Here is a 57,671-nt window from a genome sequence, read left to right as displayed (position 1 = left end):
GGCGGATAGCCGAGGAGGAGACCTCCCGGCTGACCGACCAGGCCCGGACGGCGCTCGGCCAGGAGGACGAGCCGTGGTCGGCGCTCTCGCGCTTCCTGCGGACGTCGGTGGCCTCGGGTGCCGGGCGGCTGCTGCCGCCGCAGGTGCTCAGGGTCGGCGTCGCGGACGAGCAGAGCGACGGCGTGCACGACGAGACGCGCGTGCCGCAGCAGCGGTCCCAGCCGGGCGCCGGGGAGTTGCGGCTGGTGCCCGAGGGGGTACCGGCGGTCTCGGCGGACGACGACACGGGCGCGGCCGCGCTGCTGGAGGTCGTGGGCCAGCTCGTGGACCGGGCGCGTGCGGCGGGTGAACTGCGGCCCGACGTCTCGGTGTCGGACGTCCTGCTGGTGATCGCGACGGCCGCGCCCTCGCTGCCGGACGCGGCTCAGCAGGCCGCCGCGTCGGCGCGGTTGCTGGACATCCTGCTGGAGGGGCTGCGGTCCCGACCGCTGTGACGGATCGCGATCGCGGCCTGTGCGACTGGCCGCGGTCGCGACCGGTGCGGCTGCTGCTGTAGCCGCCGGCGTGACATTGCGGCTCCGGCCGTTGTCGTGGCAGTGCGGCGCCGGCCGTTGGCATGGGCTCCGCTCCGACTCCGGACGCAGTCATGCCGGTGCCTCTTCAGCCGCTGTCATGGCCCGAGTTACTCGAAAAGGTGACGGAGGAGCGTGGGCTGTGCGCGGCCCGCGCCCCCCGGGCGAGCCCACAACACGCTCGACATTCCGGACAGATGGCGCAACTCCCGCCCCGGAAGCGCCATTTGAGCCTTCCCCGGACGGGTGACCGCTAGCACTGCGGCGCGACAAGTCCCCACGGACGAGTGGAAGGTCCCCTCCAAGGGGGTCCTGAACAAAAGCCAATATGGCACTCTGACCCGGTGTTCGCGACTGTAGGTCAGGCGGCGGGGGCTTTCCGCGATGAGCGTTGACGGGCGGGACGAGTCACTGGGTGACGGTGACCCGGAGGCCGGCGGTTCCCCGCAGGTACCGAGTCAGGGTGGCCGGGCCGCCGGGGCGGGGCGCGGCGGCGAGCCCGTCGAGGCCGCCATCCCGGCGCAGGGCGGTGAGCCCGTCGAGGGCAGCGTGCCCGCGCAGCGCGACCGGCGCGAGGACGGCAGCGTCCTGCCACCGCCGAGGGATCTGCCACCGGCCGACGCCGACCTGATCGAGCGCATGCGCGCGGGCGACGACACGGCCTACGAGGAGCTGTACCGGCGCCACGCGGACGCCGTCCGCCGGTACGCCCGTACCTGCTGCCGTGACGCCCACACCGCGGACGACCTCACCGCCGAGGTCTTCGCCCGCATGCTGCAGGCGGTGCGCGGCGGCTCGGGGCCCGAGCACGCCGTACGCGCCTATCTGCTCACCACCGTCCGCCGTGTGGCCGCGAACTGGACCAAGTCGGCCCGGCGCGAGCAACTGGTCGACGACTTCGCGGTGTTCGCCGCCCAGGCCGCCCGCGGCTCCGAGGTGTCCGACGACGACACTCTGGACCTGGGCGCCGATGTGCGCGCGATGCACGAGGCCGAGCAGTCCATGGCCATGCAGGCCTTCCGGTCGCTGCCCGAGCGCTGGCAGGCCGTGCTGTGGCACACCGAGGTCGAGGACGAGTCGCCCAGCGAGGTCGCCACGCTCTTCGGGCTCGACGCCAACGGCACGCGCGTGCTCGCCAGTCGCGCCCGCGAGGGCCTCAAGCAGGCCTACCTCCAGGCCCACGTCAGCGCCGCGCTCGTCGGCGACGAGGAGTGCGCCCGCTACGCCGACCGGCTCGGCGCCTACGCCCGCGGCGGACTGCGCACCCGTGCCGAACGGGGCCTGCGCAAGCACCTGGAGGAGTGCGCCAAGTGCCGCCTCGCCGCGGGCCAGATCAAGGAAGTCGCCAGCGGTATCCCGGGTGTTGTGCCGGTCGCGGTCATCGGCTGGTTCGGTGCCGCCGGGTACGCCAAGGTGGTCGCGCTCATCGCCGGTGGCGCGGGGGCCGGCGCGGCGGGTGCCACGGGTGCGGCCGTGGCGGCGGGCGGCAGTTCGTCCGGCGGGGCGGGTGCCGGTGGCGCCGCTGCCTCCGAGGGACTCGGCGCGCCCGTGAAGGCCGGCATCGCGGCCGGCGTGGTCGCGGTGGCCGCAGCGGCGGTGGCGCTCGCGCTGGCCGGCAGCGAGGTCCCGCCCAAGAAGCCCGACGCCAAGCCGCCCGTGTCCGCGCCGGTGGTCAAGCCGGAGGCGCCGACGCCCGCGCCCTCGACGAAGGAACCCGAGCCGAAACCCCCGGTGTTCGCGGCGGCACCCGCCCCCAAGCCGACCCCGAAGCCGACGCCGACACCCCGGCCGAAGGCCAGCCCTACGCCGACCCCGAAGCCCACTCCCACGCCGACGCCGACCCCGAGGCCGACGCCGACCCCCACACCCACCCCGACACCGCCGCCTCCCCCGCCCGCGCCGACCGTCTACCAGTGGAGCGAGCTGTCCTACAACGTCTCCGGAGACGGCACCGGGCCCGAGATGCGGCTCGGCGAGAGCAGTTGGGTCTGGCAGCGGTACGGGGTGTGGATCGCCGACCAGCGGTACGCGCACGGGGTGACCGTGCACGGCCGGTCCTCCGTCACCATCGACCTCAACCGCAGCTGCAACTCCTACGACGCACTGGTCGGCGTCGACGACATGACCCTGGGGATCGGCCGGGTGCACTTCTCGGTCTACGCCGACGGCGTCCGGCTGTGGCGGTCCGGGACGGTCCAGGGCGGGGACCGTCCGGTGCCCGTCCATGTGAACCTCTCCGGCCACAAGACCGTACGGCTGGTCGTCGAACCGCTCAGCGACTTCGACTCCCTGGCGCTCGCGGACTGGGCCGAGTCGAAGTTCACCTGCGGCTAGGGCGACTGAGGGCAACAGGGACGGCCGAGGGCGACAAGGGCGGCCGAGGGCAACAAGGGGCACTAGGGCCCGGCTTCCTAGTGCCCCAACAGATGCTGGTGGGACTCCAGCTCCTCGAATTCGGCCAGTTCGCCCAGGACCTCTTCCTGGGTGAGGGTGGCGCCACGCGCGCGTTCCGCCGCGTACCGCTCCGGGCCCAGTCCCGCGCGGGCGGCCTCCTCGGCCCACTCGGCGCGCTCGCCCTCCGGACGGGAGCGTGGGAAGCCGCCGCGCCAGCGCTCGGCGGCGGCGAGCAGCCGGGCCGCGCGCGGGAGGTCGTCGAGGTCGGTCAGCAGGGCGGCCGTCATGTCCACGAGGGTCGCCACGACCGCGTCGGCGCACTGCTTCGCGACCGCCTGCCGGATGGTGTCCACGAACCGGGGCAGGCCGTGCTCCGGACCGGACTCGGCGACCGCCACCATCGCCTCGACCGACAGCACCATCACCATGAACTGCGGCGGCGCCACGTCCTGGCCCACCTCCGCCCGGACCGCGTCCACCAGTTCGCGGGCGCGGGCGGTGTCCCCGTCGTCCAGGGCGATGCGGGCCTCCATCAGCCTGACGAACGCCCGGGCCTCCGCGACGCCGTAGCGGTCGGCGGCGGCGGTCGCCTCGTCCAGGGACGTCAGCGCGGCCGCGCGGTCGCCCGTGCGGTAGGCGACCTCGGCGAGCCGGGCGAGGAGGAACGGGGTCTCGGCGTACGCCTCCACCTCGTAGGCCAGCCGCAGGGCCTCCGCGTACTCCTCCTTGGCCTCCTCCGGCCGGCTGCGGACCATCGCCGCCTCGCCGGCCGCGCTGCACACCTGGGCGCGCATCCAGCGGTCGCCGACCCGGCGGCTGAGCACCCGTAGTTCCGCGAGGTCGTCGTCGATGCCCGCCATGCCGCCGGAGGAGTCGACGATCATGTGGGTGCGGAACATCAGGCTGACGCCGATCGACCAGTCGTCGCCGTGAGCACGGCAGTTGGCGACCGTGCTGTCCAGGGCGGCCCGTATGCCCACCGAGCCGTCCCTGGAGAAGGTGGTCATCGGCCACACGAGCCCCGGCACCCGGGCCGCGTCCGGACCGCCCCGTGCGAAGTGGCCGCGCACCCGGTCGACGTACTCCCGCATGCGGTCGTCGAGGAGTTCGTCCAGCGGCTCGGCGTCGATCCTGAGGAACAGATGCAGCATCCGGAGGTTCATCCGCAGGGAGTGCAGGGGGTGGTGCGTCTCCCCGTCGGGCGTGGCGAGGAAGGCGGCGACGGGATCGGTGGGGTCGCTGGGATCGGTGGTGGGATTGATGGGGTCGACGGGACCGGTGGAGCCGGCCGCGGGGTGGGAGTGGCTCGGCTCGGCGGCGTCCAGTGCCACGCCCAGGCGCAGGATGCGGTCGGTCCAGGTCATGGCCTCCGTGCGGTAGTTGCGCAGCCACCAGAACCAGCCCGTGGCCATGGCGAGGGCGCCCGCCTCGGCCTCGGCCTCCTCGGCCAGGGCGCCGTGCAGGGCCGCGCGGATGTTGTCCAGCTCCGTCTCCAGGCGGGCGATCCACGGGAGTTGACCGGCGGAGCGCAACTGCGGCTCGGCCTCCTCCACGAGCGCGCGCACCCATGCGCGGTGCCGGCGCTCGGCCGCGGCGCGCAGTCCGGGGACCTCGGCGGCGCGCTCGACGGCGTACTCGTGGATGGTCTCCAGCATGCGGTACCGCATGCCGTCGCCGCCGTCCCGCTCGTACGGGGACGCCACGATCAGGGACTTGTCGACCAGCGAGCCGATCAGGTCGGCCGCGGGGCCCGTGCACACGGCCTCGGCCGCCGCGAGGTCCCAGCCGCCGGCGAAGACGGACACCTCGCGCAGCACCGTCCGCTCCCGCTCGTCGAGCAGGTCCCAGGACCAGTCGACGACCGCGCGCAGGGTCTGCTGGCGGGGCAGGACCGTGCGGCTCCCGGAGGTGAGGAGGCGGAAGCGGTCGTCCAGGCGGTCGGCGATCTGGCGGGGGGTGAGCAGGCGCAGCCGGGCGGCGGCCAGCTCGATGGCGAGCGGCAGGCCGTCGAGCCGGCGGCAGATCTCGTCCACCGCCGCGCTGTTGACCTCGTCGCGGAGCAGGCCGGCCGCGTCGGGGCGGACGGCGGTGGCGCGCTCCGTGAAGAGGCGGTGCGCCTGGTCGGGGACGAGGGGTTCGACCGGGCGCACGGACTCGCCGGGGACGCCCAGGGGTTCACGGCTGGTGGCGAGGACCGTGAGGCCGGGGCAGTGGGTGAGGAGGGTCTCGGCGAGGGTGGCGGCCGCCTCTATGACATGTTCGCAGTTGTCAAGGATCAGGAGCTGGCTGCGGTGGGCGCAGTGCTCTATCAGCAGGGCGATCGGGTCGTCCTGCGGGGCCGTCAGCTCGGTGGTCTTCAGTACGGTCTCGCGCAGACCGAGGGCGTTGACCACCGCGCCCGGCACCGCCTCCGGCTGGTCGAGGGGTGCCAGTTCGACCAGCCAGGCCTGGGGGGTGCCTGCGGCGGCTTCCTCGGCCAAGCGGGTCTTTCCAGAGCCGCCCGGTCCGGTGAGCGTGACCAGTCGGGCCCTGTGCAATTCGGAACGGATGGCGTCCAGCTCAGGTTCCCGGCCCACGAAAGAGGTAAGTCGGGGACGGAGGTTGCCGGTTCTGGTGGGGGCGGGCTCGGGGTGGGCAGGGGCCTCGGGGTGGGTGGGGTTCCCGGATTCGGTGGGGTGAGTGGGGTCGGTGGGGTGAGTGGGGCTGGACGGGTGGGTGAGCTGTGTGGGGGTGGTGGGGCGTGGCGGAGGTGGTGTGGTCAGCAACTCGGTGTGGAGGGCGCGGAGTTGGGGGCCCGGGTCTGCGCCCAGGCCCTCCGCGAGGGTGTGGCGGGCCGTCTCGTACGCGGCCAGGGCGTCTGCCGTGCGGCCCGTGTCGCGCAGGGCGCGGATGAGCAGCGCGTGCAGTGGTTCGTCGTACGGGTGGGTCGTGGTCAGTTCTCTGAGGCGGGGTACGAGTTCCTGGGCTCGGCCCAGGCGCAGGGACGCCTCGGTGTGGGCTCGGGTCGCCTCCAGGTGCAGGGCGTTCGCGCGGGTCGCGGCCGTGCGGTCGGGGAGGTCGGCGAGGGCGGGGCCGCGCCACAGGGCGAGGGCCGTGTCGAGGGTGTGGGCGGCGGTGGTCGCGTCGTCGTTCGACAGGGCGGTGGTGGCTTCGTGTACGAGGCGTTCGAAGACGAACAGGTCTACGTCGTCCGGGGTGGCCGTGAGGCGGTAGCCGCCGGGGGGTGAGGTGATGGCGTCCTTGCCGAGGGTTCGACGGAGGCGGGCGATCAGGGCCTGTAGGGCGGCGGGGGCGTCGTGGGGTGGGGTTTCCGACCAGATCTCTTCGATGAGGGTGTCGGGGGTGGTGAGGCGGCCGGGGTGGAGGGCTAGGGCGGTGAGGAGGGTGCGGAGGCGGGGGCCGGGGATGGGTAGGGGGGTGCCCTGGGTGTCCTCGGCCTGGGTTATGCCCAGGATTCTGTACCGCACCGGGTCATTGTCGCTGGGGGTGGGGGGTGGAGCACGGTGTTTGTGAGCGGTGGTGTTTTCGCCCCCGCCGCCCCTACCCGTCCCATCCCAGGGGCTTCGCCCCTTCGACCCCACCGGGGCTCCGCCCCGGACCCGGATCGGCCCTGAAGGGGCCTCGTCCTCAAACGCCGGACGGGCTGAAAGATACGGACCGGAGTTCAAGAGGCGCAGACCGCAAAAGGCGCAGCTCAGTGGGGGTGGGTGGGGGATCGGGATGGCAGAGCCTTGGCCTCAGACGCCGGACGGGCTCAAAGCCAAACGTGCGGACCGGCAGCCAAGAGGTGCAGCCCCCGGTGGGGGATCGGGACGGCTGGGCCTTGCCCTCTGACGGCGGGCGAGCTCGAAGACGGAGACAGCGACCGGTGCCAAGAAGTGCGCGCGCAATTGCCCCGCCTCCGAAACACCCTTACGCCACCCCCGCCCCACCCCCCGAAGCCAGCGCCCCCCGCCTCGGTGTGATGCCCGCCGGTACCGCCCTCTGGCGCGCCGGGGTTCCTGTCCAGCATGTGCCTCGGCGGGAGAGTAGGCGGCGGAGCCAGAGTTCTAGGGAGACCAGGTCGGCCAGGCCGTCGAGGGGGAGGGGTTCGCCCTCCGCCGCTGCGCGTAGGGCCTTGCGGACCACCCGTGCTTCGACCAGGCCCGCCTCCGCCAGGAGGGGCGTGCCGAAGAGGGACATCAACGAGTCTGCGGCTACTCGTAGGCCCTTGCGGGCCGCGGCCGCTGTGGGGGCGTGGGTGGGGGCGCCCCAGCCTGGGGGGAGGTCGGTTACGCCCGCGCCCTCCAGGACCGTGCGGAGGATGGCCGCTCGGGCGCCTGGTTGGACTCGGAGGGCCTCCGGGAGGGCGCGGCAGGCGCGGACCACCTGGTTGTCGAGGAAGGGGGCGTGGAGGCGTTGGGAGCGGATCTCGGCTGCTTGTTCCAGGACTCGTAGGTCTGCCGCGTGGCGGAACAGGGCCGCACGCGCGCGATGGTCGCCGGGGCGTTGGCCCGGGCCGATGCCCGAGCGGTTCGTGGAGGTCTGGAGGCGAACCGATACTTCAGCTAGCGCCTCACCGGTCAGCCAGCGGGCCGCGGGGCCCGGTCTGGCCCAGGTGAGCGCGGACAGGGACGCCCCGACGGCACCGCCCGGCTCCTCGAAGCGGCGCTGCATCAGGCGCTCGCCGAGCAGCTCCAGGCCTTCGAGGTAGGGCGTGCGGGCCAGTCGGCGAGCCGCGCCGTACACGCGCGCGGGGACCATCACCGAGCCGTCCGCCTTGGCGAGCGCGGCCACGGGGCGCACCAGGTGGCGGCGTTTGCGGTCCATCAGGAGGTCGGCCAGGCGGGCCGGGTGCGCGTCCAGGACCTGCCGGGCGCCGTAGCCCGTGAAGTGGTCCGCGCTGCCGGCGGCGAGGCGGGCGCGGTGGCGGGCGGCCGAGATGAGGGATGGGCCTGGCTCGTCGGTCAAGGGGCCGTCGAGGTCCGCATAGGGGAGCGTCTCCTCGCCGCCCGTCACGACCACGTGGTGCAGGCGCGGGTTGGCTGCCAGCGTGCCCGCCCGTTCCAGTTCCGACTCGCGGCCGCCCACCGCCAGGTCGTTGAAGGTGACCGCCAGCAGCCGCTCCCCCGCGCCCGTGCCGTGGCCCAGGACCGTGCCCGGCATGCCCGGCAGGCCGGCCGCGAGCAGCGCCAGGGTGCCCGAGGCGGGGCCGCCGGAGAGGTCGGCGCCGATGCCCGCGACCGGCATCCCGCGCGCGGCACGCCGTTCCGCGGGTCCCATGCCGGGGACAGGACCTGGGTCTATGTCGGCCCCGGGGACATGCCGAGGCGCCGACAGTCGCGCGCGTACCGCCTCGACCAGTGCGTCGCGCACCGCGTCGACCGCGCTGTCCGGGTCCGCCGAGGGCGCCGCCACCGCGAGGGAGGCGACCTGCTCGTAGCCGGCGATCTCGCGTGCGCCGGCGCGCAGGATCAGCGTGTGCCCCGGTGGAATGCGCCGTACGCCGTCGTACGGGGTGGAGTCGTGCACGGCCGCCGGGACGTCAGGAGCCGCCAACAGGGCCGCCAGATGACCGAAGTCGAGGTTCGCCTCGATGAGGTCGGCCAGCGGCAGCGCGGCCGTGGCGTACGCCGTGCCGCCCGCCCAGGGGGTGTAGAACACCGGCCGCATGCCCGCCAGATCGCCGCAGACGGTGACCCGGCGGCCCACCTGGACGATGGCCGTGTAGCTGCCCGGCCAGGCCGTCAGATGGCGAAGTGCGCCTCCGCGCGCGGCGAACAGCCCGACCCGCAGCTCCTCGTCGGTGGCCCCGCAGGTGCCGAGGACCGCGATCCGGTTCTGGGCGTCGGCCCGCACGACCCGCACCTCGTCGGGGCGCCAGTCGCCGACCGCCCACAGCGGATCGGGGTCACCCCAAAGGAGTTGGGAGCCCACCGGGTGGACGGTCTCGCCGTCGAGCCCCGTGGCCCCCGCGGAACCGATCGTGGCGGTCCCAGCGGCGGTACTGCTCCATCCCACCAACCACCGCATCGACGCCTCCACAGCCTGTGGACAACCAGTGCACCGTACGAACTGGTTCCCCATGCTGCCATGAAGGACGCACCTCGGAGGGGTGGTGGCGCCGCTTGCGCTCCCCGAAACGCGCCCCCGCGCCCACCCTCGGGGGTAGGTCAACTCCCCTATTGGGCACGGTGTCTACGACTCGAATGCGCCCCCGGAGCGCGCCCCGAAAACACCCTTCGCGCCCTCAACTGCCATGGTAGGAGCGCTGATTAGCCCGTGATAAGGGGGTCGGTTTTCGGCCAAATCGGCGATACGGAGACAGGCGTGCACACGCTCCGTACATGCCCTGCGCACCGCTGCACAGGCGCGCAGCCCGGGAGGCGGAGATCGCCTCCCGGACTTCTCCGCCGCCCGCGGGGATGGAGGCGGCGGTGTCCCCCAGCCCACTGGATCCAGTACAGCGGGCCGACCCACGCACGGTCCATGGAACCGCTCCCCCGATGGCCGGAGAAGAGCGCACGGACGGGCGCACGGCCACACAATGGGAGCACGGCACAACAGCCCGTATCGGACCCGCACTTCAGTACGGACCACAATCCCGCCATCCGGAACAATGCCCCTTAACGCTTGGGATGCGGCGAACTACGCTGGGTTTACGAATGCCGCGTGGTTATGCCAGCGCGGCAGCCGTCTGTGTCGAGGGGTGGCGCATGTCCAGGGAGCAACGCGGGCCGAACGAAAAACTCGGCGCCGTTCTCGCCCTCGCGGGAATCAGCAACGCAGGACTCGCGCGTCGCGTCAACGATCTTGGCGCTCAACGCGGGTTGACTCTTCGCTACGACAAGACGTCGGTCGCGCGCTGGGTGTCGAAGGGGATGGTGCCGCAGGGTGCCGCGCCGCACCTCATCGCTGCCGCGATCGGCCAGAAGCTCGGCCGCCCGGTGCCGCTCCACGAGATCGGCCTGGCGGACGCGGATCCCGCACCGGAGGTGGGCCTCGCCTTCCCCCGGGACGTCGGACAGGCGGTGCGGTCGGCGACGGAGCTCTACCGTCTCGACCTCGCGGGCCGGCGCGCAGGCACCGGTGGCATCTGGCAGTCGCTCGCCGGATCGTTCGCAGTCAGCGCATACGCAACGCCCGCCTCACGGTGGCTGATAACCCCGGCCGACAGTTCGGTCGCCCGAGAGGTGAACCCCGGCGAGGGCTCCGGCGCACCGCTCAAAGTCGGCCACAGCGACGTGCTGAAACTGCGGGAGGCCGCCGAGGACGCCAGGCGCTGGGACTCCAAGTACGGGGGCGGCGACTGGCGTTCATCGATGGTGCCCGAGTGTTTACGGGTGGAGGCGGCACCGCTGCTGCTCGGCTCGTACTCCGACGAGGTCGGCCGGGCGCTGTTCGGCGCCTCCGCCGAACTGACCAGGCTCGCGGGCTGGATGGCCTTCGACACGGGTCAACAGGAGGCGGCGCAGCGGTACTACATCCAGGCGCTGCGGCTCGCCCGCGCGGCGGCGGACGTGCCGCTCGGCGGGTATGTGCTGGCGTCGATGTCGTTGCAGGCGACCTACCGGGGCTTCGGCGACGAGGGCGTCGATCTCGCGCAGGCCGCGCTGGAGCGCAACAGAGGTCTTGCCACGGCCCGCACGATGAGCTTCTTCCGGCTGGTCGAGGCCCGTGCCCACGCGCGCGCGGGTGACGCGGTCGCGGCCGGGGCGGCGCTGAAGGCTGCGGAGGGGTGGCTGGAGCGGTCCCGGGAGGGCGACAACGATCCGTCCTGGCTGGGGTTCTACTCCTACGACCGGTTCGCGGCGGACGCGGCGGAGTGCTATCGCGATCTGAAGGCTCCTCGTCAGGTGCGGCGGTTCACTGAACAGGCCCTGTCGAAACCGACGGAGGAGTTCGTGCGGTCGCACGGGCTGCGGTTGGTCGTCTCGGCGGTCGCGGAGCTGGAGTCGGGGAACCTTGACGCGGCGTGCGAGCAGGGGGTGCGGGCGGTGGAGGTTGCCGGGCGGATCTCTTCGGCTCGGACGACGGAGTACGTGAAGGATCTTCTGCATCGGTTGGAGCCGTATGGGGATGAGCCGCGGGTTGTCGAGCTGCGGGAGAGGGCTCGGCCGTTGCTGATGGCTCCGGCGTAGGGGCGCCCAGTCGTCTGCGTGGCTGATGTCGTGTCGCGAGTGCGGGTACGTCGTGGCTTGTCGCGCCCACGCGGCGGAGCCGCACATCGACACAGCCCCGCGCCCCTGAGGGACATGCACTCCCCTGCGTTTGAAGTGGCTGTCAGTGGCGCAGTGCACTATCGGTGGTGGGAGGTGGTGCCGGTGGTGTCCCGGAGCGTTTACGACTCTGACGTGCTCGTGGTCGGTGGGGGCATCGTCGGGCTGTCGGCGGCGTATGCGATCACGCGGGCGGCGCCCGGCACGCGGGTGACCGTGCTGGAGAAGGAGCCGGGGCCCGCCCGGCATCAGACCGGGCGGAACAGTGGGGTCATCCACAGCGGGATCTACTACCGGCCGGGCTCGCTGAAGGCGCGGTACGCGGTGCGCGGGGCCGCCGAGATGGTGAAGTTCTGCGCCGAGTACGGCATCGCGCACGCCGTCACCGGGAAGCTGATCGTCGCGACCCGGCGGGACGAGCTGCCCCGCCTGCACGCGCTCGTGCAGCGCGGCCGGGAGAACGGGATTCCGGTACGGGAGCTGGGCGCCGCGCAGATCGCGGAGTACGAGCCCGAGGTGCGCGGCCTGGCCGCCATACACGTCGGGACGACCGGGGTGTGCGACTTCGTCGGCGTCGCCCGGCAGCTGGCGCACGCGTCCGGCGCGGAGATCCGGTACGGCTCTCGGGTCGTCCAGGTGGACCGGCGCCCGGAGCGGGGGGTCGCCGTCCGCACCGCCCGCGGGGACGTCATCCGCGCGCGCGTGCTGGTGAACTGTGCCGGGCTGCACTGCGACGAGGTGGCCCGGTTGACCGGGGACGACCCGGAGATGCGGATCGTGCCGTTCCGCGGCGAGTACTACGCGCTGGCGCGGCCCGAGCTGGTGCGGGGGCTGGTGTATCCCGTACCGGATCCGGCGTTCCCGTTCCTCGGCGTGCATCTCACCCGGGGGATCGACGGAGGCGTGCACGTCGGCCCGAACGCGGTTCCGGCGCTGGCCCGGGAGGGGTACGGCTGGGGCGTCGTACGGCCCCGGGAGACGGCGGGCACGCTGGCCTGGCCGGGCGCGTGGCGGATGGCCCGGCAGCACTGGCGCTACGGGACGGGTGAGCTGCACAGGTCGGTGTCGAAGGGGGCGTTCACGACGGCGGTCCGCAGGCTGTTGCCGGCCGTGACGCCGGACGACCTGGTGCCCTCGGCGGCCGGGGTGCGCGCGCAGGCGGTGCTCCGGGACGGCACGCTGGTGGACGACTTCCTGATCAAGGAGGGCCCACGCACGGTCCATGTACTGAACGCCCCCTCCCCGGCGGCCACGGCGTCCCTGCCGATCGGCCGGGAGGTGGCACGGCGGGCGCTGGCGGTGCTGGACTGAGCCGGGTCGCTGCGCCTGCCCGCAGAGGGGTCACCGTGCCGACCCTCGCTCCCCGTACAACTCCCACCCCGACACCCGTAAAATCGACCCACTGTGTCTGAGTCACCCAACATCCCCGAGACGCCCCGCCCCGCCGCGCCCGCCCCCGACGAGCGCCCCGAGACCGCGGAGCAGGTCGCACACGCCGATGCGGACGGCACCCCCACGCACCCCCACACCCCCGGCGAATCCCTCCGTCACACCCGGGCCAAGGGGGAACCCCGGTTTCCCGACGGGCCCATGCCGGATCCCGCGGGGTCGCACTTCGAGCGGCGGATCCGTAGTTTTCAGCCGCGGCGGAGTCGGGTGACCGCCGGGCAGGCGGACGCGTTGCAGCGGTTGTGGCCCAAGTGGGGGCTGGACATCGACGGGCAGCGGGTGCTGGATCTCGGCGAGTTGTTCGGGAACGCCAACCGGGTCGTGCTGGAGATCGGCTTCGGCATGGGTGAGGCCACCGCGCAGATGGCCGCTGCCGACCCGGGCACCAACATCCTCGCCGTGGACGTGCACACCCCGGGTCAGGGGAATCTGCTGAACCTCGCCGACCAGAGCGGCCTGCCCAACGTCCGCGTCGGCAACGGCGACGCGATCATCCTGCTGCGCGAGATGCTCGCCCCGGACGCGCTCGACGGACTGCGCGTCTACTTCCCGGACCCGTGGCCGAAGAAGCGGCACCACAAGCGGCGGCTGATCCAGCCGGAGTTCCTGGACCTCGTCGCGAGCCGCGTCAGACCCGGCGGCATCGTCCACTGCGCGACCGACTGGGAGCCGTACGCCGAACAGATGCTCGAAGTGCTGAGCGCGCACCCGGAGTTCGAGAACACGGCGGCCGACGGCGGTTTCGCGTCGCGTCCGGAGTTCCGGCCGCTGACCCGTTTCGAGGGCCAGGGGCTGGAGAAGGGACATGTCGTGAACGACCTGCTCTTCCGTCGCGTACAGCATCGCGAAGAGCCCAGCGACCAGGACCGCGAACAGCAGCACGACCGACAACCCCCCACCGGCGCCTGAAGCCTCCGCGGGCAGCGCGGGCGGCGCCCTCCCTCGTTAGGGTCAATGCCGTGGCCACGTGTCCCCCGTACCCGACGAATCCGCCGTACGCCGGCGATCCCGCCGGTGGTGCGCTCGGGCACGCCCACTGGTGGCAGCGGCGGTGGGTGCGGTACGGCGCGCTCAGTACCCTGCTCGCGCTCTCCGGGCTCGTCATTCTCGCCCTGGTGCGTCAACAGACCGGCACCGAGGGGTTCCTGGTCGGACTCGGCCTCGCCGTGCTGCCCGTACCGCTCCTCATAGCCGCCTTCCGCTGGCTCGACCGGGTCGAACCGGGCCCGTGGCGCAATCTGCTCTTCGCCTTCGCCTGGGGCGCCTGCGCGGCGGCGCTGATAGCGATCGTCGCCAACAGCTTCGCGACCAGATGGATCGCGACGGCGACCGCGGACCCCTCCAGCGCGGACACCCTCGGCGCGACGGTGATAGCCCCGATCGTCGAGGAGTCGGCCAAGGCCGCGGCCGTCCTGCTCGTCTTCCTGTTCCGGCGCCGGGACTTCACCGGGATCGTCGACGGGGTGGTGATAGCCGGCGTCACCGCCACCGGCTTCGCGTTCACCGAGAACATCCTCTACCTGGGGACCGCCTTCGGCACCGACCAGCTGACCGGCGACCGCGGCATCGCCTCCGTCACGGCGGCGACCTTCTTCGTCCGCATCATCATGTCGCCGTTCGCGCACCCCCTCTTCACCGTCTGCACCGGCATCGGCTTCGGCATCGCCGCGCTCTCGGGCGACCGCCAGCACCTGCGCCGCGTCCTCGTCCCGCTGTCCGGGCTGCTGCTCGCGATGGGCATGCACGCGTTCTGGAACAGCTCGTCGACGTTCGGCGAGTACGGGTTCTTCGGGGTGTACGCCGTGTTCATGGTGCCCTCGTTCGGGCTGCTGACCTGGCTGGTCATCTGGACCCGGCAGCGCGAACTGCGGACCGTGCGCGAGGAACTCCCCGCCTACACCATGGCCGGCTGGCTCACCCCCGCCGAGCCGTTCGCCCTCGGCTCCATGCGCGCCCGCCGCCTGGCCCGCGACTACGCCGCCCGCCACTACGGCAAGCCCGCGGCACGGGCGGTCGCCCAGTACGAGGCGTACGCGACCTCCCTGGCCTTCCTACGGCACCGGGGGCGCCGCGGCCGAGCCGGCGCCGACTTCGTCGTACGGGAGAGGGAACTGCTCGCCGAGTTGTGGGCCCGCAAGGACGTGGCCCGTCCGGCGCTGGACTACGCGGCCAGGACGACGGCCCCGCCGGTCGCGGTGACCGCCCCGCCCTGGCCGGTGCACGGGGTGTACGGGTATCCGGCGCAGCCCGCCTATCCGGCGTCGCCGTACCCCGCGTACAACCCGTACCAGCCGTAGATCAACCGCGTACGCCGGAGATCGGTCAGGCCGACGCCTGCGTCAAGCGGTCGATCTCCGTCTCCGTCAGGGTCAGGTCCGCCACCGCCAGCAGGGCGGGCAGCTGCTCAAGCGTGCGGGCGGACGCGATCGGGGCGGCCACCGTCGGCTGGGCGGCGAGCCAGGCCAGGGCCACGGTCGCGACCTGCGCGTCATGGGCGGCGGCGATCTCGTCGAGGGCGGTCAGCACCCGCTGCCCCCGCTCCGACTCCAGGTAGGCGCCGGCGCGGCCCGCTCGCGCGCTCTCCACCGTCGTACCGGGCCGGTACTTCCCGGTGAGGAAGCCGGCGGCCAGGGCGAAGTAGGGGACGGCGGCGAGGCCCGCGGTGGCGGCGATGTCCCGCAGCTCGCCCTCGTAGGTGTCGCGGGAGACCAGGTTGTAGTGGGGCTGGATGGCCACGTACCGGGCCAGGTCCTCGCGGTCGGAGAACTCCAGGGACTCCCGCAGCCGCTCCGGCGTGATGTTGGAGACGGCGATGTTGCGTACCTTGCCCGACCGCACCAGCTCGTCGAGCGCGCCGATGATCTCCTCGACCGGGACCTCGGGCTGGTCGAAGTGGGTGTAGTAGAGGTCGATGTAGTCGGTTTCCAGGCGGCGCAGCGAGGCGTCGGCGGCGGCCTTGATATTCGCGCCGGACAGGCCCTTGTAGTCGGGGTGCTGGCTGACCTTGGTCGCGATGACGATGTCGGAGCGGTTGCCGCGGGCCTTGACCCACTTGCCGATGATCGTCTCGGACTCGCCGCCGGAGTTGCCCTCGATCCAGGCCGTGTAGGAGTCGGCGGTGTCGACGAAGTTGCCGCCGGCCGCCGCGTAGGCGTCCAGGACGGCGAAGGAGGTCGCCTCGTCGGCCGTCCAGCCGAAGACGTTGCCGCCGAGGGAAAGGGGGAAGACCTCCAGGTCGGAGGAGCCGAGCTTGCGCAGAGAAGCAGAGGAGGACGTCATGCTTCACATCAACGCCGGCAGCGGAGACCGGTCTTCCGCGGGAGCCGCAAAGTTCCCGTAAACAAGCGGAGTCCGCTGTTCCGGGAACTTGGCGATGCCTATCGGTGCTTTTCGACAGCGGCCTGTGTCAGGGGGTGAGGCCCTTGCTGCGCAGCCACGCCATCGGGTCGATCCCGTCGGCCTGGCCGTTCGGGTGGACCTCCAGGTGCAGGTGCGCCCCGGTCACGTTGCCGGTGGCGCCCACGCGGCCGATGACATCGCCGGTGGCGACCTTCTGGCCCACGCTCACGCCGATCGACGACTGGTGGCAGAACCACAGCTCCGTACCGTCGTCGAGGGTGAGGATCGTGCGGTAGCCGTACGAGCCAGCCCAGCCGGCCTCCGTGACGGTGCCGCTGTGGATGGCCTTGATGAGCGTGCCCGTGGGGGCGGCGAAGTCGAGGCCCGTGTGGTAGCCGGAGGACCACAGGGAACCGGCCTGCCCGAAGGTGCCGGTGATCGTGTAGGAGGCGACCGGCAGGCGGTACTGCGTGGCCAGTTCCGCCAGCTTCGCGGCCTCGGCCTTCTTCTTGGCCTCCGCCTCCGCCTTCTTCTTCGCGGCGGCGGCCTTCTCGGCGGCCGCCTTCTCCGCCTTCGCGGCGGCCTCGTCGACCTGCTTGGAGAGGGAGGCCTCGGTGGCGTACTGGACCTTGCTGTCGACCTGGACGCGCTGGGACTCGGCCTGCGCCATGATGCGGTCGCGCAGCACCTCGCCGGCGTCCTTGGTGCCCTGCTCGGTCTCGGTGGAGGTCACACCGACGCTGCTGAGGGCGGTCGCGGAGCCCTTGGCGGCGGGGGTGGAGGTCTCGCCGAAGACCGAGCCGACGTTCGGCAGGTCGGGCACGGAGATGGAGACCGGCGGCTTGCCGGTGTTGGCGCTGGCCATGCCGCCCGCGCTCACCGCGGCTATGACACCGACGCCCAGGACGGTGGAGCTGCGGGCGAATCCCCCGCCGCCGCCGCGCTGCTTGGAGACGCGGTGGCGACCGCGGTTGGGGCGGACGGAATCCTCGGTGGGGTTCCATTCCTCCCAAGGGCCCTCGTCGGTGCGGTATCCGCCGTAGCCGAACGTCTCGTTGTCACGCTGGCTCGGCACGGACGGGGCCGCCGGGGCAGGGGGGTTGGACGCCACCTGGGCGTACTCCTTTCCTTCCTTCTCGCCTACCGGGTTAGCTGACGGGTTCGGAGCAGGAAGGTCTCCTACGCGCGTAAACCGGTCGTGCGTACACGACGGACTACTCGCGATTCACCCCAAGTTGGTGGTTCCCCGGTTCCCTTGCGGGATTCGGCGCGTGCGCACGGAGCCGACTCTTGTGACGGCTGGGACGACCGCGCTGCGTTATCGAACGTTAATAGACACGGGGTGGGGATTCCAAGCTGTTCGGCTTGATCATTAACGTTTTCACGCAGGACGTTCGGGCCATGACCGGTGAAAATCGGGCGAGTTGACCAAGCCCGGGAATGAACAGAGCTGTTGACGGGATGTCAGTTGTTGGGCGGAGGGCATTCGCCTGCTCACCGGGCGTGACAACGGCCGAAGAGAGCCCGAAGACAGGGGCGGGAAATGACTCAGGGCCGGAATCCGATGATCTGGACTCCGGCCCTGTGCCGTCAGTAGCGGGGACAGGATTTGAACCTGCGACCTCTGGGTTATGAGCCCAGCGAGCTACCGAGCTGCTCCACCCCGCGCCGTTGTGTTCTCCACTGTACGCCATCCGCGGGACGGGAGTGACCAAGGAGAGATCGGGACGGGAGCGGCCGGGGAGCGACCGGGCCGGTCAGGTCGCCGGGTTTCCGGCGTGGGTCAGGGTCTCCCAGGAGACGAAGAGATCGTCGGTACCGGCCGGGCGGGTCTCCTCGGCCAGCTTGTGGGCGGCCGGGACGGAGCCGCCGAGTCGGCCCTCCAGGTGGTTGAGGGCGACCTCCAGGTCGGGGCCCATGTTCCGGTCGACCTTGCCGCCGCACAGCCACGCGGGCGGGTTCTCGCCCAGCTGGTAGCGGGCGTGGAAGGCGAGCGCCGCGGTCAGCCGGTCCTTGACCTCGCCGTACAGGTCGACGCCCTGGTGCCAGGCGGTCTCGGCGATGTGCGCGGTGGCGGCGAGCGAGTAGCCGACGTGCTTGAAGTTGCGGCAGGTCTCCTGCGCGACGCCGTCTTTGTACGTCCCCTGCTTGAACCAGTACGTCGTCAGCTTCTGCGGCGTGTTCATGGTCGAGCCGGCCACGGTGAGCGGGACCTTGCCGTCCTTCTCCAGGTAGAAGTAGGCGGGCACGCGGTCGCGGAACCGGGCGAGGGCGGCGTCGAAGGCCTTGTGGTCGTTGGTGAAGACGGCGATGCCGATCGCCGCGTCGGTCATCGCGAGGTCCCAGTTGCCGTTGTAGTCGGGCAGCTTCTCGGTGACGTACGGCTGATACGCCGTACGCAGCATCTTCTCGAACCGTGCGACCCGGTCGGCCGGCCACCCGGCACCCGGCGCGTACCGCACGATCTCCGCCGCCCGCGCCCATGTCGACCCGGCCCACGCGGTCTGCAGTCCGGCGTCCTCCTCGGAGTGCCGCTTGATCTTCGCCGACCAGGCGTCCATGATCTCCCGCGCCTTCAGCGCGTGCTCCTGCTTGCCGGTGACGCTGAAGAGCAGTGCCTGTGTGTACGCGGCGATCGCGTCCTCCCGCTCCTCCACACACCCCTGCGCGACCTTGCCGCCCCAGGGACAGTCGACGTTCTCGTACGGCTCGGGCCGGTACTTGTACGACCCGTACTTGCTGTCCCGCATGTCCAGGAACGCCTTCAGCCACGGCTGCTTCCCGGCGGTGACGTTCTTTCGTACGGTGTCCAGCTGCGCCTTGCTGACGAGCACGCCGGGGTGGGTGAACGTGGCGTCCGGGGGGAGGGCGCGGGCCATGGTCCGGGTACCGGGGTCCGCGCTGCCGCACGAGGCGACGGTCACGGTGAGAAGGGGCGCGATCAGGAGCGCGGCGGCTCGTCTTGTGAGTGACCTCACGGCCATCTTTTCCTCCGCTTATGTCCATTCGGGTCTCTCGCAGAGTGACCGTTCGGGGAGTGGGGCGCAGGATCTGTTGGGCCGATTGGACCGACAGGGCAGGGGTGGACGTCAGGCCAGGAGGTGGGAGTTGGGCGCCTTCGCTCGCTCCTCGTACTCCGGGATCACCACCACCTCGACCCCCCGCCCCGCCAACAACCCGTTCCCGTCCGCCGCCGTCACGAACGTGTCCGGCTCGCGCCAGGCCGTCACCACTCGGCGTACCCCCGCGTCGAGGATGAGCTGGGCGCAGGGCTTGGGGCGGGAGGCTCGGTGGGCGCAGGGTTCGAGGCTGCTGTAGATCGTGGCGGACGGAAGGCGGGGGTCCGTCGGGGCGAGCTTGGCCAGGGCCGCCTCCTCGGCGTGGACCACCGGGTCGCCGGCCTCTCGGGAGTGGCCGCGGGCCAGCTCCGTGCCGTCGGCGGCGACCACCACCGCGCCGACGCTGAAGGCGGTGGTGGAGGGCGGGCAGTGGGTGGCCAGTTCGCAGGCGAGGCGGAGCCAGTGGTGGTCGGCGGCGGTGGGGAGGGAGCCGGTGCCGGGGGCGGTGGGCTCGTAGCGCATGAGGACGACGTCCTCGATCTGCCGGGTTTCGAGGAGGCGGAGGCGGCCGGGCTGGTACGGACCCGGGCCGAAGAGGCGGGGCGCGGTCGGCGTGCCCACGAAGAGCGGGGACAGGACCAGGTGGAGTTCGTCCGCGAGGCCCTGCTGGAGGAGCTGGGTGTGGATCGTGCCGCCGCCCTCGACCATGAGGCGGTCGATGCCGCGCACCTCGTGGAGATGGGTCAGGAGTGCGCGCCAGTCCAGGTCGGCGCCGAGCGGGACGACGTCGGCCGCGATGCCCAGGTCGCGCGCCCGTTCCGCGCCCTTGTCCGTCGTGTACAGGACCTTCTCGCCGCCCGTGTGCCAGAAGTTGGCGGCCGGGTCGAGGTCGCCGGTGGCGCTGACCGTGACCTTGAGGGGGTACTCCGGCCGGCCCGACGCCACGCGGGCGGCCCGGCGCTCGGGCGAGTTCACCAGCAGGCGGGGGTTGTCGGCGCGGATCGTGCCGGCGCCGACCAGGATCGCGTCGACGGACGCCCGTACCTCGTCGACGCGGTCGAAGTCGGCCGGGGAGGAGAGCAGGAGGCGCTCGGGGCCGGTGTCGTCGAGGTAGCCGTCGAGGGAGACGGCGGCGGACAGCAGGACGTACGGGTGGGGCATCGACGCGCTCCCGGCTCGATCGAAGGGCGGGGCTTGGTTCAAGTTTGAAACAAACCTACACTGGTCCCATGACGACTCGCTGGCTCACTCCTGAGGAGCAGCGCGCATGGCGCGCGTACATCGCCGCGACGCACCTCCTGGAGGACGCGATCGACCGGCAGCTCCAGCAGGACGCCGGCATGCCCCACCTGTACTACTCCATCCTGGCGAACCTCTCCGACGTACCGGACCACCGGCTGCGGATGACCGACCTCGCCGAGAAGTCGAAGATCACCCGGAGCCGGCTGACGTACGCGGTGACCCGGCTGGAGAAGGACGGTCTGGTACGGCGCGAGGGGTGCCCGTCGGACAAGCGGGGCAGCACCGCGGTGCTCACCGACGCCGGCATGGAGACCCTGGTGCGGACTGCTCCGGGGCATGTCGAGACGGTCCGCGCGGCCATCTTCGACCATCTCACCCCGGAGCAGGTGGGTCAGTTGGAGGAGATCAGCGCCGGGATCGTGCGGGCGCTGGAGGGCGACGGGACCGAGGCCAAGCGGGAGGACGTCCCGTGGCGCCGCCGGTCGTCCTCGTCCTGCGGGGGGACGCCCTCGCCCTGAGAGTGACCCCTCGTACGTGACCCGTCCCACAAATCTGTTGCTTCAAATTTCAAGCATGAGGTAGGGTCCGTGATCGTGGATGTGCTTCAGTTTTGAAGCAGATCCAGCTCGAAAACCGCCCACCGGACCGGGAGAACCCGCATGCCCGACTTCCCTGCCGCAACGCCGCGCTCCCGCGTCCGGGTCCCGCTGCGCTTCCACGACGGCTACAGCGTCGACACCGAGATGGTCACCTTCCACGGCCTGACCGACGGCCAGGAACACGTGGCGGTCGTCCTGGGCCAACCGGCCCCCGGCACCACCCCGCTGGTCCGCCTGCACTCCGAGTGCCTGACCGGTGACGTCTTCGGGTCGGCCCGCTGCGACTGCGGCCCGCAGCTGCGCGAGGCGGTGGAGCGCATAGCCGAGCGCGGTGGCGTCCTGCTCTACCTGCGCCAGGAGGGCCGGGGCATCGGCCTCTACAACAAGCTCGACGCGTACGCCCTTCAGGACCAGGGCCTGGACACGTACGAGGCGAACGCGGCCCTGGGTCTGCCCGAGGACGCCCGCGACTACACGGCGGCGGCCCAGATGCTCCGGTCCCTGGGGATCGACGAGCTGGACCTGCTGTCCAACAACCCCGACAAGGCCGACCAGTTGCGCTCCCTCGGCATCTCCGTCCGCGACCGCGTCCCCACCGGCGTCTTCAAGACCGCGCACAACGTCCGCTACCTGCGCGCGAAGGTCCTCCAGACCCACCACACGCTGCCGCTGGGCCAGTTGACGGAGCTGAACGCGGGCTGACGGCGCCGGGTGAGGAGGGTCGACGGGGCCGGAGTCGGGGTGGCGGGGTTCAACGGGGGCTGATCGGTGACCGGTTGGCGACCGGTTGAGGTCCGTCACCACACGCAGGGCAGCCGTACCTCGATCACCGTAGGTCCGCCGACCGGGCTGGACAGCTCCACCGTCCCGTCGAGCGCGGCGACCCGCCGCCGCATCCCGAGCAGCCCCGAGCCGCCCTTCTCGTCGGCGCCACCGCTCCCCTCGTCTGCCACCCGCACCCGCAACCCGCGCTTCATCCGGGCGAGTTGGACCGAGGCACGGGACGCGCCGCTGTACTTGGCGGCGTTGGTGAGCGCCTCGGCGACGACGAAGTAGGCGGCGGCCTCGACGGCGGCCGGCGCCCGCACCCCGTCGTCCTCCAACCGCTCGACCTCCACGGTCACTTGGAGCCCACTGCCGGCAGCGAGCGCACGCACCGCGCCGACCAGGCCGCGGTCGGTGAGGATCGGCGGGTGGATGCCGCGGACGACGTTCCGCAGGTCGGTGAGCGCCTGTTCGGCCTGCGCCTGGGCCTCGTCCAGCAGTTTGCGTCCGGTGTCCGGGTCGCGGTCGTAGGCGCGTTTGGCGAGCCCGATGCGCATGGAGAGGGCGACCAGGTTGGCCTGGGCGCCGTCGTGCAGATCGCGTTCGATACGGCGCAGTTCGGCGCCGTGCGCGGCGATGGCGTCGGCGCGGGTGGCGGCCAACTCCTCGACGCGGGCGGCGAGTTGGGCCTTCGGTGACGGCTTGAGCAGGGCGGTCGACCAGTCGGCCTCCAGATCCGCGATCCGCGTGATCAACGGCAGCACGACCGGCGTCCGTCGCAGCAGCCCGCACCACACGCCGTCGACGACCAGCCCGACGGGCCACAGCGGCAGCGCGAACAGCAGCAGGGCACCGTAGAAGTAGTCGGCGACCATCCACCGGAAGTCGGTGAACGTCCCCGGATCCCGTACGGCGATCCGGATCCGCTCCCGCACGGTCCCGGTGATCGGCTGGTACGCCTCGGGGATCCGCTGCCCGGTCCACGCGGCGGTCATCCCCCGCTTGGCCCCCGCGATCCGCCGCACCAGCAGCACCGTCTCCGGCAACAGCCACGCCCCGACCACCGCGAGCGTCCCGATGGCCGTGATGAGCAGCACCGTGATGAAGATCCACAGGCAGAACGCCATCAGGGCGACGAGGAGCAGATGCCCTGTGGCCCGCGCGGCCTGCCGCATCGTTGTCCTCATACGGCAACGCTAAGCGACGGGGGCGGTGGGCGCGGTGTAGGGGGCTACACCATTTGGGCTGGTGGGAGCGGGCTCCCGTACACCCCTCCAAACCCCCGCACGCGCCCATTGAACGGCTCGCCCAATTGCGACGTATCAGTCACTGTGGGTGGTGCCGGGCTGAGCGTTCGGTGCCGTACGAAGGGGGCCCAGCGATCTCACCGGAACCGAGCCGATCCGTCAGCACGCTTGACGTCGACACGATCGACGCAGGCATGCTCGACGCGCCCGCACGCCCGACTCCGCAACGAGACAGCGCCACGCCGGAAGAGCGGGTCCCCCGCCATGTGCCGGGCCTGGACGGCCTGCGTGGCCTCGCCGCGCTCTACGTTGTCCTGTTCCACTGCTGGCTGCTGGCCTTCCCCGGTTTCCCGCGCAACTCGGGCCCGTCCTGGCTGGGTTGGCTCATGTACGGCCGTCTCGCCGTGGTCTTCTTCCTCGTCCTGTCCGGCTTCTCCCTGGCCATCTCCGCCGCCCGCAACGGCTGGCATCCAGGCGGCACCGCACGTTTCCTGAGCCGCCGCGCCTGGCGCATCCTTCCGCCGTACTGGGCGGCCCTCGTACTGAGCGTGGCGGTCGCCTACTTCATCGTCCCCGCCTCGCACTTCGGCCCGCCGACCCTCAAGACGGTCGTGGTGTACGGCCTGTTGGCGCAGGACGTGGCCATGGCGCCGACTCCGAACGGGGCGTTCTGGTCGATCGCGGTGGAGGCGGAGCTCTACCTCCTCTTCCCCCTCCTCCTGTTCATCCGGCGACGCCTGGGCGCGGTCGTCCTGGTGGCGGGCGTGACCCTGCTGGCCGTCGCCCGCGGCCTCATGGCGGCGAACGCGAACCCGGTCGAGGGCATGAACTGGCTGACCCCCAACCTCGCTCCGGTCTTCGTGGCCGGCCTGGTCGGCGCGGGGATCGTGGTCGCTCGGGACCGGATCCGACGGCTCCCGTGGCACTGGCTCGCCGCGCTGGCCGCCGTACCGGTGCTGGCCGTGATGGTCGTGAAGGGCTCGACCTGGACGGTCACCCACTACTTCTGGGTGGACCTGGCCGCGGCCCCCACGATGACGCTGCTGCTGGTGGCGGTGGCGACGGGCCACCCGACCTGGCTCATGCGCCTGCTCTCCTCCCGCGCGATCCGCGGCCTGGGCGACATCTCGTACAGCCTCTACCTCATCCACTTGCCGATCGTCATGATCGCCGTCCGCGAGATCGCGCCCCGCGTGGTCTCCCCCGGCCTGCCGACCTTCGCGGTCACGGTCCTGCTGAGCGTGCCGGCGTCGCTGCTGACGGGGTGGGTGTTCGCCCGGTTCTTCGAGCTGCCGTTCAAGCGGAACCGGTCGTGGAAGGCGCTGTCGATGTCGTGGCGGGGTACCTCATGGCGGGCGATGCCGGTCGCTGGACCCGAACGTGACAGCTAGCGCGTGGGCGCCGCGCAAAAGGCGTGTTCGACGAGGGTGCCGGTCGCGCGGTTGAGGGCGACGAGGTCGGGTGGCGCGGTGGTGGTCGTGATGGAGACGGTCACCGCGCGGGTGCCGTCCGCGCTCACGGCGGGGCGGGTGTTGACGCCGGCGCCGTCGCCTTCGTGGGTGTAGTAGAAGCCGCCGCAGGAGAGCGGAATCTTGCGCAGCCCGAGGCCGTAGGTCCCCACGGGCATCTCGGCCACGTCCTCCGGGTCGTCGGTCCGCTCGACGGTGGTCCGCATCTCGCGCCACTGCGCGGCGGGGAGCAGCCGGCCGCCGGCGAGGGCGCGGAAGAAGGTGTTCAGATCGGCGGTCGTACTCACCACACCGGAGTCCGCGGTGTGCTGGAGGCTGTGCTCGGTGACGTCGAGCCGCGTGCCGTCGGGGGTCGTGAGGTACGCGTTGACGTGCGGGTCGGGGAGGCGGGGGTCGAGCCCCGGGATGGAGGTGTCCCGCAGGCGCAGTTTCCTGATCACCCGGTGCTCGACCAGTTCCTCCCAGCTCTCGCCACCCGCCCTCTCGGCGATCATCCCGGCGAGCAGGTAGTTGGTGTTGGAGTAGGCCCAGCGGGTGGCTCCGCCGGGCGCGGGCACGAAGGCGGGACGGTGCTTCATCGCCACCGCGACGAGGTCGGCCGCGGGCGTGGTGTCGTACCGGTTCTCGTCGAAGTGGTTGATCAGACGGTCCTGGATCTCCGGGTCGTCGACGTAGTCGTACAGCCCACTGGTCTGCCGCAGCAGGTCCCGCACGGTGATACGACGGCCGTCGTTGCCGTTGCCGGAGACGACCCCCGGCAGCCAGTGCTCAACGGTGTCGTCCAGCGACAGCCGCTTCTCTGCGACGAGTTGGAGGACGACGGTCGCGGTGAAGGTCTTGGTGGTGCTGGCCACTCGGAAGTGGGAGTTCCAGGGGATGGGGGCGGGGGTGGGGGTGGGTGAGTCGGCGGTGCGGGTGCCGATGCGGGCCATGAGGGGGGCGCGGTGGGGTCGGTCGACCCTGGCCAGGACGTTGACGTCACCGCCGCCGGCTGCGCGGACGGCGGCGAGGTCTTGTCGGAGGGTGGCTGCGGTGTAGGGGTGGTGGGTGACCGAGTGGGTGGGGGCGATACCGGCGGTTGCGGTTGCCGGCGACGCCAACGCGAGCAGGGCTGCGCCGAGCACGACGGCCACGGTCTTCTTGGACGACTGCGTCTGCTGAATCTTCTGAGTCTGCTGAACCTGCTCAACCTGCTGAACCTGCTGAACCTGCATGATCGAATCCCCCGTTGCTGTGGTCCTGATCCTGAACGGTGACGATCACCAGCGAACCGCATCGGCGGGGCGGGGAGGATGGGGGTGTCCTCCGGGTTCGGGGTGTACTCAGGTGCACCTTTCACCGCGTTTCCGGGTCGAGGGCGTCACGGACGGCGGCGAGGATGGCCTCCGTGTCGGCACCCAGCGCGCGGGCGGAGAAGGTGAAGTCACGGGCAAGGGCGATGAGTTGGGAGGCATGGTCATGAGCGGGGCGGGCCGGCGGCGCCGCGACCCGGGAACCGGCACCCCGGCGCGTGCGGATCAGACCCTCGGCCTCCAGTTCGCGGTAGGCGCGGGCCGCGGTGCCCGGTGCGAGGCCGAGGTCGGTGGCCAGTTGACGCACGGTCGGCAGCCTGTCGCCCTCGACCAGCCGGCCGGTGACGATCAGCGCGCCGAGCTGCGCGCGGATCTGCAGGTACGGCGGTACGGGGCTGGTGGTGTCGACGCGTACGGCAGGCTCATTCACCGGCGTGGTCTCCTTCCGCCACGTCGTCGACGGCGCGCGGAGCCACGACGGTGAGCAGGGACCAGACGACGGTGAAGAGGTTCACCAGGGCCAGCGGATAGAACACCCAGAAGGTGAGTGCGCCCGTCGCGCCGGCGCAGCCCGTCTCCATGAAGGAGATGGTGATCATCAGCACCGCGTACAACTGCTGGCCCGACACGAGCAGGCCCCAGGCCCCGGTCACCGCCCAGGCGCGGTTGCGACGCTGCTGCTCCTCACCCGGTCCGTGAGCGATACGGCGCAGTGCCCACACGCAGGTAGGGGTGGCTATGGCGAGCGCGCCGAACATCGGAAGGCTGTAGTACAGGCCGGGCCAGGGGCCCAGGGTCGCCGGAATCCCGTTGCAGGCGACGGTGAGGACCTTGCCCCTGCTGAGGACACGGCCGGAGTCGACGGAGGCCGTGGCGGCGGTGATCGCCAGCAGCACGACGAGCGTGACCCCCTGGAGGGCGATCAGGGGACCCATGCGTGGCGGCACGTGGTCCCTGACCATGCGCGGAGCGAGACTCGCGGTGCGCACCGCGTCCTGAGGAAGCAGAGTCAGCGCGTCCGCGAGAAGAACGCCAGCCACCGTGCACACCCCGAAAGCGGTGATGCAGAACACGACCCGCTGCTCGAACTCGACCTGCCCGAGCGTGGCCAGCGCCTGCGCGACCATGACGCCGATGGCGAGGCCGGACCAGCGGGCGTACTGATCGGCATGATCGAGGAATCTCTCCTGAAACGGGACGGTGTCGAGCATGCGGAGGCCCCCAGAGCATCTTGTACCAAGTGGCAGGTACAAGATGGCCTCGGGCGGCACCTTGTGTCAAACGCTTGATACAAGAAGGGTCCTCACCATGAGGGCGACCACGGGACGAGCGCCGTGACTGTCGAGACTGGCAAGCAGGTCGAGCAGGCACTTCGATGTCCACTTATCACTCACGAGTAGAGAAGAATAGGAGTACCTTTTGGTACCAGAGAGGGTGTGAGCATGAGGACCACAGAGGAAACCCGCAGTCGAACAACCCGGACGACAGCACCGTTGAAAGTCGATGCGGCCATAGACGAGCTGATCGCGGACGGCGCCCATTTCCTGGGGATGACGAAGAAGGACCTGGTCGCGGAGGCCGTCCGAACCTACTTGGAGATCCGCCGCGAGGAGGTTCGGGCCAACATGCTGGAGAAGATGCGCAAGCTTGACGGATCCGTGGAATCGAGCGTCTCGCTGCTCACCGGACTGTCACCGGAGCGGATCAAGGAACTCGGCGGAGTGGGCGAGGACGACTGATCCGTGCGGCCCGCTCGACCCACTCTCCGCGCGCTCCGCGAGGATCTGAAACTACCGCTTCCGTCTGCCCGGGAGCCGCTCGATGAACTGGATCATCCGATCCTGGCCAAGGCCCGGGAGCACTTCGCCGACGACGAGGCCGGCCATGAGCGGATCCGCTCGATCGATGACGAGGTGCTCTTCAAAGTCAAGGTCCAACGCTGGCGCGGAGCGATCTGGACCGACGAGGACCTGCCCTGGCTCATCGCCGCCGGGCAACGCGAGGACGGGTCGTCAGACGACTTCTACTCAGCGCTGGAGACGACCGCGAGGGCTGCACGAGCCCGCTACAACGCCGACAACCGTCAGCCACTGAGCACCAAAACGTACGTCGGGCATATCCTCCCCGACCAGGACGACCATGAACGCTACCAACTCGAAGTCGGCGCCCGGCTTGTCCGCCATCTCGCTGCGACTGTCCGGGAGCTGGCTCGTGGATCACTGCACGACGGGCATGAACACGCCGCCGACTTTCCCACTTTTCGCCTCGGCATCCTCGTACGCGCCGACGACGGCCATGAGACCTATTGTGCGGTGCGCATCACCGGCTCCGTTCCCGACGATCTCATCGCGGTCATCCTGCGCCATGTCCCCGGCTGCGATCCCACCGTCTGGTACCCCGAGTACGCCCTGCCCAGCCGCCCCCTTCTTCCCGCCGAGCAAGCCTGGTCGACCCTCATGGATCCGAAGGCCGCGGCTGAACTCCTGAACGAGGAATGAGCGGGGGACCCCCACCACGCCGGCCCAGGGCCAATGACTACCGGAACAAGGAACCCGCTCATGCCGGATCATGACGACAAGTCCCGGACAGTGACTGTCCCCACGTGCGACCACGGGCCTGTCACCATCTGGGAACCCGACTGATGTGCGGGAAGCGAGAAAGAGCATCAGCCCGACGGCTACCGCGTCGACATCACGCACGCGAGCCCTGACTACGAATTCACAACCTCAACGAGCCGTGGCACAGCGGTGGTTCTGCGTGCGTGCTTCGAACAGCGCCCCTTCACCGAGCGCCCACCCGGACACGTCCCCTTCGTGAACGTCGAGATGGATGGCGACTGGCACCCACACGGTTCCGACGACTTGCGCCGCCTCTCGGAGAGCCTCATGGCACACGCAGATCGGCTCCGGCAACTTGCCGACCGCCTCGACGGACTGACCGACGCCTTCGATGCCTCACGTGGCGTGGCCCCCGCCAGGACGACTGACTGAGGCCACGAACCCACTGTTCAGAGCTACGGATCAGCTCTGTCCTCGGTAGGCCCTGTGGGACTCGAACCCACAACCAATGGATTAAAAGTCCACTGCTCTGCCAATTGAGCTAAGGGCCCAGGCGATGTTGCCTCCCCGAGCATAGCCGGACCCGGCCGTGTCTCCGATCGGGTATCGGAGACACGGCCGCGTCGGCCCGGAAGATCGGCGACAGATCACCCGAAGCCCGGCAGAAGCCAGCCGGCGATCACCCGAAGCCCGGCGCGGGACGAGCCGAAGCCCGCCCCACCTCCCCCTCCCCAGGAGCCCACCTTCCCTGCCTCCCCCTCCCTCTACGAATCCACCTTCCCCACCGACCCCCCACCCCGAGCAGCCCCCCGAGCCGCCTCCCTCTCCCGAGTCCGTTCATGATCCGGATTCAGGAACCAGTGCCGAGCCGAAGCCACCCACCACACCCACGCGAAGCCCAGCACCGCCAGGACCGCGACCGGCGCGTAGTTGAAGGTCTCCCACGTGACCGGCGAGACCTGCGGCAGCATGAACAGGATCGTGATTACGGCGACCCAGATCACCGACACCACGCCGATCACCCGTGACCAGCGGCCCAGATGCCACGGCCCTCGCTGGAAGCCCTCCCCCTTGCGCAGGCGCAGCAACGTCGGGATGACGTACGCGATGTAGAGGCCGATGACCGCGACGGACGTCACCGCCGCGTAGGCCGTGTAGTTGATCAAGTACGGGAGGCCGAGGACCAGCGCTCCGCCCGCCGCCAGCCACACCGCCGCCACCGGCGTACGCGTGCGCGGGCTCACCGTGTGCCAGACCCGCGAGAAGGGGAGCGCGCCGTCGCGCGAGAAGGCGTAGATCATGCGGCTGTTGGCCGTCACCGATGCCATCCCGCAGAACAACTGCGCCCCGATGACGACCAGGAGCAGCAGCTTGCCCGCCGTCGCGCCCAGTGCGTCCAGGAGGATCTGGGCCGGCGGCGCGCCCGTCGCCGACCCCAACTCCTTGTCGTAGTTCTGGATCGCGTACGTGAAGCCCAGCAGCAGCACGAAGCCCGCTATCCATGACGTCCAGATCGAGCGGACGATCCCCTTCGGGCCCGCCGTCGACGCGTCGTGCGTCTCCTCCGTCATGTGGGCCGACGCGTCGTAGCCGGTGAAGGTGTACTGGGCCATCAACAGGCCGATGAGGACTACGTACACCCCGCTTCCCCAGCCCGTGTTGTTCACGAACTCCGTGAAGACGAAGGTCGTCGACTGGTGGTGGTCCGGTACGAAGGCCAGCGCGCCGACGATCACGCCGACGCCCAGCACGTGCCACCACACGCTGACGCTGTTGAGCAGGGCGACGATCCGGACGCCGAAAGTGTTCAGGAGGCCGTGGAGGATCAGGATTCCGGCGAAGAGCAGAATCGTCCGGCCCGGCGTCACCTTGAAGTCGAACTGCAGGTTCAGGTACGCGCCCAGGAAGGAAGCCGCGCCGAAGTCGATGCCGGCGGTCACCGCGACCTGGCCCAGCACGTTGAACCAGCCCGTGAACCACGCCCAAGCCGCAGCCGAACGGGGCGGCGCCAGGCGGTGGGCCCAGAAGTACAGGCCCGCCGAGGTCGGGTACGCCGAACAGATCTCGGCCATCGACAGGCCGACGAACAGCGTCATCAGGCCGACCGCCACCCAGCCCCAGGTGATCACGGCGGGGCCGCCCGTGTTCATCCCGAACAGGTAGAGCGTCAGGCAGCCCGACAGGACCGAGATGATCGTGAAGGACACCGCGTAGTTGGAGAACGCCGACATGCGGCGGGCGAGAACCTGCGTGTAGCCGAGCTGGGCCAATCGCTCTTCGTCAGACAGCCCACTCGCTATGGCGTCATCTGTCATGCCCCCAGCAATTCCCCTGCCGGGGGCGTGACACACGTCACAACTTGGCTAGAAATCGGCCCTCCAGGAGAACTCCCCCTGCAAGTGCCCTCAAGGTGCCCTCAAGCGCCCTCAAATGGCCCTCTAGAAAAGCCCCTTGTACCGCTGCCAACCCGTCCCGATCTTCACGCGCGTGCCGAACGTGCCCTTGCCCGTCCCGTCGAGCCGGTACAGATTGCCGGCCGTGTCACGGGCGACCAGGTCGGCCCTGCCGTCCCCGGTGATGTCACCGGCACCGACGACCACGTTGTACGAGACACCCCAACTCGCCGACAGCTTCACGCGCGTGCCGAACGTGCCCCTGCCCGTGCCGTAGTACCGGTACAGGTTGTTGGACTTGTCCTGCGCGACCAGGTCACCGATCCCGTCACCGTTCAGGTCACCGACGCCGACGACCTTCTTGTACGTCTTCCAGTTGTCGTACAGCTTCACCCGCGCCGACAACTTCCCCGCGCTCGTGCCCTTGTAGAGGTAGACCGCGCCGGTGGAGGCGTTGCGGGCGATGAGGTCCGGGCGGCCGTCGCCGCTGACGTCGCCGGGGGCCGTGAGCACGTCGTACGCGTTCCAGCCGCTCGTGACCAGCGTGGTGTACGGCGTCGACGTGGTGAGCTCGGTCCCGCAACCCGCCTTGTACAGGCGCGCGGCCCCGCTGGTGTAGCGCACGATCACGTCGTTGCAGCGGTCTCCGCTCAGGTCGCCGACCGGGACCACCTGAGTGGCCGTCCGCCACCCTCCGCCCGTGAGCGGATCCTTGAACGCGCCCTTGCCCGTGCCCTGGTGAGACGTCAGGCGGCCGGAGGAGTCGAGGGTGAGCAGGTCACCGATGCCGTCCGGCTGCCACGCCGGGCTGCCCTGGTAGTCGTGCCGGACCGCGCCGGCATGCCGCAACCGGACGGTGCCCGTGACCTTCAAAGGTGTGCCGACCCCGTCCGCGGGCGTGACCGACAGCGTCCAGTCGTACGACCCGTTGGGCAGGAAGCCGCTCCCGCCGACGCCGTCCCACCCGACCTTGAGCTCGCCGCGCACCAGGCCGCCGTCCGTGCCGTCGACGACCTTGCCGGTCGCCTTGTCACGCACCGTCAGCTGCCAGGACGCGGCCGGCTTCGACAGCAGTGCCGTGGTGAGGTCGGGAACGCGGTCGTCCACCTCGCTCGCGTTCACCTGCTCCTCCTTCACCGCCGGTGCCGACAGCCGCAACGGCTGCTGCGCCACCCCGGACGGCACCAGGTGCACCTGCTCCTTGGTGTCCACGTAGGCCGCGTTCGCCCCGGACTCGTCCACCGTCCAGCGCACGTCCCGCTGGGAGAGGCCGGTGTCGGGCAGGTCGCCGATGACCCGGCTCACGGGGGTGCCGTCCGCGACCGTGGTGAGCGTCAGCCGCCCGGCCGCCCTGTCGTGCGTGACGACGAATCCGTCCCCCAGCTTTGCCTCGTCGGCCGGGACGGGCACGGACCTGCTCGTCGTCCGGTCGTAGACGCCGGACCTGCCGTCACCGCAGTTCCAGTAGAGCCAACGGCCGAGAGCCTGGAGGTCCGTCGGAGCGCAGCTGGAGTCGAGGGCGAGGCTGTCGCCCGTCTTCCGCGTGAGGTCGAGGGCGGTGACGCTCCCGCCCTCCCCGTCGGCCACCCACAGCGTGTCCCCGTCGAGGGCGGCGGCACCGGAAGGACGGGTGACGACCGGGCCCTCGCCCTGCGCGCCGAGCCGGTAGACGTACTGCTCGGTGGCGGTCGTGTACAGCACGTACCGGCCCGAGACGTCGGTGATCCGGCCTCCGGCGGGGACAGAGTGGGTCCAGGAGTTGCCAGGCCCGCCGGACCTGATCGTGTCGTACTGACCGGAGCCCCGCTCCAGCCACACGACCGGTCCGGCCGCCGTGCCGAACAGCTGCGAGCAGCCGAGATCCGTCACCGGACAGGCGGCCAGCGTCCTACCGGGCCCGTCGTACGACGAGCGGCTGCCGAACGTCGGCGTGCCGGTCGCGGCCACGGTCCTTCCATAGATGTCGCGGTACCCGCTGCTGGGATCGGCGACGACCAGCCGCCCCTGATCCAGCGCCAGCCCCTGGATCTTGTACGTCGGTTTCGGCAGCGCCTTGACCATGGTGACCGTGGGGCTGCCGTCGGCGCCGGGGGCGATGCGCTGGATGCCCCACTGCCCGGCGCCGGTGCGTCCGATCATGACGGCGGTGCCGTCGGGGACGGCGGAGGCGCCAGGGCTCGACGAGGTCAGCAGGGTCACCTCGGGGCCCCCGGAGAGGGGCTTGGCGAGGACGGTCGTGCCGGCGCTGGGCCGGTGGATGAGCCAGTCGCCGACGACGGCGAGGTCCTGCGCCGGGTTCACGCCACTGCCGCCCACCGTGACCGCGGTCGGAGCGGCGGACAGGTCGGAGCGCGGGTAGACCAGGACGGTCGGGTCGTTGACGTTGAAGACCACCACGTGGTCGGTGGTGAACTGCGCCTTGAGATAGACCTTGGAGCGCGGCGGCGTCAGGCTCAGCACCTGGCCCGTCGCCCGGTCGACCAGCACCGACAGATACTGCCCGTTCCGCGCGGCCTGGAAGAGCAGTCCGTCCCCGTCGCCGCCCAGCACGGCTCCGAGGTTCACCCCGGCGGGCAGCCCGGTGACCGGTACGTCACGGGTGGTGCCGTCGGCCTCCGGGAGCAGCAGGTGCATCTCCCGCCAGGCCGTCCCGTTCTCGTCCTGCACACTGCGCCAGCCGACCACGAGGTCGCCGTACGCGGAGAGCCGGGACAGGCCTGCGGGCACATGGACCGTACGGGTGGTTCCGTCGACGGCGTTCCACAGGTCGGTGCGGCCGTCGGCGTAGAGGAACGCGAGGGTGTCGCTGCCGGTTCCGTACCAGCCGGTGCTTCCCGCGGGACGCGCCACGGGCACGGACGTCCCGTCCGAGTACCGCGTCCAGACCGTCCCGGCGCCTTCGAGGGAGTGGAAGACGCCCTGAGCTCCGGCACCGTCATGTCCGCTGTACGAGGACGGGTTCTGCAGGCTCGCCGCGGTGTAGGTGTCCCGCTGCGTCGCCGGCACCACCGTCTCCTGCGGTGCGTCCTGCGCCCCCTCGGCGACGGCTGTCGTCGGCAGGAGCGGAGCCAGACCGGCCGCCAGGACGGCGGAGGCGGCCAGCAGACGCAGGCGTATGTGGGCACGACGAGCCAAGGAAGACCCTCCCCGAGACATGAGGCGGGACGTACACCGATGCTCGATGTCCCAGGCCCCCCGGCCGGCGCATCCGCCTCTCAAGTGCGCTGATCTTACAGTGACTTCACAGAAAGGGCCCGCACGACCGAAGTCGTACGGGCCCTTCTCGAGTCAACCGGCCTCAATTCAACCGGCGTCGACCATCAGCTGTCAGCCGTTGCGCTTCCAGCGCGGCTTGTCGTCGCGGCGGCCGAAGGAACCGGTGCCGGTGCCCGTGCCGCTGGTGCCGCGGTGGCTCGGGCGGTCGTGACCGCCGGCGCGGAAGCCGGGGCGGTCGCCCTGGCGGTCGCGGTTGAACGGACGGTCGCTGCCCCGGTGACCGGTCGCGGGACGGTCGTCACGGCGGAAGCCGCCACGGTCGTTGTCCCGACGGTCGTTGTCGCGGCGGAAGCCACCACCCGTGGGGCGCTCGTCGCGGCGCTCGAAGGAACGGCCACCGCGGTCGCCGTCACGACGGTCGCTGTTGAAGCCGCCGGAGGGACGGTCGTCGCGACGGAAGCCGCCACGGTCGTTGCCACCGCGGTCGTCACGGCGGAAGCCACCGGACGGGCGGTCGTCACGACGGTCGAACGAACGGCCACCGTCACGACGGTCGTTGTCCCGGCGGAAGCCACCGGACGGACGGTCGTCACGACGCTCGAAGGAACGGCCACGGTCGTTGCCACCGCGGTCGTCGCGACGGAAGCCACCCGACGGGCGGTCGTCACGACGGTCACGGCGCTCGTAGTTGCCACGCTCGTCACGCTGCTGACGCGGACGCTCGTACGAGGACGCCTCGCGGACCGGCGCCTCGGCGGCGGCCTGCTCGGCAGCGGCCTCGACGACGGCGGCGGCCTCGGCCACCGCTGCCTCCGGGTCGTCGCCCCGCTCACGGGCGGCGCGGGCGACCAGGCGGTCGGCCTCCTCGCGCAGCTCGGACGCGCGGCGGGTGGCCCGCTCCAGCTCCTTGGTGAGCTGGGTGACCTCACGCTCGGCCTGCTGCGCCGCGTTCCCGGCCGACTCGGCCTGGACCTCGGTCATCGAACGGGCGCCGGTGATCTCGGCGACCTCGGGCTCGAACGCCGTACCGGAGTTGATGATGTGACGCCCGGCGTCGACGCCCGCGTCCTCCATCAGCCGGAAGATCTGGCGCCGCTGGTGCGGCAGGGAGAGGGAGACGACGGTGCCGGTGCGGCCCGCGCGAGCGGTACGGCCCGCACGGTGCAGGTAGTCCTTGTGGTCGCCGGCCGGGTCCACGTTCAGGACCAGGTCGATGCCGTCGACGTGGATACCGCGGGCGGCCACGTCGGTCGCGACGAGCGCGTTGACGTAGCCCTCCTTGAAGTCCGCCAGCGTCCGCGTACGGGCGCCCTGCGTCATGCCGCCGTGCAGCGCGTCGGCCTTCACGCCGGACTCGCGCAGTTGCTCGGCGATGCGGTCGGCGCCCAGCTGGGTGCGGACGAAGATGATCGTGCGGCCCTTGCGGGAGGCGATCGCGGCGGTGACCGGCGCCTTGTCCTTGGGCTTCACGATGAGGATGTGGTGGGACATCGTCGTGACGTTGCCCTGCGCGCTGTCGACCTCGTGCGTGACCTCGTCGGTCAGGTAGCGCTTGACCAGCGTGGAGATCTCGTTCTCCATCGTGGCCGAGAACAGCATGCGCTGGCCGCCGGCCGGGACCTGGTCGAGCAGCTCGGTGACCTCGGGCAGGAAGCCCAGGTCGGACATCTGGTCGGCCTCGTCGATGACGGCGATCTGGACGTTCTCCAGGGAGCAGGCGCCGCGGTTGATGATGTCGCGCAGCCGGCCCGGGGTAGCGACGAGGACGTCGACGCCGCGCTCCAGGGCGTAGATCTGGTTGCCCATCGACGTACCGCCGCAGACGACCTTCATCTTGAGGCCGAGGACGTCGCCGTAGGGCTGGAGGGCGTCCGCGACCTGCATCGCGAGCTCGCGGGTCGGGGTGAGGATGACCGCGCGCGGCTTGTGCTTCTCGGTGCGGCCGCCGGCCAGCTGGGCCAGGGTCGGCAGACCGAAGGAGAGGGTCTTGCCGGAGCCGGTGCGGCCACGGCCGAGGATGTCCTTGCCGGCCAGGGCGTCCGGGATGGTCGCCGCCTGGATCGGGAAGGGGACCGTCACGCCGTTCTGCGCGAGCTTGCGCACGACGCCCTCGGGGAGGCCGAGGGACGCGAAGGTCACCTCGGGCGCCTCCACGGCGGTGTCTACGGTCGTCTCGTCGCCCTCGTTCTCGGGCATGACGACGTGATCAGTACTGGAAATGGACATGCGAATGCGAAACCTTCCGGAGTATCCGTCGGCACGCGCCCGTCAACTCCGTGATTCGCTATCGACCGCCTCAATGCGGTCCGCCACGGCAAGGGAGAGTACGCGCCACACGGCGCGCTCTGCAGTGGCGCCGGGCAATGGGATCAAACGATCTACCACCATACGCACCCTGCACCCCCGACGGCAAACGAAGTCAGCCTGACTTGACGTAGCTCACACCCGAGGGGGCCAGGCCTTACGCCGGAGTGCCCGCCGTGGGCGCCGGCTCGCGGTCCGCCAGCTGCGGTCCCGCCTCGGGGTGCGCCGACGACGAGGGCTCGGCGGACGGCGGGGGCGGCTCCGGGGAGGCGGGCGGCTCGGGCGAGGCGGGCGGGGGCGGCGGCTGCTCGGACTGGGTCGGCGTGGGCTGCGCCTTGGTCGGCGCCGGGTCCCCCGGCTTCTCGGTGCGGCCCGGCTTGCCCTTGCCGGGAGCGGACGCGCTCGCGTCGGCCGACGGCGACGCGGACGGACTCGCCGACTCCCCCGGCTTCCCGTGGCCCTTCCCGCCCCCGTGCTTGGCGTCCCCCGCAGCCCCGAACCCGGCACCGCCCCCGGCCGGACCGGTGCCCCCGTCCGGGGCCTCACCACCGTGCCGGCCGGCGGAGTGCGACGGCTTCGCGCTCCCGCCCTCACCGTCGTCCCCCACGCTCATACAGCCGGCCACGGCGGCGACGGCGACGACCGTGACCGCGAGACGAACGGGTACGTACAAGGCGCGCACGGGCAGCCACCTCCGAGCGGGGAAAGGGAGTCAACCTCCCCAACTCCCGCCGCCCGCAAGAGGACACGCACCGCGCTCACCCGTACCCCAGAGCGTGCAGTCGGGCGTCGTCGATGCCGAAGTGGTGGGCGATCTCGTGCACGACCGTCACCTCGGTCTCCGCCACGACCTCCTCCCGCGTCTCGCACATCCTGAGCGTCGGCCCGCGGTAGATCGTGATCCGGTCCGGCAGGACACCGGCGTACCACTCCCCGCGATCCGTCAGCGGCGTCCCCTCGTAGAGCCCGAGCAGCTCGGGGTCGTTCGCCGGCGGCTCGTCCTCGACGAACACCGCCACGTTGTCCATCAGCCGTGTCAGCTCCGGCGGGATCCGGTCCAGCGACTCGGCGACCAGTTCCTCGAACTCCTCGCGCGTCATCTCCAGCACCCACCCATTGTCGGCCACCGGACGCCCGTACGAGAGACATGGACCCACCCGCATATCCGACGGCGGACTTGGGCATACGGGACCAATGGTCCGCGTCCCCGCCGCCGTACTGTCCGCTCCGCACTGGCTACGAAGGGTTCCGCGCACCCTCGGCCGCCGCCGGCGCGCACTCCGCCAACCGCCCACCACCGCTCTCGTCCCCCAGACCAACCCGTGGCTCCGCGCCCTCGGCCTGGTCGTCGTCGTGGTGCTCGGCGCGTGGCTGGGACTGCTCGTCGTGGGCAATGTCCGTGTCCCCGTGGGCCCCATGAACACCACGATGACCCTGCGCCCCTCCCTCACCGGCGGCACGAAGATCAACATCTCCCCGCTCGGCGCCCTCCAGCTCGACAGCCACCACGCGCCCGTCCGCCTCGACGTCAACGTCGACCAGCTCGACCCGGTCCGCGCGCAGGCCCTCGTCGACCACCCCGAGCGCCTCTCCGGGCTCCAGGACGAGGTCGCCAAGGACGTCGAACACGGCACCCTCGACCTCGCCGTGCGCTCCACCGTCGCCGTCGTCTCCGGCGCCACCGCGCTCGGCCTCGCCGTCTACCGACGCCCCCGCCGCGCCCTCGCCGCCGGCTCCACCGCCCTCGCCCTCCTGCTGGCCAGCGGCGTCTCGGCGTTCGCGACCTGGAACTCCGAATCCATCCTGGAGCCGAAGTACTCCGGCCTGCTCTCCTCGGCCCCCTCGCTCGTCGGCAACGCGCGCAACATCGTCACCGAATTCGACGTCTACCAGAAGGAGTTGGCCCGCCTGGTGACGAACGTGACCAAGCTCTACGACGTCACGTCCACGCTCCCGGCCTACCAGCCCGACCCGACCTCGATCCGCGTCCTGCACGTGTCCGACATCCACCTGAACCCGGCGAGCTGGAAGATCATCGCCTCGCTGGTGGACCAGTACAAGGTCAACGTGATCGTCGACTCCGGCGACACCATGGACCACGGCACGGCCGCCGAGAACGGCTTCCTCGACCCCATCGCCGACCTCGGCGCGCCCTACGTCTGGGTCCGCGGCAACCACGACTCCCAGGCCACCCAGCGCTACCTGGAGCGCATGAAGAACGTGCACGTCCTCGACGACGGCCGCGCCGAGACCGTCGCAGGGCTGCGCTTCGCCGGCATCGGCGACCCGCAGTTCACCCCCGACCGCTCGAACGCGGAGGGCGCCGACGCCTCGGAGGAGCTCGCGGGCGCCCGCCTCGCCGCGGCCCTGCACGACCAGAAGGCGGCCGGCACCCCGGTCGACATCGCCGTCGCCCACGAACCGTCCGCGGCCCGCGAGACGGACGGCGAGGTACCGCTCGTGCTGTGCGGGCATCTGCATCACGAGGGCGACGAGATCCTCAAGTACGGGACCCGGCTGCGGATGGAGGGCTCGACGGGCGGGAGCGGCCTGCGCGCCCTCGAACACAAGTACCCCGCCCCCATCGAGGCCTCGATCCTCTACTTCGACCGGGACACCCGCCGCCTCCAGGCCTGGGACGCGATCAAACTCGGCGGCCTGGGCGAGACGACCGCCGAGGTCTCCCGCCACCTCCCGGACGACAACAAGCCGGGCGCGGTCCCGTCGTCCCCGGAGCCGTCCGATTCCACCCCGCCGTCCTCGTCCTCCCCCGGGTCCTCGTCGCCCTCCGCCCCGTAAACAGTTTTGGCGATCCCTCCCGCGATCCCATATGCTCGGCACGTCCCCTGACGCGTCGCGAGACGCCCAGGTGAGCCGAGAGCCCTCATCGTCTAGCGGCCTAGGACGCCGCCCTTTCAAGGCGGTAGCACGGGTTCGAATCCCGTTGGGGGTACTGGCTTTCAGCTGTACGGCAAAGGCGATCGGCCCGAGGTTTCCTCGGGCCGATCGCCTTTGCCGTTCTGTCCGTCGTGCTGTCCAGAGGTCAGTGGACGCCGAACTGCCGCGCCTGGCGGGTGGCCGCGCGGATGCCGTCCGTGAAGGGCTCGCCGTGGCCGGGCAGGAGCAGGTCCGCCGGGAGTTCGTCGAGGCGGTCCAGGGCGGCGAGCGCGGCTCGGCTGTCGTGGGTGAAGCAGCGGCTCACGATCGTGGGGCCGGTACGGCCGACCAGCCCGTCCGCGGTGACCAGCGCGTCGCCGGTGAAGACCAGTCCGCGGTCGGCGAAGAAGTACGCGGTGCTGCCGAGCGTGTGGCCGGGCAGGACGACGGCCTGCGGGGCACCGGGGACGTCCTGCAGCACCTGGTCGGCGTCGAAGACCCGCGCACCCTGGACGGCCGGTGCGGTGAAGGCGCCCGCTCGGGCCATCTGCAGGGGGACCGCGAGCGCGACGGGCCTGCGCAGCAGGTACGGGAGCATCGAACGCTCGGGCTTGGCATGCCGCATCGCGCTGCGCGGGCCGTCGCGCAGGATGACGGCGTCCTGGTCGTGGATCCAGACGTCGGCGCCGGCCTCCTGGAGGGGGTGGGCGAGGCCGGTGTGGTCGAGGTGGCCGTGGGTCAGGAGGACGGCACGGATGTCGGCCAGGGAACGGCAGAGGTCGGTCAACAGCCCGCGCAGCTGCTCCAGGTGGGCGGGCAGGCCCGCGTCGATCAGGACCGGACCGTCGGGGTGTTCGACCAGGTAGAAGTTGACGGCGTGATCGCCCAGGCGGTGGACGCCGGGTGCCACGAGCGTGGGCGCGGGACGGGACATGCGTGCCTCCGGCAACCGAGGTTCGTTCGATAGGTTCGACGTGATTCGATACGCCTTGATGTATTCAATACAGTTGACTGTAACAGATTGAGGGGGTCCACCGATGGCAGGCGAGACGCAGCGCCGGACCTACAACTCCGAGCGCCGCCAGGAGGCCGCGCGCCGCAACCGGGCCGCGATCCTTGAGGCCTGCGGCGAGCTGCTCTTCCGGGACGGCTACCACGCCATGACCGTGCGGGCCGTGGCCGAGCGGGCGGGCGTCTCGGCGGAGACGGTGTACAAGACGTTCGGCGGCAAACCGGGCCTGGTCAAAGCCCTCTGGGACATCACGCTGGCCGGCGACGACGACCCGGTGCCCATGGGAGACCGCCCCCTGATGCGGGAGATCCTGCGGACCGCCGAGCCGGTCGCCAAGCTCCGGCTCTACGCCGCGTTCGTGCGCGGCATCCACGAACGGGTCGCCGAGCTGTTCGCCCTGCTCACGCAGGCCGGACCGGACGTCGGTGAGGTCCTGGAGACGGCCGAGCGGGAACGGCTCATCGGCGTCACCGCGTTCGTCACCCACCTCGACGAGACCGGCGCGCTGGGTCCGGACGCGGATCCGGCCCACCTGGCGGACGCGCTCTGGGCCCTGGCGGGCCCGCAGCTCTACAACCAGCTGACCGCGGGGCGGAGTTGGTCGACCGACACGTACGAGGAGTGGCTGGCGGCCACGCTCACGGCGACGCTCCTGCCGACCGGGCGGAGACTGCCGTAAGCCGAGCCCCGACCGCCGGGCGGCCGGCGCCGTGGGCATGGGGCCGCTCGGCAGACCGTTTCGAATAACGTTATCGCGTACGATCCCGGCGCCCCGGCCAATGCCCCCGCGCCCCGCCCGTCAGGCGCGCACCTCCCCCGACCCGCGGACCACCAGGGAGACCGGGACGATCACCGACTGCACCGGGCGGCCGGGGTCGGCGATGCGCGCGCGGAGGAGTTCCACGGCGGTCCGGCCGATCTCGGCGGTCCGCTGGGCGACGACGGTGAGGGCGGGTTGCAGGAGGTCGGCCAGGGGGACCTCGTCGAAGCCGACGAGGGCCAGCCGGGAGGCCTCCTTGGGGCCGAGGTGCCGTAGGACCGCGAGGGTGGTGTCCATGTTGCCGGTGACCAGGGCGGTCGCCGGGTCCGGGCCGTGCAGTGCCGTGTCGAGGGCGGCGGCCACGCGTTCGGGAGTGATCTCGCCGGGGTGGACCAGGCCCTCGACCGCCTCGCCGTGGGCACCCAGGGCCGCGCGGAAGGCGGCCGCGCGCTCCCGGCCGGAGAAGACGCGTTCGCTGTCGCCGATGTAGGCGATCCGGCGGTGGCCGTGCTGGTGGAGGTGGTGGAAGGCCATGCCGATACCGGAGGCGTTGTCGGACATCACGCAGTCCACGGAGACCCCGCTCATCGGGCGGTCCATGGCCACCAGGGGCACACCCGCGTCCAACTCCGGCTGCAGGTATGCGTGGTTCTCGGCGAACGGCTCGACGATGATGCCGTCGAGGCGCTGCCGGCACATGGAGATCAGGAGGTCGTGCTCCCTGGTCTCGTCGAAGTCCGTGGAGGCGGCGAAGAGGGTCAGACCGGCGTCTCGGGCCGTCCGCTCGATGGCGGCCAGTTCGGGGTTGACCTCGGCGATCCTGCGGACGGCTGCGCCGATCGTGCCGGTGACGCCGGTGCGCAGCTGGCGGGCGCGGTCGTCCGGGCGGTAGTTCAGCGCGGCGATCGCGGCCTCGACCTTGGTGACGTACTCCGGCCCCACCGTGGGGTCGTTGTTGACCACCCGCGAGACGGTGCGCAGGGCCACCCCGGCCGCGCGGGCGACGTCGACCATCGTCGGGCGCCTGGGCCGTCCCCCGCTCTCACGCCGTGCTTGCGTCATCCGGCAGCTCCTCCTCGGATCCGTGGATCCCGAATCCCTCGAAACATCGGACCGATATCAGACCGGCCCTTGACACATTCCCGCAACGCGCTTCTATTCTCGCGATAACGTTATCTCGAAGGATGCCGTGGCGTCGATCCTCTCCGGTCAGCCCCGTCCCTCGGGCCGCATCGTCCCGTCAGGAGACTTCCATGAGGCGCAAACGTCCGACTGTCGTCTGCCTCGCCGCGGCGCTCGCCCTCACCGGTTGCTCCGCCGCGTCGACCGGGGGCTCGCAGGGTGGCAGCACCCTGACCTACCTCACCTTCGAGACCCCGAGCCTGACCGCGTCGTTCTGGAACACCTCGATCGCGGGCGCCGAGAAGAAGGTCCCGGGCATCACGGTGAAGAAGATCGTCGCGCCGAGCACGGACCGGGACGCGTACGCCAAGCAGTTGCAGGCCTCCGGGCAGTTCCCGGATCTGCTCCAGTCGATCACCCCGTCGACGTTCGCGACGGCCGGGCTGCTGAAGCCGTACGACCAGAAGTGGGTGGACGCCAACTTCCTGCTGCCCGAGGGCAATGCCTACAAGGGCAAGGTCTACATCCCGCCGACCAACTCGCAGATCATCCCCGAGGTCTTCTACAACAAGAAGCTGTTCGCCAAGGCGCACATCGCCCAACCTCCCAGGACCTGGGCGGAGTTCATGGCCGTGTGCGCCAAGCTCAAGGCCGCCGGCATCACGCCGGTCGAGCTGGGCGGCGGCGATCCGTTCTCGGCGTCGATGCCTCTGGTCGGCATCCTCTCCGCCGACGTCCTGGGCAAGAACCCGAACTGGCTGAAGGAACGCTACGAAGGCAAGGTCAAGTTCACCGACCCCGACGTCAAGGCGGCGGTGGGCAAGTACCGGACGATGGTCAAGAAGGGATACTTCGAGGACGGCGCCCTGGGCGTCAAGTACGCCGACTCCATCACCAACTTCACGTCCGGCAAGGCCGCGATGTACATGATGGGCAGCTGGTTCCTCGGCTCGGTGCCCAAGGACCACGCCGACGACTTCGGCGCCTTCCTCACCCCGACCGAGGACGGCTCGCTCGTGGTGCCGTTCTCGGTCGGCGGCTCCATGGCCATCAGCGCGAAGACGAAGGACCCCGCGAAAGCGACCGCGTTCGCGCAGGCCTGGTCCCTCGACCCGGCCAACTACAAGGCCCTGATCGAGGGCGACGGCGCCTTCCCGATGCTCAAGGGCAAGACCCTCGACGACTACGGCGTGAACGTCACCAAGGTCTTCAAGGACTCCTACTCCTACGTCACCGACCAGAACACGAAGGTCTCGTCCTTCGGCTGGGCGACCAACGACGACTCCATGCCCTCAGGGCTCAACAACGCCTTCTACGCGGCCAGTCAGGCGCTGTTCTCCTCCGACGACGTCGACGGACAGCTGGCCGAGCTGGACGCGGCCTGGGACTCGGCGACCAAGTAAGGACACGGCCATGACCACCTCAACCATGACCGGCCGAGTCCGCCGCCGACGCCGAGGCGACCACGCCCTGGGCACGATCGCGGTCGTCGCGCTCGGCCTCTACGCCCTCTTCATCGTCGTACCCGTGATCATGAGCGCCTGGAAGAGCCTCACCAACGAGAACCCGCTGCTGGCGCGCGCCGACTTCGTGGGCCTCTCCAACTACCGGGAGATGGCGCACGACAGCGCGCTGGCCGACAGCCTCGGCTTCACGCTCCTGCTGGCCGGCGCGGTGACGATCGTCGCCAACGCCGCCGGCATCGGGTTCGCGATGCTGCTCAACAGGACCTCACTGAGCTTCCGGATGATGCGCACGGTCGCGTTCCTGCCGCAGGTGCTCTCCGGAGTCATCGTCGGCTTCGTCTGGCGCTACATCCTGGCCCAGGACGGCATCCTCAACAACGTCCTGGCCTCACTAGGGATCATCGACAAGCCGGTCACCTGGCTGGGCAGTCCGCACCTGGCCGTCCTGTCCGTGGGGATCGTCGCGGCCTGGGTCCTGACCGGCTTCACCACCGTCGTCCACCTCGCCGCGCTCCAGTCGATCCCCGTTGAGCTGTACCAGGCCGCGATGGTCGACGGCGCCGGCCGCTGGCAGCGGTTCCGCCGGATCACGTTCCCGATGGTGGCCCCGGGCACCACCATCAGCGTCACCATCTCGCTGATCACGATGCTCAAGCTCTACGACATCATCGCGGTCCTCACCTCGGGCGGCCCGGCCAACTCCACCCAGTCCACGGCCCTTTACATCATCCAGCTCGCCTTCACGGACGACCGCTACGGCTACGCGTCGGCCGTCGCGATGCTCCTCCTCGTCGTCTCGATCGCCATCGCGCTGTCCGTGACCGCGCTGCTGCGCCGCCGGGAGGTGGACCTGTGAGTACGTCGACTTCGCAACGGCCCGTGGCACGGGGGCGAACCGCATCCCCGCCGGTCGTACCTGTGCCGCGCGAGAGCCGCCGTCCCTGGGCCACGCGGGGACACCTCGTGGTGGCCGCCCTCCTGACGCTGGCCTTCGTCAGCCCCGTCTATCTCACGATCGTCAACGCCTTCAAGACGCAGGACCAGATCGTCCGCGATCCGGCGGCTCCCCCCGCCCCACCGACCACGCACAACCTCACGGACGCCCTCTCCCGGTCCGACCGGATCGTCCAGATCGGGCTGACCAACTCCGCGGTCACCGTGGTCGCTTCGGTGCTGCTGATCATCCCGCTGGGCGCGGCCCTCAGCTTCTGGCTGTCCGGCCGCTCGGCGCGGCTGCGCCGGATCGTCCTGGCCGCCTTCGCCGCGGGCCTGATGATCCCGCCCGCGGTGATCCTGCTGCCCACCATCCGCATCCTGACCTTCCTGCACCTCGACCACACCTATCCGGGCCTGGTCCTGGCCAACGTCGGCGGCGGCTATCTGTCGTTCGCGGTGTTCGTCTACTCCGGGTTCCTGCGGTCGATCCCCGGCGAGATCATCGAGGCCGCGACCGTGGACGGCGCCGGACGCCTGCGGGTCTGGTGGACGATCGTCATGCCGCTGCTGCGGCCGGCCACCGCGACCGTGACGATCTTCCTGTCGCTGTGGATCTGGAACGACTTCATGAATCCGCAGTTCATCCTCGGCCCGCTGCACGGCCAGACGATCACGACGGGGCTGTATCTGTCGGTCGGCCAGTTCTCCACGGACTACGCCCAGTTGTTCGGCGTGATGCTCCTGGCGGCGGTCATCCCGGTCGCCGGATACCTCGCGCTGCAGAAGCAGTTCATCGCCGGACTGACCTCGGGAGCGACCAAGTGACCATGGAAGCAGCGGCTCATGGCGTGGCGATCGGCAGGACGGGCGTCCCGGACCTGGACGACGTCGCCGGCCACTGGGTCGACGCCGACGAGATCGCCCACCTGCCCTCCCTGCGCAACCAGCAGGGCCAGGCCCACGTCAACCACGACCTGACGTCCCTCTCCTGGCTGGCGGCCCCACCCTTCACCTTCGGCTACCACACCGGCGAGCTGCGGGTGGACGGCCAAGTCCCGGCAGCACAGCGGTACTTGTGGAAGCCGTGGGGCGTGGTGCGCGAACACCGCCGCGAGGACGGCCTGTTGCTGACGACGGACACCCGGATGGCATTGAACCGGGACCTGCTCCTGTGGCGGATCGAGGTCACCAACGACAGCGCCGAGGTACGGACGGTCGAGCTGGCCCAGGACCTCTTCGCCATGGTCGCCCACTCCGAGGTCGGCTACGGCTGGCTGTACGACGGCCCGTGGAACCACGGAATGCACCACGATTTCATGGCACTTGAGCGCATCCGGGCGACAACGGGCGGGGCCGACCCGCACTACCTGCTCTCCCCGGCACCCCGGCGCCTCCGCCTCGGCAAACCCCGCATCCCCGGCATCCAGCGCGACGAGGACCAGGGCCCGATGCTCCTGGACGACGCACTCCCTGCCCATGTCAGCCACGACAAGGAGCCGGAGGCGCGGGCGGGGGTGGCTGGGGCGGTGCGCGGACTTCAAGTGCAGGGAGTCGACGGCGAGTTGATCCTGTGGTCCGCCGAGCCCATCGCGCTGACTCCAGACGGCGAGACCGGTCTCGACACCTTCGTCCTCTCCCCCGGCCTGACCATCGACTTCGAGCTACGGCTCGACACGGAAGGCCAGTCCGGTACGGTCCTCACCCACGGCAACCACCCCGACTCGCTGCAGATCGGCGTCGAGGACGGCCGATTGTGGATCGGCATCACGGGAGAGCGGGAGTCCGCCGACGCCCAACTCCCGGTCGGGGACTGGCGGCGCATCCGCGTGGACGTCGAAGCCGACCACGTCGTACTCCGTCTCGCGGGCTCCGAGATCGCCCGCACCCGGCACTGGACCGAGTCGCGCCGCTGGATGTCCCACATCGAGGACGGCACCGTCGCCTTCGCGGACTCCCGGTCACCGGCCCTCGCCGTGTACGCCTTCGCCGGGCCACCCGGCGAGCTGCGGTCCGAGGGCGCCGGCGCCCGGGCGACGTGGACCTGCCGGATCGAACCCGGCCGGAGCGTGACCATCGGGATCGCCTGCGCGTACGGAACCGACAAGGACACGGACGCCAACGCCAACACCGGCGCCGACATCTACGCCCTCTCGGCCCAAGCCCGCGCCGCCGCCGAGGACTTCGAGGCGACGACGCGGGCCGGGGAGGACGGCTGGCGGCGGCTGTGGGCGAGCATGTTCACGCCGGGCAACCCCGACTTCTCCGGCCACCTGCCGACCTTCACCACGGACGATGCCGGACTGGCACGCACCTACTACATGGGCGCCCTCCAGGCGCTGTACATGCGCACCACCCGCATCCGCCCCGACGAACCGGTCTTCCTCACCGGCGGCCCCCGCCTCGGCCCGACCACCACCTACTTCTGGGACCACTGCGAGTGGAGCCGCCTGTACGCCCTCCTTGAACCGGCCGGCCTGCGCTCCTGGCTGCTCCGCGTGCTGGCCGGCCCCTACCGCGACTCCTTCGGCGTCGAGAACCTCAGCGGCGGGCCCCTGGGCAACGCCTACAGCTCCACCGACTACGCCCTGTTCCGCCTTATCGAGCACTACGTCTGTGTCACGGGCGACTTCGCGTTCCTCGACGAGACGCCCGGCGGGACGGGCGGCGGGACGAGCGGTGGGACGAGCGGTGGGACGAGCGGCGAGGCGACGGGCTCGGCGAGAGGCGAGACGACCGATGGCACGACCGACGGCACGACCGACGGGATGACCGGTGGGATGACCGGCGGGATGACGGTCCTAGCCCACCTGGAGCGACTCGGCCTGGGCTGGCGCGACCGCCGCACCCCGGCCACCGGCGGCACACTCGCCGACTTCGGCCCCGATCCATGGCAGTTGCTGGAGTGCGTGCCCACCTATACCGGCGTCGTCGCCTCCTTCAACGGCGCCTACGTCTCCTCGACGCGCTCACTGGCCGGGCTGTACCGACGCCTCGGCCGCGAGGAGGAGGCCGAGCGGACCGAGGCCGAGGCCGGTCAACTCGTAGCCGCGCTCCTCGACTTGTACGCCGGATCGGGCCGCTGGCGCATACTCCGCCCGGACGGCACCGACACGATCGGCCACTGCCTGGACTTCGGCCTGGTCGCAGCGGCCCTGCACCGCGAACTCCCCGACAGGACCCGGCACGAGATGGCCGAGTTCGTCACCGACCGCCTCCTGGTGGGGAGTTGGATGCGGGCGCTCAGTCCCGACGACCCGATCGCCGCCGCCTCCGACCGTCCCGACCACGGCGCGGCCGGCGCCTTCGCCGCCTGGCCCGGCGTCACCGCCCACGGCCTCGCCCGCCTCGGTTACCGCGACCGCGCGACCGCTCTCCTCCGCGATCTGTCCGCCGCCGCCTCGGGCGGACTGTGGGGCCAGGCCATGGAGATCGTCACCGGTCCGGACGGGCGGCCCCGGGCCCGCGTGGCCGAACGCGGCACCGCCACCCGCGACAACATCGCGGGCGCGGCCGGAGCCGAGGCGGTGCTGTCGGCCCTGTTCGACATCAACCCGACGTTCGCGACCGGCGGGACGGACGCGGCCGTACTCGCCGCACTGCCCGAACTCCCGGCCACCTTGTCCGTCGAGGGCATCGGGACGCTCACCCATCTCAAGAAGAGCCGCACCCCGGATGAATGATGAGCAGAAAGGTCACAGCGCAGTGGCATCCTCACTTCGTCACCGGCGTCACCTCAGCACCCTGCTGGCCTCGGCCCTGGTGGCCCTCGGCCTGACAACCCTCCAAGGCGGCACGCCCGCCGCGGCGTCCCCACCGACATCGCCGCCACCATCCGCCCAGACCATAGGCGACCCCACCCCCGCCCAAGCCCTGCGCACCGTCGCGCAGTTCAAGGGCGAGTGGGACTCCCCGCCCACCGTCCTGTCCAACGGCGAGACCGTCGACGCCCCGCTGATGGGCAACGGCGATGTCGGCGTCGCCGTCGGCGGCTCCATCGACGACCAGACCTTCTACCTCGGCAAGAACGACTTCTTCTCCACCGCCACCAACGGCATCGAACCGCTGGGCCGTATCGTGCTCGCCGTCCCGGGCCTGGCCGGCGCCACCCACCACGTCGTACAGAACATCGCCCAGGCACAGGTCGAGGGCACCTACACCCTCGCCGACCAGACGCTGTCGTCCAGGAGTTGGGTCTCGGCCACCGACAACCTCCTCGTCACCACCCTGCGCCTGTCCGGCTCGCGCACCCAGAACGCGACCGTCACCGTGCAGGACGGTCTCGGCAAGACCCCGCCAACGTCCAGCAAGAACGGCGTACTTGACGCGGACGTCCAGGCCGGCACCACCGACGCGCCGGGCAACCCCCATGCCCGTATGGCGACCAGCGTGCGCGGCACCACCGCGAGACCCTCGGGCAACCGCATCAGCCTCACCCTCAAGCCCGGCGTGACGTACACCCTCGCGACCGCCGTCCAGAGCAGCCACGACACCCCCCGCTACGAGTCCGTCGCCCACGCGGCGGCGGCCGCGGTCACGGACGGCTCCCTGGCCAAGCTGTACGCGGCCCACGAGTCGTGGTGGCGGGCGTACTGGTCCCGGTCGTTCGTGCAGATCCCCGACCAGGCCGTGGAGAAGAGCTGGTACGGATCGCTGTACCTCCTCGGCTCGGTCTCGCGTGACGGGAAGTACGCCCCCGGCCTGTGGGGCAACTGGATCACCGGACCGATGAACTGGTACGGCGACTACCACGGCAACTACAACTACGAAGCGGCGTTCTACCCCACCCTCTCCACCAACCACGTGGCCCAGATGGGCAATTACGACGACCCGATCCTGGACTGGATGCCAAGAGGCAAGGCGAAGGCCGCAGCGGCCGGCTACAAGGGCGTCCTCTATCCCGTGGGCATCTCACCCAACGGCACCAGCGCCGCCGACGACCTCTACAACCAGAAGTCCAACGCCGTGAACTTCGCCAGCGACATGGTCATGAAGTACGAGTACACCCGCAGCGCCTCTTACGCCCGCAAGGTCCTGCCCTACCTCCGCCAGGTCGGCCTCTTCTGGGAGAACTACCTGACCTGGGACGCGGCGACGGGCACGTACAACATCGAGAACGACGCGCCGCAGGAGGGCAACCCGTATCCGCAGACCAACAGCATCCTGTCCCTCGGCCTGGTGCACCTGCTCTTCCAGGGCCTGATCGACATGAGCAAGGACCTGCACATCAACGCCTCGCTCATCCCCACCTGGCAGCACATCGACAGCCACCTCGCGCCGCTGCCCACGATGACGAGAAACGGCCAGACCGTGTTCCGCCAGACCTCCGAGGGGTCCGGCTGGGTCACCGACGGCAACGACATCGCCATCCAGGCCGTCTACCCCGGCCTCCAGGTCGGCCTGAACGACTCCGCCGACCTCCTCCAGACCGCCCGCAACACCGTCGAGCAGCTCAACAACTGGCACAGCGACAACGCCCCCGCCACCCTCTACGCGGCCGCGGCGATCGTCGGCTACAACCCCAGCACCCTGATGGAAGAGCTGCACTCCGAAGCCACCACCCACTCCTACCCGAACATGGCGGTGCACCACTACGGCGGCGGCGTCGAGAACCTCAACGTCACCACCTCCGGCCTCAACGAAATGCTCCTCCAGTCCTTCCAGAAGGACATCAAGGTCTTCCCGAACTGGCCCACCGACTCCAACGCGAAATTCGGCGGCCTGCTCGCCTACGGCAACTTCGAGATCTCCAGCAGCATCAAGAACGACACCGTCGAATACGTACGCACCACCAGCCGATCCGGCAGCGACCTCACCCTCACCAACCCTTGGCCCGGCAAGCGCGTGGAGTACTACGCGAACGGCGTCCACAAGGGAACCGTCTCGGGCACCAGGATCAAGCTGCGCACGTCGGTCGGCGAAACGATCGACTTCGCCCCCGCCGGCACCACCCTGTCCACCATCCGCCACGAACTCTCCCAGCCGGCCGCCGACGCGACGACCACTTCCCTCACCACAGGCTTCGAGACCGACCAGCCCCAGCCGACCTGGACGGACACCGTCGACAACGTCGACACCAACGGCGACGGCAACTACGGCATCACAGGCCTGTGCTGCGGCCTCACCGGCCCCCAGGCAGCCGTACGCACCGACGAACAGGCCCACACGGGCAACGCCTCACTGATGTACTCGGGCTACGCCAACGGAGGCCCGTACGACCACGCGTACATGCAGGTCTACGGCTTCAACGGCGCACCGCTCGCGGTCCAGGCCGACACAACCCTCAGCTACTGGATCTTCCCCCAGTCCAACGCCACCACGCCCTGGGTGCCCGCCGGCTCCGACGACAGCACCTGCGTCGCCGTGGACCTGATCTTCACCGACGGCAGCAACCTGCGGGACGCGGCCGCCGGCCTCCATCCGCGCGACCACTGCGGCCACCTCACCCTCGACAAGTGGAACCACGTCACCGTGAACCTGGGCACGATCAAGAAGGACCGCTCGATCAAGAAAATCCTCATCGGCTACGACCACCCGGGCGCCACCGGCGGCTACCGCGGCTACGTGGACGACGTGACCATCACCTGACCCCGAACAACCACGTCCAAGACCCCCGGCCCCCTTTCCTCACGGGCCGGGGCACACCCCGTGGTCTGATACGCTTTTCCAGCGACATCGGCCGCCGGCCAGTGCGAATCGAAGGTCGCAGCGTCCCTCCCCACGAGAATTCAATCCCGTTGGGAACACGCAACACCGTGTGCGAGACTGTCGTACGCAACAGCATGGTCCTGTGGAGCAGTTTGGAGTGCTCGCCACCCTGTCAAGGTGGAGGCCGCGGGTTCAAATCCCGTCAGGACCGCTGAGGTTCCTTTTCCGGGAACCTCGTGGCTGGGTAGCTCAGTTGGTACGAGCGGCCGCCTGAAAAGCGGCAGGTCGCCGGTTCGATCCCGGCCCCAGCCACAGTCGCCCTCAACAGGGCAAACAGCCCCTCCGAAATTCTCGGAGGGGCTGTTTTCATGTCACCCGAACCATTCCATGTGGTCTACCGTGCCGGTCGTGTACACAGACGACTGGCTGGCCGACACCCGTACCTCCTACGACACGGTCGCGGTCAGCTACGCCGATCAAGTGCGCGATGCCATCGCCGGCCACCGGTACCTTCGCGCGGCTCTGGCGTTGTTCGCCGACGCCGTTCGGGACGCGGGCGGTGGCCCGGTGGCGGATGTCGGCTGCGGCCCCGGGCACGTCACCGCCCACCTGCACGGGCTCGGCGTCGACGCCTTCGGTATCGACCTCTCTCCTGGGATGATCGACGCGGCCCAACGCGACCACCCCGGCCTCCGGTTCGAGGTGGGCTCGATGACGGACCTGAGCCTTCCGGCCGCATCAGTCGCCGGCCTGCTCGCCTGGCAGTCTCTGATCCACGTCCCCGATGACCAGGTGTCGACCGTGCTCGGGCACTTCCGCCGAGCGCTGCGTCCGGGCGGTCCGCTGCAGCTCCTGTTTCACGTCGGCGACGAGTCACGGTTGAAGACCGAGGGCTACGGCGGTCACCCGATGAGGGTCCGTGTGCACCGCCGACGGCCTGACCAGATGGCTGCCTGGCTGCGTGACGCAGGATTCGAGATCGAGGCGCAGCTGCTTCTCGGCCCGAACGAGGAGACTTCACAGGCGCTTCTCTTCGCGCGCCGTGAACCCTAGGTACGAGCGATCGCGTCCGCTGCCCGAGAGCTGGGCTCTCCGGCTTGCTGCTCGCCTGCGCCGATGGCTTCGGCGGTGGCGGCGCATCCAGCCCTACACGATCAACGTGAGGGCAGGGGCCTGTGACTCGGCCCCGCGGACCCACTGGCACCAGGCGCGTTGGCCGATGACGTGGGACGCGTTGCGGTCTGCGTGCTCAACGAAGCCGCAGGACCTGCAGGTGAAGGTGGCCTGGGTGGGCCTGTTACGTCTGTCGATGTGGTGGCAGCGAGAACATTCCTGGCTGGTGTACGCGGGGTTGACGTAGACCACGGGGACTCCGGCCCGGCGGGCCTTGTAGGCGATGAAGTCGCCGAGCTGGGCGAAGGGCCAGGTGTTCATCGTGACGCGTTGGGGCTTCTTCAGCCGTGCCCGTTCGCGGATGCCGCTCAGTTTTTCGAGGGCGATTCCGCGTCCGGTGCGTTGGGCCTCCGCCACGATGTGTTTGCTGATCTTGTGGTTGATGTCGCGGTTGCGCCGGGCTTCTCGGCCTGCGTGCCGTTTGGCTCGTCGCCTGGCCGACCTGGTGTTCTTCCTCTGGAGTCGGGTTCGTAGCGCGCGGTCGTTCTCACGGGTGCGTTTGCGGCGGCGTCCGCTGTGTCGGTTGCCCGTGGACGTCGTGGCGATGTTGGCGATGCCGAGGTCGACTCCGATGAAGCCTTGTGGGGCGGGGTTCTGTGGGTCCTCGGGCAGGTCGAGGGTGGCCAGCAGGTACCACTTGCCGTTCTCGTGGAGGAGGTCTGATTCGCCTTGGCGGTACTGGTCCAGGAGGACAGCATGCGGTCGTCGTAGGGCTGTGCGGCTTCGGTCCGGAAGGTGAGGGGGCTTCCGGTGGCTCTGGCGCGTCGCCGGGATCCCGCGGGTCCAAGGTTTCCGGCCTTGATGTTGCCGTTGAGGGCGGTGTACGCGTCGGTGGTCTTTTGATGAGGGGCCGGACGTCGCGGTTGCGTGTGATGCCCGTGGTGAAGGCGATGGTCGACACGTGGTTGGCCGTTGCACTCTCTGGCCCGCTTGGCAGCACCCCCGCCCGGCGCTACCTTCTGGGCTGATCGGTGGCCGAGGGCGCCGGCTGATGCGGGTGGGGCAGAGGACGATGAAGCGGGATATGGCCGGGACCGTCGGGGCTCTTGCGCTGGAACGGGATCGGGCTCGGTTCGGGCTGATGGCCGTGGTGTTCAGCAATCTCGCGATCGCCGGGGTGGCGCTGTTCGGGGTGTGGCGGCTGGACGGGGACAAGGCGGTGATGGTGGGGGTGCTGACGTCCGCGTTCACCGCCGTCAGCAGCATGACCACGGCGTATCTGGGGATCAAGGCCGTCTCGAACACCGCTCAGTCCTTCGCCATGGGGGACGGGGAGGCGCGTAAGCCGCCGGCGCCGGTGGCGGCCACCCCCACGGCCTCGCCTGCGGCCGCACCGACCGTCACGCCTGGGCCTCCTGAGCAGCGCACTTCCTAGGGTCGGTACGGGTCGGGGCAGCTCGCGGCAAATCATTCGCCACGGATTTCTCCGGGATGAGATCCTGGATCCCGTATGTCTACGCACCCTGCCCCCGCCCTCGGCGCCCTCGCCCCCCGCCTGACCGAGCTGTCGCTGCGCGATGCGCATCGGCTCGGGCGCAGGCTCGAAGGTGCGCGCAAAATCCGTAAGCCCGAGGCCCGGGCCGCCGTCCTCGCCGAGATCGAGGTCGAGGTCGGCCGGGCCGAGGAGCGGATGGGGGTGCGACGGGCGCGGGTGCCCGCGGTCTCGTATCCGGAGCAGTTGCCGGTCAGCCAGAAGAAGGACGAGATCGCGGCGGCCATCCGTGATCACCAGGTCGTGATCGTGGCCGGTGAGACGGGGTCCGGGAAGACCACGCAGATCCCGAAGATCTGTCTGGAGCTCGGGCGCGGAGTCCGGGGCATGATCGGGCACACCCAGCCCCGGCGGATCGCCGCCCGTACGGTCGCCGAGCGGGTCGCGGAGGAGCTGGACACCCCGCTGGGCGAGGCCGTCGGCTGGAAGGTGCGGTTCACCGACCAGGTGAGTCCGGACTCGACCTTCGTGAAGCTGATGACGGACGGCATCCTGCTCGCCGAGATCCAGACCGACCGTGAGCTGCGCGCCTACGACACGATCATCATCGACGAGGCCCATGAGCGGTCGCTGAACATTGATTTCCTGCTGGGTTATCTGGCGCAGTTGCTGCCTCAGCGGCCCGATCTGAAGGTCGTGATCACGTCCGCGACCATCGATCCCGAGCGGTTCTCCCGGCATTTCGGGGATGCCCCGATCGTCGAGGTGAGCGGGCGGACGTATCCGGTGGAGGTGCGGTACCGGCCCCTGCTGGAAGAGGACTCCGAGGACTCCGACCGGGATCAGATCACCGCGATCACGGACGCCGTCGAGGAGTTGATGGGCGAGGGGAAGGGGGACATCCTCGTCTTCCTCTCCGGTGAGCGGGAGATCCGCGACACCGCCGATGCCCTTGAGAAGAAGAAGTACCGGTTCACGGAAGTGCTTCCGTTGTACGCCCGGCTCTCGCATGCCGAGCAGCATCGTGTGTTCCAGCAGCACAGCGGGCGCAGGATCGTTCTGGCTACGAACGTCGCGGAGACCTCGCTGACGGTCCCCGGCATCAAGTACGTGATCGACCCGGGCTTCGCCCGCATCAGCCGCTACAGCCACCGTACGAAGGTGCAGCGGCTGCCGATCGAGGCGATCTCGCAGGCAAGTGCCAATCAGCGCAAGGGTCGTTGCGGACGTACCTCCGACGGCATCTGCATCCGGCTCTACACCGAGGAGGACTTCCTCGCGCGGCCGGAGTTCACGGACGCGGAGATCCTCCGTACGAACCTCGCCTCCGTCATTCTCCAGATGACCGCGGCCGGGCTCGGCGAGATCGAGAAGTTCCCGTTCATCGACCCGCCGGACCACCGCAACATCCGTGACGGCGTACAGCTGTTGCAGGAGCTGAACGCGCTGGACCCGGAGCAGAAGGATCCGCGCAAGCGGCTCACGGAGACGGGTCGCAAGCTGGCTCAGCTGCCGGTGGACCCGCGTCTGGCCCGGATGGTCCTTGAGGCCGATCGGAACGGCTGTGCGCGGGAGGTCATGGTCATAGCCGCCGCGCTGTCCATCCAGGATCCGCGCGAGCGCCCCGCGGAGAAGCAGGCGCAGGCCGATCAGCAGCACGCCCGGTTCAAGGACGAGAGCAGTGACTTCCTCGCGTATCTGAATCTGTGGCGGTATGTCCGCGAGCAGCAGCGGGAGCGCGGCTCGTCGTCGTTCCGTCGCATGTGCAAGCAGGAGTATCTGAACTTCCTGCGGATCCGTGAGTGGCAGGACATCTACACCCAACTGCGCACGGTGGCCAAGCAGATGGGGATCCAGCTGAACGAGGAGGACGCGCCCGAGCAGCGCGTCCATGTCTCGCTGCTGGCCGGTCTGCTCTCGCACGTCGGCATGAAGGACGTGAAGGACGGCAACAAGAACGAGTATCTGGGCGCGCGCAGCGCCAAGTTCGCGATCTTCCCGGGTTCGGCGCTGTTCAAGAAGCAGCCGAAGTTCGTCATGTCGGCGGAGCTGGTGGAGACTTCGCGGCTGTGGGCCCGCGTCAACGCGAAGATCGAGCCGGAGTGGGTCGAGCCGCTCGCCGAGCACCTGCTCAAGCGGACGTACAGCGAACCGCATTGGGAGAAGGACCAGGCGGCCGTGATGGCGTTCGAGAAGGTCACGCTGTACGGCGTACCGATCGTGGCGCAGCGGAAGGTGAACTACGGACGGATCGATCCGGAGATCAGCCGTGAGCTGTTCATCCGGAACGCGCTGGTGGAGGGCGACTGGCGCACGCACCACAAGTTCTTCGCCGACAACCGCCGACTCCTCAGCGAGGTCGAGGAGTTGGAGCATCGGGCGCGGCGCCGGGACATCGTGGTCGACGACGAGACGCTGTACGACTTCTACGACGAGCGGGTGCCCGAACACGTCGTGTCCGGGGCGCACTTCGACTCGTGGTGGAAGCGGAAGCGGCACGAGCAGCCGGAGTTCCTGGACTTCGAGCGGGAGATGCTCATCCGGGAGTCGGCCCAGGCAGTCACGAAGGACGACTATCCGGACTCGTGGCGGCAGGGACAGCTGAAGTTCCGGGTGACGTACCAGTTCGAGCCGGGTGCGGACGCGGACGGTGTGACGGTCCATGTGCCGTTGCAGGTGCTCAACCAGGTCACGGACGAGGGCTTCGACTGGCAGATCCCGGGGCTGCGGGAGGAGGTGGTGACGGAGTTGATCCGTTCCCTCCCCAAGCCGATCCGCCGCAACTACGTGCCGGCGCCGAACTTCGCGAAGCGGTTCCTGGACACGGCGGTTCCTTTGCAGGAGCCGCTGACGGTGACCATGGCGCGCGAGTTGAAGCGGATGGTCGGAGTCCCGTTCACCGCCGACGACTTCGACTGGTCGAAGGTGCCGGACCATCTGCGCATCACGTTCCGGATCGTGGACGAGCGGCGGCGGAATCTGGCCGAGGACAAGGATCTGGAGGTGCTGCGGCTGCGGCTGAAGCCGAAGGCGCGGCAGGCGCTCTCGCAGGCCGCCGCTGCCACCGCCGAGCGCGAGGGCGGCCCGTCGCTGGAGCGCAAGGGCCTCACGGACTGGACGATCGGCACGCTGAGCCGGGTGTTCGAGACGCGTCGGGCCGGGCAGCCGGTGAAGGCGTATCCGGCGCTGGTGGACGACGGCGACACGGTCTCCGTACGCCTCTTCGACACGGAGGCGGAGCAGGCGGCGGCGATGTGGAAGGGCACGCGGCGGCTGATCCTGCGCAACATCCCGGTCAATCCGGCGAAGTTCGCGTCGGAGAAGCTGACGAACGTCCAGAAGCTGGCGCTGTCGTCGAATCCGCACGGTTCGATCCAGGGGCTGTTCGACGACTGCGCGATGGCGGCGGCGGACCGGCTGATCGGTGACTTCGGCGGTCCGGCGTGGGACGAGGAGTCGTACCGGAAGCTGTTCGACAAGGTGCGGGCTGAGATCGTCGACACGACGGTGCGGGCGGTGGAGCAGGTACGGCAGGTGCTGACCGCCTGGCAGTCCTGTGAGCGCCGTTTGAAGGGCATGAACAGCCCGACCCTGCTGCCCAACCTCCAGGACGTACGAGGGCAGTTGGACGCCCTTGTGAAGCCCGGCTTCGTGACGGCGACGGGGCTGCGGCGCCTGCCGGACCTCCTGCGCTACCTGACCGCGGCCGACCGGCGCCTGCAGCAGATGCCGACGGGCGTCCAGCGGGACACGTCCCGGATGGAGAAGGTCCACGAGATGCAGGACGAGTACGCGTGGCTGCTGGAGCAGATGCCCCAGGGCCGGCCGATCCCGTCCTCCGTGCTGGACATCCGCTGGATGATCGAGGAGCTGCGGGTCAGCTATTTCGCCCACGCGCTGGGCACGGCGTACCCGGTCTCGGACAAGCGGATCGTGAAGGCGATCGACGCGGCGGTCCCGTAATCGCCCCTGCACGGTGGGTGAGTTCGACCAGCACCCCACCGCTCCTGTACAGTCTCTTCTCGCAGCGCAACGCACGAATCGCACTGCGAAACCTGGTCCTGTGGAGCAGCTTGGAGTGCTCGCCACCCTGTCAAGGTGGAGGCCGCGGGTTCAAATCCCGTCAGGACCGCAGTGGAAGCAGAAGGGCCC

The 57,671-nt window shown here is 70.3% G+C and carries 39 protein-coding genes, 6 tRNA genes, 1 pseudogene and 1 riboswitch (1 of these 47 running past the window's edge); of the genes and pseudogenes, 26 read left to right on the top strand and 20 right to left on the bottom strand.

The genetic code is table 11. The features are described from left to right. On the top strand, nt 1-494 hold the 3' portion of the coding sequence (locus ACWDR3_RS23605) for a TetR/AcrR family transcriptional regulator (protein WP_450354511.1). Its footprint begins 271 nt before the window's first position; 494 of the gene's 765 nt are visible here — the last part of the coding sequence; its start codon lies beyond the left edge, outside the window; the stop codon is at nt 492-494. Nucleotides 495-956: 462 nt separating this feature from the next. Further along, on the top strand, nt 957-2,906 hold the full coding sequence (locus ACWDR3_RS23600) for a sigma-70 family RNA polymerase sigma factor (RefSeq protein WP_450354510.1): 1,950 nt from the start codon (nt 957-959) through the stop codon (nt 2,904-2,906). 77 nt (nt 2,907-2,983) lie between these two features. Here ACWDR3_RS23600 and ACWDR3_RS23595 read toward each other — a convergent pair whose 3' ends face one another. Both ACWDR3_RS23595 and ACWDR3_RS23590 read right to left on the bottom strand, forming a co-directional pair. Beyond that, nucleotides 2,984-6,433 (bottom strand): AfsR/SARP family transcriptional regulator, encoded by a 3,450-nt coding sequence (locus tag ACWDR3_RS23595; RefSeq protein WP_450354509.1) that lies wholly within the window; start codon nt 6,431-6,433, stop codon nt 2,984-2,986. 445 nt (nt 6,434-6,878) lie between these two features. Then, on the bottom strand, nt 6,879-8,978 hold the full coding sequence (locus tag ACWDR3_RS23590; protein ID WP_450354508.1) for an asparagine synthase-related protein: 2,100 nt from the start codon (nt 8,976-8,978) through the stop codon (nt 6,879-6,881). 683 nt (nt 8,979-9,661) lie between these two features. Between ACWDR3_RS23590 and ACWDR3_RS23585 the strand changes: the two genes are divergently transcribed. The 4 genes from ACWDR3_RS23585 to ACWDR3_RS23570 all read left to right on the top strand — a co-directional run bounded on the left by ACWDR3_RS23585 (nt 9,662) and on the right by ACWDR3_RS23570 (nt 14,910). Next, nucleotides 9,662-11,086 (top strand): MFS transporter, encoded by a 1,425-nt coding sequence (locus ACWDR3_RS23585; protein WP_123999417.1) that lies wholly within the window; start codon nt 9,662-9,664, stop codon nt 11,084-11,086. Nucleotides 11,087-11,239: 153 nt separating this feature from the next. Then, nucleotides 11,240-12,475, top strand: coding sequence for an L-2-hydroxyglutarate oxidase (lhgO, locus tag ACWDR3_RS23580; protein WP_450354507.1), 1,236 nt, complete (start codon nt 11,240-11,242; stop codon nt 12,473-12,475). 93 nt (nt 12,476-12,568) lie between these two features. Further along, entirely contained in the window at nt 12,569-13,522 is a 954-nt protein-coding gene (trmB, locus tag ACWDR3_RS23575; protein WP_450354506.1) for a tRNA (guanosine(46)-N7)-methyltransferase TrmB, read from the top strand. A 50-nt stretch (nt 13,523-13,572) separates the two neighbouring features. Next, on the top strand, nt 13,573-14,910 hold the full coding sequence (locus tag ACWDR3_RS23570; RefSeq protein WP_450354504.1) for a PrsW family intramembrane metalloprotease: 1,338 nt from the start codon (nt 13,573-13,575) through the stop codon (nt 14,908-14,910). A gap of 25 nt (nt 14,911-14,935) precedes the next feature. Here ACWDR3_RS23570 and ACWDR3_RS23565 read toward each other — a convergent pair whose 3' ends face one another. From ACWDR3_RS23565 to ACWDR3_RS23545, 5 genes are all read right to left on the bottom strand, one after another. Further along, nucleotides 14,936-15,892 (bottom strand): aldo/keto reductase, encoded by a 957-nt coding sequence (locus ACWDR3_RS23565; RefSeq protein WP_450354503.1) that lies wholly within the window; start codon nt 15,890-15,892, stop codon nt 14,936-14,938. A 127-nt stretch (nt 15,893-16,019) separates the two neighbouring features. Then, a complete protein-coding gene (locus ACWDR3_RS23560) occupies nt 16,020-17,063 on the bottom strand; it encodes a M23 family metallopeptidase (RefSeq protein WP_450354502.1) in 1,044 nt (347 codons plus the stop codon). A gap of 11 nt (nt 17,064-17,074) precedes the next feature. Beyond that, nucleotides 17,075-17,232, bottom strand: a riboswitch (cyclic di-AMP (ydaO/yuaA leader). A 314-nt stretch (nt 17,233-17,546) separates the two neighbouring features. Beyond that, a tRNA-Met gene (locus tag ACWDR3_RS23555) sits at nt 17,547-17,620 on the bottom strand. Between the two features lie 89 nt (nt 17,621-17,709). Further along, nucleotides 17,710-18,936: an alginate lyase family protein gene (locus tag ACWDR3_RS23550; protein WP_450354500.1), complete on the bottom strand. Its 1,227-nt coding sequence runs from the start codon at nt 18,934-18,936 to the stop codon at nt 17,710-17,712. A gap of 105 nt (nt 18,937-19,041) precedes the next feature. Next, nucleotides 19,042-20,172, bottom strand: a complete 1,131-nt coding sequence (locus ACWDR3_RS23545) for a dihydrofolate reductase family protein (protein ID WP_450354499.1) — start codon at nt 20,170-20,172, stop codon at nt 19,042-19,044. Between the two features lie 68 nt (nt 20,173-20,240). Here ACWDR3_RS23545 and ACWDR3_RS23540 point away from each other — a divergent pair, with 68 nt between their 5' ends. Then, nucleotides 20,241-20,771, top strand: coding sequence for a MarR family winged helix-turn-helix transcriptional regulator (locus tag ACWDR3_RS23540; RefSeq protein ID WP_450354498.1), 531 nt, complete (start codon nt 20,241-20,243; stop codon nt 20,769-20,771). A 141-nt stretch (nt 20,772-20,912) separates the two neighbouring features. Further along, a complete protein-coding gene (locus ACWDR3_RS23535; protein WP_450354497.1) occupies nt 20,913-21,554 on the top strand; it encodes a GTP cyclohydrolase II in 642 nt (213 codons plus the stop codon). A 95-nt stretch (nt 21,555-21,649) separates the two neighbouring features. Here the strand turns inward: ACWDR3_RS23535 and ACWDR3_RS23530 are convergent, their stop codons facing one another. Beyond that, nucleotides 21,650-22,804 (bottom strand): histidine kinase, encoded by a 1,155-nt coding sequence (locus ACWDR3_RS23530; RefSeq protein WP_450354496.1) that lies wholly within the window; start codon nt 22,802-22,804, stop codon nt 21,650-21,652. A gap of 254 nt (nt 22,805-23,058) precedes the next feature. Between ACWDR3_RS23530 and ACWDR3_RS23525 the strand changes: the two genes are divergently transcribed. Then, entirely contained in the window at nt 23,059-24,255 is a 1,197-nt protein-coding gene (locus ACWDR3_RS23525; protein ID WP_450354495.1) for an acyltransferase family protein, read from the top strand. On the opposite strand, the gene ACWDR3_RS23520 is transcribed toward ACWDR3_RS23525, so the two are convergent. From ACWDR3_RS23520 to ACWDR3_RS23510, 3 genes are all read right to left on the bottom strand, one after another. Next, complete coding sequence (locus ACWDR3_RS23520) at nt 24,252-25,547, bottom strand: serine hydrolase domain-containing protein (RefSeq protein WP_450354494.1); 1,296 nt, start codon at nt 25,545-25,547, stop codon at nt 24,252-24,254. The two genes, ACWDR3_RS23525 and ACWDR3_RS23520, sit on opposite strands and share 4 nt — an antisense overlap. Before the next feature lie 121 nt (nt 25,548-25,668). Continuing rightward, nucleotides 25,669-26,055 (bottom strand): GntR family transcriptional regulator, encoded by a 387-nt coding sequence (locus tag ACWDR3_RS23515; protein ID WP_450354493.1) that lies wholly within the window; start codon nt 26,053-26,055, stop codon nt 25,669-25,671. Further along, nucleotides 26,048-26,836: a hypothetical protein gene (locus tag ACWDR3_RS23510; protein WP_450354492.1), complete on the bottom strand. Its 789-nt coding sequence runs from the start codon at nt 26,834-26,836 to the stop codon at nt 26,048-26,050. Before ACWDR3_RS23510 ends, ACWDR3_RS23515 begins: the two co-directional genes overlap by 8 nt. Before the next feature lie 282 nt (nt 26,837-27,118). On the opposite strand from ACWDR3_RS23510, the gene ACWDR3_RS23505 reads away from it, so the two are divergent. The 3 genes and pseudogenes from ACWDR3_RS23505 to ACWDR3_RS23495 all read left to right on the top strand — a co-directional run. Continuing rightward, nucleotides 27,119-27,364, top strand: a complete 246-nt coding sequence (locus ACWDR3_RS23505; RefSeq protein ID WP_450354491.1) for a hypothetical protein — start codon at nt 27,119-27,121, stop codon at nt 27,362-27,364. Nucleotides 27,365-27,367: 3 nt separating this feature from the next. Continuing rightward, nucleotides 27,368-28,123 carry a hypothetical protein gene (locus ACWDR3_RS23500; protein ID WP_450354490.1) on the top strand — a complete coding sequence of 252 codons (756 nt, stop codon included), beginning with the start codon at nt 27,368-27,370 and terminating at the stop codon, nt 28,121-28,123. 171 nt (nt 28,124-28,294) lie between these two features. Continuing rightward, nucleotides 28,295-28,615, top strand: a pseudogene (locus tag ACWDR3_RS23495) (DUF6907 domain-containing protein); the annotation flags it as partial. A 46-nt stretch (nt 28,616-28,661) separates the two neighbouring features. Here the strand turns inward: ACWDR3_RS23495 and ACWDR3_RS23490 are convergent. The 6 genes from ACWDR3_RS23490 to ACWDR3_RS23465 all read right to left on the bottom strand — a co-directional run bounded on the left by ACWDR3_RS23490 (nt 28,662) and on the right by ACWDR3_RS23465 (nt 37,205). Beyond that, a tRNA-Lys gene (locus tag ACWDR3_RS23490) sits at nt 28,662-28,734 on the bottom strand. A 213-nt stretch (nt 28,735-28,947) separates the two neighbouring features. Next, nucleotides 28,948-30,498 (bottom strand): amino acid permease, encoded by a 1,551-nt coding sequence (locus tag ACWDR3_RS23485; protein ID WP_450354489.1) that lies wholly within the window; start codon nt 30,496-30,498, stop codon nt 28,948-28,950. Between the two features lie 123 nt (nt 30,499-30,621). After that, nucleotides 30,622-33,711: an FG-GAP repeat domain-containing protein gene (locus tag ACWDR3_RS23480; protein WP_450354488.1), complete on the bottom strand. Its 3,090-nt coding sequence runs from the start codon at nt 33,709-33,711 to the stop codon at nt 30,622-30,624. A gap of 192 nt (nt 33,712-33,903) precedes the next feature. Beyond that, nucleotides 33,904-36,018, bottom strand: coding sequence for a DEAD/DEAH box helicase (locus tag ACWDR3_RS23475; protein ID WP_450354487.1), 2,115 nt, complete (start codon nt 36,016-36,018; stop codon nt 33,904-33,906). Nucleotides 36,019-36,253: 235 nt separating this feature from the next. Next, the gene (locus ACWDR3_RS23470) at nt 36,254-36,778 is read right to left on the bottom strand and encodes a hypothetical protein (RefSeq protein ID WP_450354486.1); all 525 of its coding nucleotides are present in this window, start codon (nt 36,776-36,778) and stop codon (nt 36,254-36,256) included. 76 nt (nt 36,779-36,854) lie between these two features. Next, nucleotides 36,855-37,205: a metallopeptidase family protein gene (locus tag ACWDR3_RS23465; RefSeq protein WP_185146159.1), complete on the bottom strand. Its 351-nt coding sequence runs from the start codon at nt 37,203-37,205 to the stop codon at nt 36,855-36,857. Nucleotides 37,206-37,290: 85 nt separating this feature from the next. Between ACWDR3_RS23465 and ACWDR3_RS23460 the strand changes: the two genes are divergently transcribed. Beyond that, nucleotides 37,291-38,895, top strand: coding sequence for a metallophosphoesterase family protein (locus ACWDR3_RS23460; protein ID WP_450354485.1), 1,605 nt, complete (start codon nt 37,291-37,293; stop codon nt 38,893-38,895). A gap of 81 nt (nt 38,896-38,976) precedes the next feature. Continuing rightward, nucleotides 38,977-39,049, top strand: a tRNA-Glu gene (locus ACWDR3_RS23455). Nucleotides 39,050-39,139: 90 nt separating this feature from the next. Here the strand turns inward: ACWDR3_RS23455 and ACWDR3_RS23450 are convergent. Beyond that, on the bottom strand, nt 39,140-39,907 hold the full coding sequence (locus ACWDR3_RS23450; RefSeq protein WP_450354484.1) for an MBL fold metallo-hydrolase: 768 nt from the start codon (nt 39,905-39,907) through the stop codon (nt 39,140-39,142). 103 nt (nt 39,908-40,010) lie between these two features. On the opposite strand from ACWDR3_RS23450, the gene ACWDR3_RS23445 reads away from it, so the two are divergent. Further along, the gene (locus tag ACWDR3_RS23445; RefSeq protein ID WP_450354483.1) at nt 40,011-40,664 is read left to right on the top strand and encodes a TetR/AcrR family transcriptional regulator; all 654 of its coding nucleotides are present in this window, start codon (nt 40,011-40,013) and stop codon (nt 40,662-40,664) included. Between the two features lie 120 nt (nt 40,665-40,784). On the opposite strand, the gene ACWDR3_RS23440 is transcribed toward ACWDR3_RS23445, so the two are convergent. Next, a complete protein-coding gene (locus ACWDR3_RS23440; protein WP_450354482.1) occupies nt 40,785-41,807 on the bottom strand; it encodes a LacI family DNA-binding transcriptional regulator in 1,023 nt (340 codons plus the stop codon). 191 nt (nt 41,808-41,998) lie between these two features. Here ACWDR3_RS23440 and ACWDR3_RS23435 point away from each other — a divergent pair, with 191 nt between their 5' ends. The 8 genes from ACWDR3_RS23435 (at nt 41,999) to ACWDR3_RS23400 (ending at nt 51,967) form a co-directional block, all read left to right on the top strand. Then, on the top strand, nt 41,999-43,270 hold the full coding sequence (locus tag ACWDR3_RS23435; protein WP_450354481.1) for an ABC transporter substrate-binding protein: 1,272 nt from the start codon (nt 41,999-42,001) through the stop codon (nt 43,268-43,270). Between the two features lie 10 nt (nt 43,271-43,280). Beyond that, entirely contained in the window at nt 43,281-44,189 is a 909-nt protein-coding gene (locus ACWDR3_RS23430; protein WP_450354480.1) for a carbohydrate ABC transporter permease, read from the top strand. A 107-nt stretch (nt 44,190-44,296) separates the two neighbouring features. Continuing rightward, a complete protein-coding gene (locus tag ACWDR3_RS23425; RefSeq protein WP_450354479.1) occupies nt 44,297-45,094 on the top strand; it encodes a carbohydrate ABC transporter permease in 798 nt (265 codons plus the stop codon). A 2-nt stretch (nt 45,095-45,096) separates the two neighbouring features. Continuing rightward, a complete protein-coding gene (locus tag ACWDR3_RS23420; protein ID WP_450354515.1) occupies nt 45,097-47,949 on the top strand; it encodes a hypothetical protein in 2,853 nt (950 codons plus the stop codon). 22 nt (nt 47,950-47,971) lie between these two features. After that, a complete protein-coding gene (locus ACWDR3_RS23415; protein ID WP_450354478.1) occupies nt 47,972-50,854 on the top strand; it encodes a glycosyl hydrolase family 95 catalytic domain-containing protein in 2,883 nt (960 codons plus the stop codon). A 196-nt stretch (nt 50,855-51,050) separates the two neighbouring features. Continuing rightward, a tRNA-Asp gene (locus tag ACWDR3_RS23410) sits at nt 51,051-51,125 on the top strand. A gap of 27 nt (nt 51,126-51,152) precedes the next feature. Further along, nucleotides 51,153-51,226 (top strand) — tRNA-Phe (locus ACWDR3_RS23405). 96 nt (nt 51,227-51,322) lie between these two features. Then, a complete protein-coding gene (locus ACWDR3_RS23400; RefSeq protein WP_450354477.1) occupies nt 51,323-51,967 on the top strand; it encodes a class I SAM-dependent methyltransferase in 645 nt (214 codons plus the stop codon). Nucleotides 51,968-52,060: 93 nt separating this feature from the next. Here the strand turns inward: ACWDR3_RS23400 and ACWDR3_RS23395 are convergent, their stop codons facing one another. Beyond that, nucleotides 52,061-53,005: an RNA-guided endonuclease InsQ/TnpB family protein gene (locus ACWDR3_RS23395; RefSeq protein ID WP_450354476.1), complete on the bottom strand. Its 945-nt coding sequence runs from the start codon at nt 53,003-53,005 to the stop codon at nt 52,061-52,063. Nucleotides 53,006-53,111: 106 nt separating this feature from the next. Here ACWDR3_RS23395 and ACWDR3_RS23390 point away from each other — a divergent pair, with 106 nt between their 5' ends. The 3 genes from ACWDR3_RS23390 (at nt 53,112) to ACWDR3_RS23380 (ending at nt 57,651) form a co-directional block, all read left to right on the top strand. Then, a complete protein-coding gene (locus ACWDR3_RS23390; RefSeq protein ID WP_450354475.1) occupies nt 53,112-53,462 on the top strand; it encodes a hypothetical protein in 351 nt (116 codons plus the stop codon). 75 nt (nt 53,463-53,537) lie between these two features. Next, a complete protein-coding gene (hrpA, locus tag ACWDR3_RS23385; RefSeq protein ID WP_450354474.1) occupies nt 53,538-57,482 on the top strand; it encodes an ATP-dependent RNA helicase HrpA in 3,945 nt (1,314 codons plus the stop codon). Between the two features lie 94 nt (nt 57,483-57,576). After that, a tRNA-Asp gene (locus tag ACWDR3_RS23380) sits at nt 57,577-57,651 on the top strand. Nucleotides 57,652-57,671: the final 20 nt, after the last annotated feature.

The organism is Streptomyces sp. NPDC001002 (genome assembly GCF_053599215.1).
This window is presented reverse-complemented; position numbering and strand designations above follow the sequence as displayed.

Coding starts and splice junctions, on each gene's coding strand:
- ACWDR3_RS23420 (WP_450354515.1), top strand. CDS start 45,097: ATGGAAGCAGCGGCTCATGGCGTGGCGATCGGCAGGACGGGCGTCCCG.
- ACWDR3_RS23440 (WP_450354482.1), bottom strand. CDS start 41,807: ATGACGCAAGCACGGCGTGAGAGCGGGGGACGGCCCAGGCGCCCGACG.
- ACWDR3_RS23585 (WP_123999417.1), top strand. CDS start 9,662: ATGTCCAGGGAGCAACGCGGGCCGAACGAAAAACTCGGCGCCGTTCTC.
- ACWDR3_RS23525 (WP_450354495.1), top strand. CDS start 23,059: ATGCTCGACGCGCCCGCACGCCCGACTCCGCAACGAGACAGCGCCACG.
- ACWDR3_RS23530 (WP_450354496.1), bottom strand. CDS start 22,804: ATGAGGACAACGATGCGGCAGGCCGCGCGGGCCACAGGGCATCTGCTC.
- ACWDR3_RS23510 (WP_450354492.1), bottom strand. CDS start 26,836: ATGCTCGACACCGTCCCGTTTCAGGAGAGATTCCTCGATCATGCCGAT.
- ACWDR3_RS23550 (WP_450354500.1), bottom strand. CDS start 18,936: ATGGCCGTGAGGTCACTCACAAGACGAGCCGCCGCGCTCCTGATCGCG.
- ACWDR3_RS23460 (WP_450354485.1), top strand. CDS start 37,291: ATGGTCCGCGTCCCCGCCGCCGTACTGTCCGCTCCGCACTGGCTACGA.
- hrpA (WP_450354474.1), top strand. CDS start 53,538: ATGTCTACGCACCCTGCCCCCGCCCTCGGCGCCCTCGCCCCCCGCCTG.
- ACWDR3_RS23520 (WP_450354494.1), bottom strand. CDS start 25,547: ATGCAGGTTCAGCAGGTTCAGCAGGTTGAGCAGGTTCAGCAGACTCAG.
- ACWDR3_RS23535 (WP_450354497.1), top strand. CDS start 20,913: ATGCCCGACTTCCCTGCCGCAACGCCGCGCTCCCGCGTCCGGGTCCCG.
- ACWDR3_RS23435 (WP_450354481.1), top strand. CDS start 41,999: ATGAGGCGCAAACGTCCGACTGTCGTCTGCCTCGCCGCGGCGCTCGCC.
- ACWDR3_RS23590 (WP_450354508.1), bottom strand. CDS start 8,978: ATGCGGTGGTTGGTGGGATGGAGCAGTACCGCCGCTGGGACCGCCACG.
- ACWDR3_RS23445 (WP_450354483.1), top strand. CDS start 40,011: ATGGCAGGCGAGACGCAGCGCCGGACCTACAACTCCGAGCGCCGCCAG.
- ACWDR3_RS23565 (WP_450354503.1), bottom strand. CDS start 15,892: ATGACGTCCTCCTCTGCTTCTCTGCGCAAGCTCGGCTCCTCCGACCTG.
- ACWDR3_RS23430 (WP_450354480.1), top strand. CDS start 43,281: ATGACCACCTCAACCATGACCGGCCGAGTCCGCCGCCGACGCCGAGGC.
- ACWDR3_RS23600 (WP_450354510.1), top strand. CDS start 957: ATGAGCGTTGACGGGCGGGACGAGTCACTGGGTGACGGTGACCCGGAG.
- ACWDR3_RS23475 (WP_450354487.1), bottom strand. CDS start 36,018: ATGTCCATTTCCAGTACTGATCACGTCGTCATGCCCGAGAACGAGGGC.
- ACWDR3_RS23540 (WP_450354498.1), top strand. CDS start 20,241: ATGACGACTCGCTGGCTCACTCCTGAGGAGCAGCGCGCATGGCGCGCG.
- ACWDR3_RS23450 (WP_450354484.1), bottom strand. CDS start 39,907: ATGTCCCGTCCCGCGCCCACGCTCGTGGCACCCGGCGTCCACCGCCTG.
- ACWDR3_RS23390 (WP_450354475.1), top strand. CDS start 53,112: ATGGCCGGGACCGTCGGGGCTCTTGCGCTGGAACGGGATCGGGCTCGG.
- ACWDR3_RS23485 (WP_450354489.1), bottom strand. CDS start 30,498: ATGACAGATGACGCCATAGCGAGTGGGCTGTCTGACGAAGAGCGATTG.
- ACWDR3_RS23545 (WP_450354499.1), bottom strand. CDS start 20,172: ATGCCCCACCCGTACGTCCTGCTGTCCGCCGCCGTCTCCCTCGACGGC.